The organism is Collinsella sp. AF37-9, assembly GCF_003475115.1.
In the GTDB taxonomy this organism is placed as follows: Bacteria; Actinomycetota; Coriobacteriia; order Coriobacteriales; family Coriobacteriaceae; genus Collinsella.
Genome location: NZ_QROQ01000005.1, coordinates 46,354 through 98,537, shown reverse-complemented (window position 1 = coordinate 98,537; position 52,184 = coordinate 46,354). Strand labels below are relative to the sequence as shown.

The window sequence follows — 52,184 nt, the reverse complement described above, 5'->3', positions numbered from 1 at the left end:
ACGGACGCTAGGGAGCCACCCTTACACCAACATTTTCGACGCGATCAGATCTATGGAGTTGAACGTGTATTTAACTCCATATGAGACGTGATTTATGATATAGAGTGCATTTCTAAAAATGTTTTCAGCATATTGTCTTTCTTTTAGATTAAAGTATCTCTTCGATCTGAAAATATCTTTTGCCTCGTCAACATTAAGTGCCGACTTTTGTATCAACTCGATTGTTAATTGAACATTCGAACTAAACGAATCCTTTGATTCCCGATACCTTTTACAGCACTCTTCGACATGTCTAAAAGATAGGAGGTCATCGTAAAATTCCACGTTTAAGTCAACAATGTCAACTTTGTATTGTTCAACCTCTTGAAGATATGACTTCAAAACAGGCAAGGCAAGATACGGCCCCACTGGACTCCATCCTGGGGGAAATACTAAAAGCGTTTTAGGCATATCAACGTCACATCTTTCGCAAATAATTCAATTGAAACACAACTACCATCATAATTGAAAATACACCAAGTCCTGTAACGAGAATTGAGAACATCGCGATGCTCGTGAACAGCGAAACAAGAAGTGTTGAAATAACAACAGCAACCGATTGCAAAGACTCCCTAATTGAAAACAGGCTTATCGATTCAGATCCGTCTCTCGCCAAATCCTGCAGCGATGTTATGAGAAGCACATCTTGAATGGCGTTTCCGGCACCGACGATAAAAAGGAAAATAAACGATATCCCAGACGCATAGCGATAGCCAAACGCCAGATACGCACCGAGCGCAAGATACGTCACAAAACAATATGATTTAACGCAATCGGAACCACTGATTAAACGACCATATATTGTATTTCCGAACAACAGTCCGATTGTAAGACTACTCTGAAGGAATCCGTATTGTATCGATGACGAGTCAAATTGCAATTGCGCTATAGCTGGCAAAAGAGAATTCAGAGAGCCGAATGCCACGCCACTAGAAATATCGATTAATAGGAAACCAATTGCCAAGTGCTTCGCGCTAAGATCACTAAATGCAGTCCTGTTTTTTTCATTTTTGCTTATTCCCTCTTTATCATTAACCTCGATAACCGACGGAACATCTCGCAGCAACCAGAACGACGCGGCAAAAGAAAGCGCGTCTAATGCAAGAACAGCCTCCGCCCCAAATTGAGCGACAACAAAACCGCCGGCAACTGGCCCCAGAACCATCATCAAATTCTGCAGGAACCCAAACGAATTATTAATTACGTCGCGATTGATACTATTCGTATTGGCTCTTAACAACGAGTAAAAGCAGGGCATTTCTACCGTTCGGCAAAGCGATACCGCGCACGTAATAGCAAACATACTCCATTTACTATCAACAAAAATATAGCAAACGAATAATCCCGCGCGAATTAAGTCTGCCAATCTCATGGCCTGCAGTGTCCCGATACCCATCTTCTGAGGCAGCTGCGCGAGCGCAACTGAAAACAGAGAGGGGGCAAATCTGCAGCAGACCATCAAAGCAGTTGCAGAAACATCGTGAGTTACCTCGTAAATCAGCATTGGCAAAGCAATATTCGCACACCAATTGCCTATTTCGCTTATCCCTCTAGCAATATATAGGACCCGAACCGGACGGCTAGCTCTCAATACCGTGAACATCACGATTAACCTCGTATTTCAGGCCTCGTTCATCCCTTAATAGGAATCCATAATCAACCAAGTACCGCCTCAACACGGCATAATCAGGATAGAGCTGTGACAGCACACGATTAACCTGAAGCTCCGTATAACTTGTATTTAATTCAAAGAAAGAGACGGCCCATAGCAGCATGATTCTTTTATAGCTTTCCTTTTTTGGAATTGAAACCAGCTCGCCATTCTTGAGAAATCGTTTTTTAAAGTCTATTAGCTCATCCATTCACATCCTCCATTTCATACGCATCTAATACTAAAAATGCATACGCTTTAGGTCATCGCATTCAGCTTCTTTATTCGAACTAAACTCGAACTAATCTAAATTATTTGCTCAGACACTCTTCGAAAGCTCGTTTTTCACTCTGAGTAAAATGCCCTTCCCAGTCAGTCCACGAACAGGAAGGCAACTCACAACGAGCGGAGTCGAAGCCCTCTGCCGTCGGTCGCTCAAAATGCACGATAAGCTTTTCAATATCGCCATCTGTAATCAGGTCAGAATGAATGACCTCGGTTCCATCTTCGAATGTCATATACGGGTACATCACGTAAACCACCTCGCAAACATAAATCCAGTTTAGCATCAAGCTATTGCACCAAAGACAGCAGGCCCCCTTGATGAGTTGATGGTATCTGTTAAATGTCACGTATGATTCACATCTGGTGGGTACCCTGATGGCTACACGAAACGAAGCAGATTTACACCGGGAGGACCCCGTATGACAACCAAGTACACCGACGCGCCGCGCACGCGCGTCATGACGCCGGCATCGCTCAACAACGGCGTGCACGAGAACCATTCCATCGGACAGACCATGGCCATCGCGCCCAAAAAGGGCCTGTTCGATGACATTTCCATTCCCCAGATCATCGCCGGCGCCGCAGCTGCCGCCACGAGCGTGGCGCTTGCCTCCAAGATTGGTATCGCTGGTTCAGTAATTGGTGCCGCCGTGAGCTCGGTCATCACCGTTGTGTCCTCGCAGGTCTACCGCCACTTTATCTCTGCCAGCGCCGAAGCCCTCAAAGGTACGCACGCCGCCGTCGACTACCCCGCCGGCGCCTATGAGCCCGTTGAGCTTAATGCCGAGGAGCACCTGGGCGGCGCCGCGACTACGCAGGAGATGCGTCAGGTCGCGGGACGCGCGACCACGGCGCGCGTCGCCCCCAACAGCCTGCGCGCCAAGGCGGCGGAAGAGCGCAGCCAGACGCAAAAGAAGGTCATCATCTTCTCGATCGCCATCGCCATCGTCGCGGTTATCGCCTGCGCCGGCGCCATCCTTATAACCACCGCCGGTGAGGGTCTGGGCGAGCGCCCCGAGCCAATCCTTTCGTCGCGCACGACCGAGCAAGACGCGGACAGCGCCGGCCAATCGCAAAGCCAGCAGAACGACTCACAGGCCAACTCCGCACCCACCGATTCTTCCTCGACCACCCCTGATCAGTCGCAAGGCACCGATTCCTCTTCGAACAGCGGCGGCACACAATCCGGAACGACCGACTCCAGCCAAACGACCGACGGCTCTCAGCAGAGCACGGGTGACCAGACGAGCGGCAATGCATCGGGCACGGGCTCAACCGACAACAGCAACACAAACAGCTCGAGCGGAACCGCATCCGGCACGGCATCCGACAGCTCGAGCCAAGGCACGACATCGGGCAACTAAGCACGATCGCCTCTCACAGATAACCGACCTGTATAACGGGCGCGAACCGGCAACGGTCGCGCCCGTTTGCTTTGGGCGCCGAGGTGGCAGGCCCTGCGCGATGGTAAGATGCTTTGGTGTGTAAAGAGGAGATTTGCCATGAGCAAGACAATAGTTAAGCCCACGCTATCGCTGGGCAACCACATCTATCTGTATCGCCTGCTGCGCGATGCGATTGGATGCGGCAAGCAAACGTTTATGACACAGGTCGAGGAGACACTCGCCGCTGGCGATATGACCGCTTATGACCTGGACTTCGAGTCCACGCGCGAGCTGCTCGAGGAACTCGACGACTGCATTAAGCTGACCGTCTTTAAGGGCGGACGTCTGTATGCCACCGTCATCGCCAATGAGGCCTGGGATGCTGCCCTTGCCAAGGGCGAGGACAAGCCCAAGGCCGCCAAGGGCGCCAAGCAGTCCTACAAAAAGAAAAAGCGCGGCGAGAAGGACCTGAAGGCCGTGCGTCCCAAGCACGTTAAGCGTCCCGAGCCCGAGTCCGTGGCCGAAGTCGCTCCGGAGCCCGAGCCCGAGGTAGAGGCTGAAGTCACTGCTGAAGTAACGGCAGAGGTCGAAACTGAAATCGCTGCCACGACCGAGCCCGAAGTCATGGCTGAGCAGGAAGCCGCCGTTGAGCTCAACGAGGTTCCCAAGTCGAAAGCCGAAGAAACCGCCGGCCAACCCGAGACGCCTGCGTTCCAAAACAGCGATGTCTTTGGCGACAACGCCGAGGACGACCAGTCCGACGAGCCCGCGAATCAAGACGCTACCGAGGCGACGCCGGAACCCGAGACGCCGCAGCCCGCCATCTCGCTCACGGTTGTCTATGACCCCGAGAACGCCAACGCCGGCATCACCACCATGGTATCCACGCCGGTCGAGGCCAAGCCGAACGTCGAGGCAGAGGACACTCCGCAGGCCGGTGCCAAAACCGGGACCGAAGACACGTCCATCTCCGTGGAACCGACAGATTCCATAGCTAAGCCAGAAGCGGCATCTGAGTCTGCACCTGTCATTGAGTCCGCATCCGCACCCGCCTGTGACCAGGCTCCCACACCTGCACCGACTCCGGTCCCCAATTCAGCACCGGCCCCCGCTCCCGCAGCACCGACCATCCCCGGGGACTTCCCCATCGATTTCGCGACCGAGGTCTTCTGCCCTAGTCCGCTGCTGCACCAGCTGTCGACTTATCTCCCCTACGGCGCCGACACCCTCGGCATCGTCGGCGAGTACTACTGGATCGCTCGCGAGCGCGGTACCATCGAGGCTGGCCGTAACCGCGCGAGCTTCCCCCTGCGCTACACACAGGCCGGCAAACGCCACGAAGTCACCGTACGCATTCGCCGCAACACCACCGGCGGCCTCGGAGCCACCTGGGCCATCGACAAGGTCGAAGCCCCGGTCGAGTAAAAAACGGCCTCGGATAGCCAATTGACCATCCGAGGCCGTTTGAATTCAGGCCTTTTAGTTGTCATCGGCGCATATAGACACCAGAGAAGCAAGCTCATCCTCAAGTTGCGGAGCAAAGTATCTAAAAGAAACCTGCGCTCCAGTCGGTATCGACTCAATCATATTCGCAGCATTATCTGAAACTCGGTACGATGCAGTTTCACCTGTCTTCAAATCCTCTATTGAGCAGACAGCGTCTTCAGCATCAATCGACCTAAGCACGCCTTCTCCTTGTAACATCACATCGGCATGCCCGCCAGCTATTTCTAATGAACCTGAGTCTGTCGCAGTCACTTCTCCGGAACCTCCGCGCGATATCTCTTCCTTTGTTGAACAGCCCACCAATGAAGCCATCAGCACCAAAGACAGAGCTAGACGAATCGCCCTACTTCGAAAAAGTCGTTCCATAAGTCCACGCATAATAGCTCTGATCATACTTCAGGAAGGATAAAGATGAATTCCAGCCGTCCGCTATGCCAATCATCTGCCTTGTCTCTCCAGTTTTCTTACCAGTAAGTGTGGCGTAAGCCTCCGCTGTTACAGAATGGGCTGATCCGTTGTACAAACTCGCATGTAAAACATTCGGTCTATTAGAGTTAATCTCATTTTGAATGCTCGCGATAGCCGGAGAGGAGACAGTGCGGGCGATAAGAGTACTTCCTCTGCTTGCGCAGTAATTTGTAAACCCCGTTGCACAGGTTGATATCGGCGTTCCGCCCAAAACAACGCCGGGAACAGTCTGTTCTTCATCGGAAAGAGCATGGGTATTGGTGTAATTCCATATCTGCATATATTGCGAAGGGTCGCTATATAAATTGGCAATGCCATACAGTTCCGCAACGTTCGAAAAAGCTGTCACCATACAAGCATAGTGGGCAGTAAGCCTCTTAATCTCGCTTTCATCATATGACATAAACTGAGAAATGGAACGAAATCCAGATACTGTGTAATCCTGCATTTGAGTTGCGTAAATTACGACATCGTTCCAGCTTGAAGGTTTATTCGATAAAACGACAGGCCGTCCTTCTATGGAAACAGCCGGGATTGTTCTTCCGCAATTTGTTGTTATTGAACCGTCCAAAGATTGCACACCGAATTCGAACGGATTGATCATTACGACTGGGTTATTGAAAGAATAAGACTCAACACCAAGATCTCCTCCCCGATCCATAGGGCTGACTAAGCCGTCACCAAAACGATATCCCGTAAGTATTTCATCATCTGAAGCATCTAAAACCAAATAGCCCGCGGCTCTATTGAATGTCACAACCGGAACAATGTAGCCAAGCGGGGACCCATCAACGTCTACAAAAGGAATAGGGTCAGAAGGCGTATACGAAGAGCCGAGGAGTCCCTTTATATATTTATCGGCAAGCTCTTGCGCAATTTCTGAAGTAAATTGTATCTGCTCACCATCAATATTGCCCGTCGAAGCAAAAACCTCTTTCGGACGTGCGGCTAAGGCGACAATTGAAGACGCGACAAGTTGCAGAAAACGACGACGCGAAAGCATATGTTCTTCTTTCTAGAGGAGCGACTTATAAGATACTCCTATTCTATAACCTTTTTTGTAACGTTACAGCACTGGTTATATTTCAATTCGATTTGCTTATGTCCTTGTAACCCAATACGTCTTTACGTTTTAAACGGAATTAGAAAATCACTCATAGCAAAAACGGGCTTTAATCCCAAAGAGATGACTTTGATTATGAATCAAACCAGCAGCCAGGGCATAGCTGCAGTGCAATTGCTACAAGAAAGGCCGCCCTTGCTGGCGGCCTTTCTACTTGCTACTAGTCACGCGTGAGCTTGCGGTGAATACGATGCGGCTGGGCTGCGTCCTCGCCCAGGCGCTCGATGCGGTTGGCCTGATAGGCCTCGAAGTTGCCCTCGAACCAATACCAGTTGCCCGGGTTCTCGTCGGTGCCCTCCCACGCCAGGATGTGCGTGGCGACGCGGTCTAGGAACATACGGTCGTGGCTAATGACCACCGAGCAGCCCGGGAACTCGAGCAGCGCCGCTTCGAGCGAGGACAGCGTCTCGACGTCGAGGTCGTTCGTAGGCTCGTCGAGGAGCAGCAGGTTGCCGCCCTGCTTGAGCGTAAGCGCCAAGTTCAGACGGTTGCGCTCGCCACCGGAGAGTACGCCAGCGCGCTTCTGCTGGTCCTGGCCCTTAAAGCCAAAGCTCGCCACATAAGCACGGCTCGGAACCTCGGTCTCGCCGACCATCATGTGGTCCAGGCCGTCCGAGACGACCTCCCACAAGTTCTTATCGGGGTCGATGCCGGAACGGTTCTGGTCGACATAGGAGATCTTGACGGTCTCACCCACCTCAAGCTCGCCCGAAGTCAGCGGCTCCAGACCCACAATCGTCTTGAACAGCGTGGTCTTACCGACACCGTTGGGGCCGATGACGCCCACGATGCCGTTGCGCGGCAGGGTAAACGAAAGGTCGTCGATGAGCACACGGCCATCGAACTCCTTGTGCAGATGATGGGCCTCGAGCACCTTGTTGCCCAGACGCGGGCCCACAGGGATGCGGATGTCGGTCCAGTCGAGCTTCTGGCTTGCGCGGGCCTCGGCCTCCATCTCCTCGTAGCGAGCCAGGCGGGCCTTGTTCTTGGCTTGGCGAGCCTTGGGCGAGCTGCGCACCCACTCGAGCTCGGCCTCCATGCGCTTGGCGAGCTTGGCATCGCGGTTACCCTGAGCCTCGATACGGGCGGCCTTGGTCTCCAGATACGTGGAGTAGTTGCCCTTGTAGGGATAAAGGTGACCGCGGTCGACCTCGCAGATCCACTCGGCAACGTTATCCAGGAAGTAGCGATCGTGTGTGACGGCAAGCACCGCGCCCTGGTAGTTGTGCAGGAAGTGCTCGAGCCACAGGATCGACTCGGCGTCCAAGTGGTTGGTGGGCTCGTCGAGCAGCAGCAGGTCGGGAGCCTCGAGCAGCAGTTTGCACAGCGCCACGCGACGACGCTCGCCGCCGGAGAGCACGTTAACCGGCATGTCGGAATCGGGCAGCTGCAAGGCGTCCATGGCCTGGCCGAGCTTGGAATCGATATCCCAGCCGTCGGCGGTATCAATCTCGTCCTGGAGCTTGCCCATCTCGGCCATGAGGGCGTCCATGTCGCAATCCGGGTCGCACATCTCCTCGCCGATCTTATTGAAGCGATCGACCTTGGCGATCATATCGCCAAACGCCATGCGCACGTTCTCGATAACGGTCTTGTCGTCGTCGAGCGGCGGTTCCTGCTGCAGGATACCCACGGTGTAGCCGGGGGTGAGCCTGGCATCGCCGTTTGAGACCTCCTCGATACCGGCCATGATCTTGAGCAGGGTCGACTTGCCCATGCCGTTGGGGCCCACGACACCGATCTTGGCACCGGGATAGAAGCTCAGGGTCACGTCGTCAAGAATCACCTTGTCGCCATGGGCCTTACGAGCCTGATACATCTGGTAGATAAACTCCGCCATTTGCCTATTTAATCCTTTCTACCTTCTGTTTCCCTATTCTTGATTCGCTTTAGTGGAAACGAAATGAGGAAACCAGCTCTGAAACTAAACGAAAAAGGGGCATGGTTGCCCACACCCCCTAATACTACCTGGGAAAAGTCCCTCGGAACATACTATGAACTGCGTACGCTAGTTTTCCGCAACCTTAACGAGCGGCTCGCTGCGATTTGCGCCACAGCAGATACGAATAGACGTAGGCAGCTCCAGCTGAACCAAACGCCAGAACCGCAATCACCGCGGCGACGACTTCACTCGAAAGCACGCTACCCGCCACGCCCATCACAATCAGGCCAACGCCCAGCACCATAAAGCAGGCACCGCCAAAACGCTGCGTACGGCGCCAGTTCTCGGGATCGGCAAGCGCCCAGGGCGTCTTGATACCGAGCGTGTAGTTCTGCTTTACGCGCGGTAAGTAGTTGCCCATACCAATAAAGAGCAAGCCGATAGCGCCTGATACCAGCAAATTGACCGTTCCTACCACCGGCACGATGCCCCACACCGTTAGCTCCCCCAGCCAGCTTATGGCACACATGAGCAGCGTGAAGGCGATTACGAAGCCCTGATAGAACTTACCCGAGGTCCGATACGCCTCGCCCTTGGGGTCAATGCGTGGCACGACGTAGAACATCGCGAGAAGTGCCAGAGGCAACACGCCGAGCGCGGAGGCCATCCAGCTAGGGCCCCAACCGTCGACGGCGCCGTTCGCGCCCCAGTGCGTGGGAATCTGTGCAGGCAAGCTCGGCATCACCATGAGGTGCGCTACGACATTGGCGACGCACAGAACGACCAGTGCAATCCACACGCGCGACGATACCCCCGTGACGTGAATGCCCTTGTTTTCGTTATTCATCCTTATCACCTTCAGTGTTTGTAAAGCCCATAAACCAGCCAATCAAGTCCTGCATGACGGTGGTATTTAAGCTGTAAACGATGTTTTGGCCATGGCGCTCATCGGTCACCAGCCCGGCGTTTTTGAGCGTCGCCAAGTGATGGCTCAATGACGGCTTGCTGATGTCAAAATGCTCGGCAAGCTCTCCAGCCGTACAATTGCCCTCGCGCAGTAGTTCCAAAATGCGCCGTCGCGTAGGATCGGCCAGCGCCTTAAAACCCTCTCCCGGCATAGGACCTCCTCTCAGTATTTCGTTCGACGCGCACACTATACTCGATATTTAGATGTTTGTCTAATTATCTAAAACAGTAACATCTATAGAACATTCGTTCGTATTTAGCTACAATGGAAGTTGAAGCAGATGGGCCAGCTCCCTCTACCCAAGAAGGAGATGGACTATGAGTATTGACGATGTCCTGACGTTGTTATTGCTTGTAATCGCGGCCGTGGAGCTCGGCATCCACATTGGAGGTCGAATGAAATAGCCGCCCCCGCGTAATGCGAAGACGGCCACTTCTCACGCTACAAACGTGTTTGGGAGTTGGCCAACCCGCTGCAACGGGTGCCATCTGCTTCAATCTTATGCGAATCCCGATCCCATTTCAACAAGCCCAAGGGCTCAAATGGAATCGCGATAACACCTATAATGACAATAGCTAAAACACGATTCGCTTCCCCATCGGAGGATGTCTATGACCGAAACCGCTGCCGCTCTCGTCGAGACACGCGACACCAAGCTCGAGATCATCATGGGCCGCGAGGCACTCGATAAGCTCGCCGATGCTACGGTGCTGGTGCTCGGCTGCGGAGGCGTGGGCTCCAACTGCTGCGAGGCACTCGCCCGCGGCGGCATCGGTCATTTCGTCATTCTGGACAAGGACATCATCGCGCCCAGCAATATCAATCGCCAGGCCATCGCCTTTCACAGCACCGTCGGCAAGCGCAAGGTGGACGTGATGGAAGCCATGATTCGCGATATCAATCCCGCGGCCACCGTTATCAAACGCACCGAATACCTGCTGAGCGACAACATCGACGAGTTCTTCGCGAGCGTTTTGGAGCAGACGGACGGCAAGCTCGACTACGTCGTCGACGCCATCGACACCATCTCGGCCAAGCTCACCATTGCCAAATATGCTCAGGACCACGACATTCGTTTGGTTAGCTCCATGGGCGGGGCCAACAAGCTCCATCCCGAGTGCCTCCTCTTTGCCGACATCTTCGATACGGTACGTGACCCCATGAGCCGCATTATGCGCAAAGAATGTAAGAAGCGCGGAATCAAGAGCCTACATGTACTGTTTAGCTGCGAGGAATCGATTAAGACACAGCCCCGCGATCCTTCCAACATCCACGAGCGTACCGAGCTCGGAACCGCCAGCTTTATGCCGCCTATCATGGGTCAGATGATTGCCGGCGAGGTCATTCGCCAGATCAGTGGGCGCGGCACCGAGCGCGTGCGCGCCGATGGTCAGCGCCTGGACTAACGGAGCGCGCCGAGATGGAGCCCCAGTTAATTGATGCACACTGCCATCTTGATTTAATGGCTCACCCGGACGCCGTTGCCGATGAGGCGACGGCACTGGGCTTGGGCCTATTTGATTGCGGCGTCGATCCACGTGACTTTTCGGCCGCAAACGAGCGCGCCCATCGCCAACCAGGCATCATCGCCGGCATTGGGCTTCATCCTTGGTGGCTGGCTGACGGCCGATGCGGTACCGCCGAAATCGATCTGCTTTGCAAAATTGCCCCACAGGAGCGCTATATCGGCGAAGTTGGGCTCGACTTCTCGCCGCGCTTCGCGGACACCGAGGGAATCCAAACTCAGGCATTTGATCGGCTTTGCCAGACGCTGTCGCAGTACCCGCTTCCTGGGCGCGTCCTGTCCATTCACGCCATTCGCGCGGCAGGAGCGATCTTGAACATTTTGGAGTCGCACAGCCTTCTTGAGGACACCCCCAGCTCCCCCGTTATCATCTTCCACTGGTTTAGCGGCACCTCGGACGAGCTTGTCCGCGCACGCAATGCAGGCTGCTATTTTTCCGTCAACGAACGGATGCTCACGACCAAATGCGGCCACGAGTATGCTCGTCAGATTCCACTCGGCCATTTGCTACTCGAAACCGATGCTCCATCCGACCAGCAATCAAACACAAGCGCTCAGCAGCTCGTCGCATCGCTAAAAAGTACCTCCCGACACATTGCCGAACTTAAAAACTGCGCCGCGGAGAGTATCGAATCGATCGTTTTAGATAATTCACGCTCCATTTTCGCCTTCCGCTGACCCCAGTGGGCAAAAAATGCCAAATATGAGTACTGTTGCAAAGCTAGTAACATTATATTGTGTCAAAACAATGCCTTAATAGTGAACAACCGTTCATTATCAAGGCGCTTTAACATGAGTAAAGCCATATTTACCAGGTTTTAATCGTCTGCAGAACCTCAAGCAGAGCCTCTAATGGCCAATTTTGCTGTTACTAAATTAGTGACAGTACTCATATTTGGCATATTTTGCCCACAGGGTTCCGGGGAGGCGCCAACTTGCTTCCCCGGAACTGCTCGACTATTCGAAAATCGGCGCTCCATGGCCCCAGGAGCCTTCCATGCCGCACACGGTCGAGGCGAACCCGGCAGCAAAGTCGAGCGCGCGCTCGATGGCCTCGGCGCCATCCTCACCACGCTTGGCGGAATCGAGATAGCACATCAAAAACGAGGTGAGGAACGAGTCGCCCGCCCCCATGGTGTCCTTCATGTCCGTTACCGGTTTAGCCAGCTGGCGGTAATAACGCTTGCCGTCGTAAGCAATGCAGCCCTCGGCGCCCGCCGTAGCCGACACAAAACGCGGACCCAGGCCCTTCACCCATGCCAGACGCTCGCGAATCTCGTCCTCACTCGCGGCATCCGCCGCACTAAAGAAAGCGAAATCGACGTAGGGCGCAATCTGCTCGTAGTACTCGTCGGTGGAGTCGTCCGAAAAGTCAAAAGAAACCGTGACGCCCGCAGCCTTCAACTTGGGCAGCTCGCGCTCGGTAAAGCAATAGTTGCCCGAATGGACCACATCGAACTGCTTCATGTACGCAAGGTCAAAGCGATCGAGAACATAGCGCGCATCGCCACGGATACCGCCCTCGTTGGAGCCAAGGAAGACACGGTCACCGTCAACGACGGTCACGCGAGCCGCTCCGTTCTCGCCAATCATCTGCTCGCACTTGTCAAGCTCGATACCCTCATCCTCGAGGCTTGCAATGACATGCTCGGCAGCAGCGTCATTGCCAAAAATGCCCATGTATGCGGAGCGTGCGGCACCGCATTTCTTGGCATAAACGGCGAAGTTCACCGCGTTGCCGCCAGGATACATGGTGTGGATATGCTCATAGCGATCGACGACGTTGTCGCCAAATCCGAGCGCGTTAACGTTAAATGCCATGGTATTTACCCTTCTAGTACTCGACAACGCCCATGTAGCGACGGAAATCGGGATCGTGGTCAAACACCTTGCCGCGTGCGGCACGCAGCTCACAGTTCATGGCGTAGAACAGCACCGGGTCCAGATAGGCACGGACGCTCGCCGGCACGGCCTCCATACCGTACTCCTTGGCATCGAGCACCATCAGCGTATCGGTATGTGTCTTAAGGAACGCCAGGGCGCGCTCGTCCATAGCACGGCACTCGCTGGAGCCCATCTGCAGGAAGTAAAAAACGCCATCTTGAGTAGCCTCGAAGGGGCCGTGGAAGTACTCGGCAGAGTGGATGTAGCTGCAGTGCTGCCACTGCATCTCCATAAGAGAGCAGATAGCGAAACCGTAGGTCTGGCTAAAGTTGGGACCGCTGCCCAGAATGTAGAAGAACTCGTGCTCCTGGCAAAGCTTGGCAAAACGATCGCCCAGCTCGGCATTTACCTTCTCGCGTGCCGGGGGAAGAATTTTATCCATCTCGGCGATACCGGCATACATATCGGCAAGATCGGCGTAGCCCTCCTGCTGATCGAGCAGCTCTGCCGCAAGCGACAGCGAAATACCAGCGGGGACCTCGGCCTGCGGCACGCCCTCGCCCCACGGGTAGACCCACGTGGCCCACTTGCCGGAGTCAATCTTGGATCCAGCGTTGTCGGTCTGGGCGATCACCGTAGCGCCGGCGGCAAGGGCAATCTCGCAGCCCTCGACGACCTCGGGGGTGTTGCCACTGTGGCTGCAAGCGATGACCAGGGACTTCTCGCCTAGACGACGCGGACGCATAATGTCGAATTCACGCGCGGTATAGATATACGAAGTGAAGGTGGTAGCCTCGCGCTGCAGAAGCTCATGAGCCGGGATCAAATCGATCATGGAGCCACCGCAAGCAATCCAGTAGACGCTGTCGAACTTGCCCTTCTCGGCAATTGCCTCTTTGATCAGATCGTGTGCGTTCATATCCAGTTCCTTTCTTGTTTGGTCCGCAATCAATGACATTGGCTGCGTGGCCGATAGTTGTTTTAGTCAATCAGATATTTCTCGAATGCGGCCATGTTCTTGGCATCTGCCGCTGCCGGGTCATCGTAGTAACGACCATCCGTGATTTCCTGGCCCAGCATGCCGTCGAAACCATGGGCGTTGAGTGTGGCGACGAAGGCGTCCATATCGTGCTTGCCATCGCCCCACACCAGATGGCCATACGGGTCGCCGTCGATAAAGTGCATCTCGTGAATTGCCCCATCACCAAAGGCGGCAAACCAGTCCTCGAGCGTCTCGCCTGCAACGCCCATCGCGGTTGTATCAACCATGGGCTGTAAGTACGGGCTCGCGACCTCGTCAATCATGCGCTTCGCATCGGAAACCGTCGTCACAAGGTTGCTCTCCTCGGGACGCAGGCTTTCCATCGTAAGCACCAGACCGTGCTCGCCGGCATACTCCGCCAGAATGGACAAGTGCTCGCGGCTGCGCTTCCAGGCTTCCTCGCGGTCCTCGTCCCAGTCGCCCCAGCCCGAGTTGACGGACATACGGTCGCACCCAAGTACCTCGGCAAGCTCAATGCCGTGCTTAAAGTACGCCAGGCTGCGCTGTTCATGCAGCGGTTTGCGTGCGCAGTACTGCCAAGGATAGACAACATTCTCGGGGCACAGAGTACGATACCTAAGCCCACGGTCTGCAGCCTTTTTCGCCAGGACCTCAGCCTCAAAGTAGCCCGTATGGTCGAGCGTCACATGCGGCTCTGCGCACCACAGCTCAATGGACTCAAAGCCCAAACGCTGCTGCACATCAAGGAAGTAATCGAGCGACCACATGATGTAGTGGATATTCATGCCCGCAATCTGCTCGCGGCGCAGCGTCGGTTTGGATTCAGGCATCTTATGCCTCCTTATTTCGATTGAACACGATTTGTCCGTCCGACATCGTCATATCAACCGCAAGATCGCGTGCGTCGCGATAATCGAGGTCGAACACATCCCGATCGAGCACGCAGATATCGGCAAGCTTGCCAACCTCAAGCGTACCCAGCTCGTCTTCGCGAATCAGATCGTACGCGCCCCCGGCAGTCCAAGCGCGCAAGAGCTCGACAAGCGTCAGCGTGTTGACCTCATTCACGGGCAGTCCGTCGGCGAAGAATCCGCCGCACGCGCTGTAGATTGACTCGCCCAGGCTCGGAATCAGCAGCGGCAAATCCGTACCACAGCACACCGTGCATCCGGAATCTTCCATGCCGCGGCGATTCCAGCTGTGCAAAAGTCGCGTCTCGCCAATTTGTCGACGCATCATCGACAGGCAATCCTCGCGCCGGTCCAGCGTCAAAATCTGCGGATAGACCTCGCAAATTCCACCTAACTTGCCAAACTCGACAAGATCGGTCGGATCAGAGTTCTCGAGATCGGTAATCGCATGGCGGCGAAGCAACCGTCCATGCTCGTCTCGAGGCAGCGAGGCATAGAGCGCCACGGTGCGACGAACGGCGCCATCGCCCTGGCAATGCAAGGAATATCGGAAGCCGTCAGCATCAATTGCGCGCAGCTCGTTCTCAATCAGATCCCACTCGGGCTCCTCGACAACCGTCTTGCCGGCAGCGCCCGCATCGGCCGTGTCCTCATAGGGGTCAATCATCTCGGCAAGCCCCGCCCATACGCCGCGATCGGTCATACGGTTGAAGCCAGAAAAACGAACGAACGGACCCCGGAAGCGCTCTCGTGCCTCGCGAGCATATGACAGATTTGCACCGGCACCCACCGGCTGCGACATCATAGAGACGCGAACCGTCAGCTCACCAGATTCCTCACGGCGAGCCATTTCGTCGGCAAAACCGTAGTAGTCATCAAACGCCATCTCCTTGATGGCGGTAACGCCGCGCTCGTTAAGCATGCCCATGTAGTCCGAATACCCCGCACGTACCTCGGGCAGCGCGAGGAAATCGCTCATCATGCGCCAGATCTTCTCGGCATAGCACGCCTGGGGTGTGAAGCCGTATCGCGCACTGGCGGCAGCATTGAGAACGCAGGTCTCCGCACCCGGTGTAAAGCAGACGACAGGGATATCGCCAAAACAATCGTCAAACACAGCTGCCGTATTTGCGTTCTCGGCATCCGATGCCAACGTTTCGGGCAGGTTGTGGCCAAAAGCCGCCGCGCAATCCGGATGATCTTCTTTCCATGCACGCAAGAGCGACACGGCCTCTTTGGCATCGGCGATGCCGGACAGATCAGACCCCAACGTCCGCAGCGCCCAACCTGTATAGAAGGTATGCACATCGATCAGGCCAGGCATGACGGTGCGGTCGCCCAGGTCAACCACCTCGTCCGCCTGGGTCAAATACGAAGCTACCTCACACTTGGTGCCAACCGCCTCAATTCGATTGTCACGGACCGCTACGAAACCTTCAAACGGCAGGTCCCCCGTACCGGTAAAGACGCTCTTAGACGTCAGGACCGTCAAACGATCGGACATTATAATCACCTACGCCGGAAGCATGCCAGAAATGGCAGTAATGACCAAGCCAAACACGACCATGAAGATGAAGAACTTCCAAATGGTCTTCCACCATTGGCCAAACGAAATTTTAGCCACGCCAAGGCCGGCAACCGTCATGCCCGCCACGGGACTGATGGTGTTGATGGTCTGGTTGGCAAACTGGAGCGCGGTAACGGCCGCCTCGGGATTGAGGCCCATGAGCTCGGTCAGGGGGCCCATAACGGGCATGGTGAGTGCCGCCAGGCCAGAACTCGAGGGAACCAGCAAAGAGAGCAGGCCAAGGACGATATACATAAACGTGGTGTAGACGGCGGCGGGTGCACCGGCGAGCGCAGTAGCGAGCGCCTGGAGGATGGTGTCGATGATCATGCCACCCTCGGCGATGACCAGAATACCGCGAGCAATACCGATAACGATGGCGGCGTACGCAAAGTCGGCGAGACCTTTAACGAACTCCTCAGCAATCGTCTGCTGGTCAAGACCGCCCAGGATACCGGCAAGCAAGCCCATGCCAAGGAACACGGCGGAAATCTCATTCATGTACCAACCCTGGGTAACAAGACCCCAGACGATAATGCCCATACCGCAAGCAAAATCGATAAGCACGAGCTTCTGACGGGTAGTGAACTCTTCCTCGATGGAGACATCGGTCACGGAAAACTCGATACGCTTGAGCTTATCGTCCTCGTACGTAATGGACGACTCGGGGTTTTTCTTGACGCGCATGGCGTAGCGCATAGCCCATGCGATACCGGCGGCAGTGAAGATGACCCAAGAAACGGCGCGCAGCCACAGTTGCGGATTGCCCTCGATGCCAATGATGCCCTGGGCGATCAAAACATTAAACGGGTCGATGGTCGAAGCACAATATCCCAGGTTAGGACCAAGGAAGCAGATGATGAATGCCGTCATCGAGTCATAACCGATACCCATCATGATGGGAATGAAGATGGCATAGAACGGCAGGGCTTCCTCAGACATACCAAACGTGGTGCCGCAAATGGACAGCAACGTCATCGTGATGGGAATGATGAGGATGTCCTTGTTCTTGAGCTTTTTAATCACACGGCTCATGCCGGCATTCAAAGCGTTGGTCTTGGTGATGATTGCGAACGACCCGCCAATCAATAAGACGAACGCAACGACGTCGGCAGCCTCCTGGATGCCCTTAGTGGGCGCTTGCAGGACCGCGAAGATATCCTGACCCAGATTGATGGTCTCGCCGGTCTCGGAATCGGTGTAGTTCTTATCGACCTGTTCATAGGTTCCAGCAACGGCGACTTCACGCTCGCCCGCCGCTGTCGAAATCATCTTGCGCTGATACTGACCAGAGGGAACGATCCAAGTCAAGACCGCAAAGACAACGATCAGCAAGAACATGATCGTATAGACATGCGGTAATTTGAACTTAAAACGTCTGTTTGTCTTCTTCGCCTTCGTATCTGACATAGATACCTCCAAAGAACTCGAGACTGCATCGCATCTCGCCTCAACGTTTGCACAAGGCAAACGTTCTATGACGTTCTATAGATTACCAGCAGCTTTTCTCGTCATCAAGATAATTTCAAACTGATTGCCGCAACGCGGTTGAACGGTTGCGTTTGCGCCGTGAACGGTATGAAAACGCCCGGTGAGATGATTCACCGGGCGTTTCCATACGCAATGTCCTAGATGTCAAAAACGTAGCGAGACCCAACGATCCGCTGACGACCGATGATAAACGGCCGCCGCTGCTCATCGAAAAAGAAGGCTTCCATATAAAACAAGGGTTCGCCAACGGGAACTGCCAACAACCGAGCGACCTCGGGCGACGCGCACGCGATCTCAAGCGTGCATGGGTCGGTAAACGCGGGCGTGCGGCCCGTCCGGTTGCGCACGAACTCAAAAATGGATTGGTTAGATAGAGGTGCCGTTGATAGATAGGCGTTGTCCTCGTAAACATATATGTTGTTCTCGAGCATGACAGGGACGCCATCGGCAGTACGCACGCGCTCAACGCAGATCAAGTCAGTTCCAACGGGAACACCAAAGAACTGTGCTTCGGTGGAATCCGCCGGCAGTATCTTTCTCGAAATGACACGCGCCCCCGGTTCCATTCCGTTTACGCGGCATGCGTCCGAAAAACTCTGGACGTCATCCTTCTGGCGAATCTTGCGTTTGAGCTTGGGGGCATTGACAAACGTGCCTTTCCCTTGTCGCTTCGTTAGATAGCCCTGTTGGACGAGCTCCTCAATAGCGCGTCGCACGGTAACGCGGCCAACTTTATAGCTCTCAGCCAATTCGAATTCGTTGGGTATCCGCGCGCCTGCCTTGTAGGCACCGGAGTTGATTTCGTTTTTGATGATATCGATAACCTGTTGGTACAGCGGTATCGCTGCTTTACCGTCAGTTAGCCCTTCAGTCGGTGGCATATACCCTCTCCAAGCACAATTAAGTCTAAAACGGGCTTAGGGGCATTCAACAAGTCCTTAAGCCCGCATTAGCTTAAAGTATGCTAGGTGTCGCACCAAAATGTCGGCTATTTACTCATCAGACCCGAAAAACGCGCAACTACCGCGCTCCTAAGAAAGCGTGAGCAGCTCCGGCAGCTGGTCGATAATCTTGTCCGCGGCATCCTGGCTAAAGCCAAAGCGCTCCTCGCGCTTGGCAATGACCGTCAGGCCGGCTCGCTTACCCGCGGTAATGCCCGGAACGGAATCCTCAACGCAGCAGCAGCGATTCGCGGGCAGCCCCAGCAGGTCCAGCGCATGCAGGTAGATGTCGGGCTCGGGCTTGCTCTCCTTAAACTGCTCGCCGCTCACCACATACTCAAAGGCATCCGACAGCCCGCATGCATTGAGCACTTCCTCGATGCTATCCATGGGCGACGAGCTAGCAAGCGCCACGCGAACGCCGCGGCGCGGCAGCTCTCGAATCGTATCCACGGCGCCTGGGTTAATCAAAGTCTGATAGTCGCGCGGACGTTTATGCGCCCACTCATCCCAACGGGCCAACGCCTCCTCGCCAGTAAAACGTCCCTTACCGGCACGCTCAAACCAATCGACCAGCATGTGGAGAAAGAACTGATGCGAGGTACCGACCTGCCCGTTCAACTCCTCTTGGGTCAGGTTCAACCCAAGCTCCTTGGCAAACGCGGCGGTCTCGCCCAGGTAGTAATACTCGGTATCGACAATCACGCCGTCCATGTCAAAGATAACGGCGTCGAACGGAAATGCGGACACGGCACCCTCCCCAACAAAAGGGCGCCCGCAAGCGGACGCCCGAACTATGCACTATCGGCGATTCTAACCCAGCAGCTTATCCAACGCCACCGCAATGCCATCTTCGTTGTTATTGGCGGTCACCATCTGAGCAACTGCCTTAACCTCATCGACGGCGTTGCCCATGGCAACACCGGTGCCGGCCCACTCAATCATGGACTTGTCGTTCTGGCCGTCGCCAAACGAGACGACCTCGCTGGCATCGATGCCGAGCTTGGGCAGGGCACCCTCGAGCGCACGGGCCTTATCGATACCGGGCGCCGTGTACTCAAAATACCAGTCGGCCGTAAACATGCCCGAAAGCGTCTGCTTAAAGGGCGCATACATCTCCTCGTAATGCGCCTGCAGATAGGCCGGGTCGCCCGCAGTGAGTAGCTTGTCCACGGGATAAGCATCAGCGACCTCATGCAGGCTCTCCACCTCGCGAATCTTAAGATCGCACGCGTCGCGCTCGTATTTGACGATGTTTTTCTGCGAGCCGTCAGGCAGCGTGATCATGCAATGGTACGAGTCCTCGACGTGCAAATCGCGACCGAGCGAGATGATGGGGATCACGTCAAAATTACGCAGGTGATCAATCAGGCGATGCAATTCGTCGGCAGGCATAGCCTGATCGAACAGCACCTCGTCGGTCTGAGCATCGACGACGTGCGCGCCATTAAAGGCAACTAGCAGACCATCATGGTTCTGAAGGTCGAGCTCCTGCGCCAAGGCATGCAGCCCCCATGCGGGACGACCCGAAGCCAAGATAAGCTTAATGCCCGACTCCTGCGCCGCGAGCAGTTTCTCGCGCGTACGCGGGCTGATGACCTTTTGGTCGTTGGTGAGCGTACCGTCGATATCCATTGCGATGGCTTTGATTGCCATATATGCCTCCCTGACATTGAACAACCTTTTCTGAGCCATCATACAGAACACCCACGGCGGCGTTGTTTGCAACGGGAAAAATGTCATATTGTCCCAAACATGAACGGCGCGCCTTCGACGATTGCGATGCCCGTCGAGGCGCCTCCCGACACATTCCATCCTATCCAAATAGCAAAGGGCCCGCATCCCAACGGATACGGGCCCTTGTCGGCTATGCGTTAGTTTTCGCAGCGAATCCTACTTGCGGTGAGCTCGGTAGAACTCGATGAGCGCCTGGGTCGAAGCGTCCTGTTCGGCCTTGGCGGCGTCGTCGTGGAAGGCAGGGGTGATCTGCTTGGCAAGCTGCTTGCCCAGCTCAACGCCCCACTGGTCGTAGGAGTCGATGCCCCAGACCGTACCCTCGACAAACGTGATGTGCTCGTACAGGGCGATGAGCTCGCCGAGCGCGAACGGGGTCAGCGTGTCGCCAAAGATCGAGGTCGTCGGGCGGTTGCCCTCAAAGCAGCGAGCCGGGACGATCTGCTCGGGCGTACCCTCGGCACGAACCTCGTCGGCCGTCTTGCCAAAGGCGAGCGCCTTGGTCTGGGCAAGGAAGTTGCCCAGGAACAGCTCGTGCACGTCCTGACCGCTGTCGGTCGCGGGGTTGGCGGTGTTGGCGAAGGCGATGAAGTCGGCCGGGACCACCACGGTGCCCTGGTGCAGCAGCTGGTAGAAGGCATGCTGGCCGTTGGTACCGGGCTCGCCCCAGAAGATCTCACCGGTGTCGGAGGTCACGGCGCTGCCGTCCCAGCGGACATGCTTGCCGTTGGACTCCATGGTGAGCTGCTGCAGGTAGGCCGGGAAACGATGCAGGTACTGGCAGTACGGCAGCACGGCGTGGCTCTTGGAACCGAAGAAGTTGACGTACCAGACGTTGAGCAGACCCATCAGCGCGACGGCGTTGTTCTCGAGCGGCGTGTTGCAGAAGTACTCGTCGATGGCGTGGAAGCCCTCAAGGAACTGCTGGAAACGCTCGGGGCCGAGCACGACGATCAGCGACAGGCCCACGGCGGAGTCGACGGAGTAGCGGCCGCCGACCCAGTTCCAGAAACCAAAGGCGTTGGCCGGGTCGATACCGAAGGCCTCGACCTTCTCGAGTGCGGTGGAAACGGCGACGAAGTGCTTTGCCACAGCCTCGGCGTTCTGTTCATCGGAACCGTCGATGGCACCCTGAGCCTTGAGCTGCTCGAGCATCCAGGTCTTGACCTCGCGGGCGTTGGTGAGGGTCTCAAGCGTGGTGAAGGTCTTGGAGACGATGATCACGAGCGTGGTCTCGGGATCCAAACCCTTGAGCTTCTCGGCCTGGTCGTTGGGGTCGATGTTGGAGATATAGCGGCAATCGATACCGGCGTCGGCGTAGGGACGCAGGGCCTCGTAGGCCATGACCGGGCCCAGGTCGGAGCCGCCGATGCCGATGGACACCAGGTGCTCAATCTTCTTGCCGGTAACGCCCTTCCACTCACCGGAGCGCACGCGCTCGGCGAAGGCATACATGCGATCGAGGACCTCGTGCACGTCGGCGACGACATCCTGGCCGTCGACGATAAGCTGGCCTTTCTCGCTTGCCGGACGGCGCAGCGCGGTGTGCAGGACGGCGCGGTCCTCGGTGGTGTTGATGTGCTCGCCGGAGAACATGGCGTCGCGGCGCTCCTCGAGCTTCACCTCGCGGGCAAGATCGCACAGCAGCTTGACGGTCTCATCGGTCACCAGGTTCTTGGACAGATCGAAGTGAAGGTCGCCGGCGTCAAAGCTCAGCTTGTTCACGCGGTCGGCGTCAGCGGCGAACCAGGCCTTGAGGTCGATACCTTCGGCCTCGAGCTTCTCCTGATGAGCCTCGAGCGCCTTCCAAGCGGCGGTCGACGTAGCGTCGATAGGTGCGGCAACAGTTGCCATAAAGTCCTCCTCAGCATACGGGCGCAAGCCTCCATGCGCCCGGATAATCAGATAGTCCTATTCTAGCGCAGGTCAAGACTACAATCAGCGAGCGTTGCCAATCCGCCCCCCCCCAACGGCAACCGACCAAAAAGGGACAGGTTTATTTTGGCAGGTCAAACGCTTTACCAACCAAAAATAACCTATCCCTTTATGGTAAATATTAGGCCGCGGCGCACACACTGCCGAGCAGCTCGCGCAAGGGCGAGCCGATACCCTCCAGCAGTTCGGGAGCGATGATGGCGAAAACGGGAACCTCGCCGGCACCCACAACGGCGGGCACTTTTCCCTCGGAGACGATGCATCCGTAGGGAACAAAGCCGTCCTCGCCGGCATCGAGCACGGCCATGCGACGAGCGAGTTCGCGCGCAAAGCCCGCCGTATCGGCATCGCCGATCGCCAGGACAAAGTCCACGCCCTCATCGGTCGCCAGGGCTACGGCCTCATCGACCAAATCGTCTCCCCCGTCGCCCCCGACCAAGCCGCAACGAAAGAGCACGCGTTCGAGCAGGGCGCGATCGAGCGAGCCCAGCGCCGCCGAAACGAGCTCATCACGCGTGTGCTTGTCGCCTCCCAGCACGACCAGTGTCTTGGTGCCGCCATAGTGGGCAACCAATCGCCCGCACCAGCGAGCCACGTCCCCATCCGCAACCAAGCGCGTCGGCATACCAAACCCATAGTTAACCATTATCCCCACAACCCTTCCGTGCTTTATGGTGGCATCAATCGTTAGCCTCATGCTACGAAGCGAGCTTTTCCGAGCTGTTTCGCGCTCTTTAGGGCTGCGTTAAAAACCCGATGCAGCCGCACGACCATACCTGCCAAATAGGGACAGGTTTTGACGGTGTCCGCGCAAGCGGGTATTATCGAACAGATATTCGATAAGAACATGTGTTTGATGAAAGGACACGGATGGCGCACGAGCAGCACACCTATATCTGCATCGACCTCAAGACGTTTTATGCCAGCGTCGAGTGCGTCGACCGTGGGCTCGATCCGCTCACCACCAACCTGGTCGTTGCCGACGAATCGCGCGGGCGCACGACCATCTGCCTCGCCATCACACAGGCCATGAAGGACCTCGGGATACACAATCGCTGCCGTCTGTTCGAAATTCCCGATGACATCGACTACATCACGGCCGTACCGCGCATGCAGCATTACATGGAGGTGTCGGCGAAAATCTACGGTATCTATCTGGAATACGTCAGCCCCCAGGACGTGCACGTCTACTCCATCGATGAGTGCTTTATCGACGTGACGCCCTATCTGGACCTCTATCACACAGATGCGGAAGGGTTCGCCTGCACGCTGCGCGACGAGGTCCTCGCGCGCACCGGCATCACGGCGACGGTCGGCATCGGCCCCAACCTATTCCAGGCCAAGGTAGCGCTCGACATTACCGCCAAGCACGTACCCAGCCGCATCGGCATACTCGACGACGAGACCTTTCGCAAGGAGATCTGGCCCCATCGTCCCATCACCGATATCTGGGGCATCGGTCCCGGCGTGGCAGCCCGCCTCGAGAAATACGGCGTCTACGATCTGATGGGCGTCGCGGCGCTCGACGAAAACCTGCTTTACGACGAGCTCGGCGTCAATGCCGAATATCTCATCGACCATGCCTTCGGGCGCGAGTCGACAACCATCGCCGATATCCAAGCCTATCGCCCGCAAGCAACTTCGACCACCACAGGACAGGTGCTCTCGAAGGGTTATGCCTACGAACAGGCCTATACCGTCTTGCGCGAGATGGTCGACAACGCCGTTTTAGACTTGGTCGATAAGCACGTGGTCTGTGACAGCATCTCGCTCTTTGTGGGCTACGCGAGCGAACGCGCCGACATACGCCGCCTCGACGCCAGCGGTACAGCGCAGTATGTGGACGGATGCGGGCACCTGCGCTCGAGCACATCGAGTATCGAACCCACCGCAACCGCCGGCCCCGAGCTCGCGCCCCGTGCGCCCAAGCCCGTCCAGCGCGATGACGAACGGCGTCGCCTGGTGCGCGAAGCGCAGGCAATCGATGGCATCTTTGTGGGAGAGCATGGCGGCAAACCGCGCGGTGGCTATGCCGCACTCTTTGCGCACTCTAACGCCTCGCGAAAGCTGCCCGAGCGCACCAATTCGTTTAAGAAGATCATGGGCTATTTCGATGAGCTCTGGGCGCAGACTGTCGATCCCAAACGACCGGTCAAGCGCATCAACCTGGGATTTGGCAACCTCATGCCCGAGGAATTTGCCACCATCGATCTGTTCAGCGATATCGAGGCCGATGAGCGCGAACGCGACCTGGCGCGCGCCGTCCTGGCCGTGAAAGGCAAGTACGGCAAGAACGCGCTCGTCAAGGGATTGAGCTTTACCGCCGGCGCCACCGCGCGCGAACGCAACGAACAAGTTGGAGGACACCGTGCCTAAACCCAAACAACAGCCCGTGCGCCCGCCGACCGCCTTCGAGCGCCTGGCGGACCCCGAGGGCAGACGCCGCGCCGCCGACCCCAACCTCACTGCCAACGGTGCCGTGCGCGCCAACCGCGCCGCACAGTTTATGCCCTTTGCCGCCCTCACGGGATACTACGAACTCGTGCGCAAGCAGGAAATCACCGTCGAGTCAAAACGTGAGCTCACAGAAGAAAAAGCCCTCGTGCTTTCTAAAAAACTCGAGGGTCTCAAACGTGGCGATTTGGTGCGCGTCACCTATTACGATACGTACGGCTATCGCGCTCGCACCGGAATCCTCGACGAGGTACTGCCCGCCTTTAAACTGCTCAAGCTCAAGGATATCGCCATCGATTTCGATGACATCCAGGACATTGAGCTGCGCGGACGAGCCTAGCCAAGGAAGCGCATCCAGAGCGACGCTTACAGCGTCATGACGTAGTAGCCCGCGTCTTTCACGGCCGCCTCGAGGACATCACGATCAACCGGCTGCTTAGAGCGCACGCGTGCCGTGTGGTCCGCATACGTCACCGTTGCCCACACGCCATCCAGTGCATTGAGGGCATTGGCCACGTTCTGAGCGCAGCCGTCACAGCTCATGCCGCCGATGAGCAGCTCATCGCTATAGGGATAGTGTGACGCATCGGTATCCACCACAACAACCTTTTTGGCCTTCTTGCCGCTCGCACCATCGCTGCAACAACTCTTCCCGTGTGTCGAAGCGGCAATGCGGCGCAGTCCAAAAAACATGCCGACGGCAATGACGGCCAGCACGATGAGATTCGCAGGGTTGAGCAAGTCACTCATGCGTTCCCCTTTCAAGTAGCCCTATCTAGATACCCCCATGGGGTGTCCCCATCTTAACTCAAAAACATGTCTGTTCGGTCAATTAGTTTCCCTCTTCAAACTTTTTTGTTGACCATGGCTTACTTTCGTGTATAAGTTTTCCTAGGCTAACGACTGAGGACCCGAAAGGGGCATCGTGACTCGAACCATTGACATCCCAACATACCAAACGGCTGTCGTGCGCAACTGCTCCCCTACGCTCGCAGGTATCAAGCCGGCTTCGCTCTTTACCTATCCCGGCGTTTACGCCAACCAAAACGGAAAACCCAGCGCCACCCATATCGAAGAGCGACGCTCTCGCCTGCTCGCCGTCATAGCCCAATGCAACCGCGAGCTCCAGCCACTCGGGATCCATATGAGCGTTTTGGTCTGGCGGCCCTGCGGAGCGCTCATCTATGTGTACCGCCCTGCAGACCTCATGCGATATCTCTCCGACCCCCGCGCCACGACGGTGCTTGCCGCCGAAGGTTACGATGTCCACAACCTGCCCGCGTCCCTGGTGCATCTCGCCGCGCGCATCACGCTGGCAAGCAGCAATGCCGCAGAGAGCGCCTATGACGGCAGCGTCTGCGCGCTCGCGCGAAATAGGCACTGCGATACGGGGTGCATGTGCGAGTTCCCCCACGAAATTGGCTATTTTTTGGGCTATCCCTACGAAGATGTCCATCAGTTTATCGTCCAGCACGGCGAAAACTATAAGGTCTTTGGCGCATGGAAGGTATACACAAACGTTGAGCAGGCGCTCACGACCTTCGATTCCTATCGCGCATGCACGCAATACCTTACCTACATCTATCAACAGGGCTGCACTCTGGGACAACTTGTCCAGGCAACCCGATAGAGCATACAAAACGCGGCCGCACGCCGCACAACCGAAAGGAAGACATATGAGCAAGATCGCAGTCGTCTACTGGAGCGGTACAGGCAACACCGAGGCCATGGCAAACTTCGTTGCCGAGGGCGCAACCGGTGCCGGCGCCGAGGCAGAGGTCATCTCCTGCGCCGACTTCTCTGCCGACAAGGCCGCCGAATATGATGCCTTCGCCTTCGGCTGCCCCGCCATGGGTTCCGAGGAGCTTGAATACGATGAGTTCCAGCCCATGTGGGATGAGGTCAAGGAGACCCTCGGCGACAAGAAGGTTGTCCTCTTTGGCTCTTATTCGTGGGCCGAGGGCGAATGGATGGACAACTGGAAGGCGGACGCCGACGAGGCGGGCGTCAACGTCGTCGATTCCGTCATCTGCTACGATGCGCCCGACGACGAGGGCGAGACCGCTTGCAAGGCCCTCGGAGCCGAGCTCGTGTAACGAACCCAGGGCATCCAAAAGAGCCTGCATCAAAGCGCATCCCCGTCCCTACAAAAGAGCGGGGGCTGGATTTGAACTGCCTCCCATTTCTTGGACACGAGAAATGGGAGGCTTTTTATGCGTGTCGACTTGAGAGTGAAACACGACATCGAGGCCAGGAAGGCGGCGATCGGGCTCTTCGAGCGAGGGCACGGCTTCGAGTCGGCGGCGAAGGCGCTGTCGGTCCCGCGCAACACCGTGAGACAATGGCTCTACGTATACCGGTCGTTCGGAAGCGAGGTGCTGCTATCCATGGACGGCAAGCAGACCAGGTACACATACGAGCAGAAGGTCGCCGCCGCCTCGGCCGTGGTCGACGGCGGCATGGCCAAGCGGGACGCCATGAAGGCGTTCGGGGTCATGTCCTTGGCACCACTCAAGAGATGGTGCGCGCTCTACCGCGAGGGCGGCGCCGAGGCGCTCAGGCCCAAGCCCAGGGGCAGGCCGAAGGGGTCCGGCCCCAGGGCGCGCGAGCGCACCCGGGAGCAGGAGCTCGAGGAGCGCTGCCGAAGGCTCGAGACCGAGGTGGCCTACCTAAAAAAATTGCGTGCCCTGGTCGAGAGGGACGGGCTCTGACCAGGGCGAAGGTCGAGGCCGTGAGCGCCCTGCGCGCGGAGGGATACGAGCTGGGGCGCCTGCTGGAGTGCGCCGGCATGGCCCGGTCCAGCTACTACTACGCGCTGTCGCACCCGGCCAGGCCGACGCGCCCGGAGCTGCGGGACGCGGTGGCGGAGATCTTCTCGCGCACGGCCAACGGGTGCGGCCACCGCCAGGTCGCCATGTGCCTGCGCGCCGAGCTGGGCGCGCGCATAGCCTACAAGACCGTGCTCAAGATGATGCGGGAGATGGGGGTCCGCTGCGGCATCCGCCGCGAGACCGACTACCATAGGTACAACTCGTACAGGGGCGTCGTGGGCGAGACGTTCGAGAACGTCATCGGGCGCGACTTCGCCGCCGACGGGCCGTGGCAGAAGATGGGCACCGACGTCACCGAGTTCAAGCAGCCCTGGGGCAAGGCCTACTTCGCGCCGGTGTACGACTTCGGCAGCAAGGAGATAGTCGCGTGGTCGACGTCGACCAGCCCGGACATGGCGCAGCAGGCCGAGCTGCTCGACCGGCTGCTGGCGAAGATGCCCGAGGGCGCGACGCCGGTGCTTCACAGCGACATGGGCTGGCAGTACCAGCACGCCGCATGGTGCGGGAGGCTGAGGGACGCCGGGATCGTCCAGAGCATGTCCAGAAAGGGCAACTGCATCGACAACGGCGCCACCGAGCAGGTCTTCGGCCACATCAAGGACGAGTTCTTCCGTGGAAGGACGTGGCCGGACTTCGAGTCCTTCAAGGCGGACCTCGACGACTTCGTGGTCCATTGGAACACGAGGCGAAGGCAGGTTAAACTGAAGGGGCTGACCCCGGAGGAGTTCCGGAACCAGCCCCTTGCGGCGTAGTTCTTATTTAAGCCGTCCAAGTTTTGGGGTGCAGTTCAATTCAAGTCCAGCCCCCGCTCTTTTATAACGGCAGTTACATCAATCGGCTACGAGATGTTGCCCAAGAACGCCTTGGTGCGCTCGCTCTTGGGATGGTCGAAGACCTCACTCGGCGTACCCTCTTCCACGATAACGCCACCGTCCATAAAGACGACGCGGTCGGCGACGTCGCGGGCAAAGCCCATCTCGTGCGTCACCACGATCATGGTCATACCGTCATGCGCAAGATCGCGCATGACGCCCAATACATCGCGGACAAGCTCAGGATCGAGCGCCGACGTGGCCTCGTCAAAGAGCATCACGTGCGGATTCATCGACAGGGCGCGGGCGATGGCCACGCGCTGCTGCTGACCGCCCGAAAGCTGACTCGGCATAAAATCGATGCGCTCGGCCAGGCCGACCTTGGTCAGCTCCTCGATGGCAATCTTCTCGGCCTCTTCCTTGCTGCGCTTGAGCACCTTTTGCTGCGCAAGCATGACGTTCTTTTTGACCGACAGGTGCGGGAACAAGTTGAACTGCTGAAACACCATGCCCAAGTGCGTACGCACCTTATTGAGGTCAACGCCCTTGGCGCACACATCCACGCCCTCAACGACAATCGAGCCACTCGTGGGATGCTCAAGACGGTTAATGCAGCGAAGCATCGTCGACTTGCCCGAACCCGAAGGGCCCAGGACTACGACGACCTCGCCCTTGTGCACATCAAGGTCGATGTCGCGCAGGACCACGTTATCGCCAAAGGCCTTCTGGAGATTCTTGATGCTGACGACGACCTCGTTCGAGTTATTGGTTTCGCTCATAATAGAACCTCCTTACAGACCAGCGATATGGTCGGCGGGCGTCGCGACAACCTGTCCGGCGCTCTTGGTGGGACGCTTCTTTTTGGTTTCGGCCGTACCCAGCAGCCTCGCCTCAAGACCGCTCACCAAGCGCGCAAGCGGCAGGGTAATGACCAGATAGAACAGGGCGGCAACCACATACGGCGTAATGGAGCCCGTCGTTGCCACGATGGTGCGGGCGTTCATGACGATCTCGACCACGCCCACGGCGGCGAGCAGCGACGTATCCTTGTAGAGCAGGATAAACTCGCTGGTCAGCGTAGGCAGGACATTGCGGAACGTCTGCGGAATCATAACGTAGAGCAGCGTCTGGAAGGCATTCATACCCAGCGAACGAGCGGCCTCGTTCTGGCCCTTGGGGATCGATTGAATACCGGCACGGAAAATCTCGCACAGATACGCAGACGAGTTCATGGCCATGACGATAACGCCCAAGACATAGTCGTCCACCTTGACGCCGGCAAGCGGCAGGCCAAAGAATGCAATATAGATCTGCAGGAACGCCGGCGTACCGCGGATGACATTCACGTAGATGCCGGCAAGGCAACGCAGGATGCGCGATTTGGATATGCGCATAAGCGACAGGGCAAAGCCAAAGGGGATCGCCAGCGGAAACGCCACGAGCACGATCGAGAGCGACATAAGGAAGCCCTTGAAGACGATCGGCAGGCTCTGGACCAAAATGACCGGGTTCAGGAACAGGCGAAGGAACATGTTGGAATTCCATGCCTCGACCCACGGCTGTTCCTTAAGGTCGGCCAGGAAGTTATCGAACGCCGTCACGCCCTTAATCTCGACGGAAGGAATCTTGGAAATCTTCTTGGTCGAACCGTCGGCGAGCGTATAGGTTCCGCTAAAGGCCTCATCGCCGCCCTCGACGGGGAACGTCACGCCGTAAACCTCGACACGGAAAAAGCCGCCGGCAGGCGCCGTCTCGCCAAAGTCAATCTTGAGCGTCTGGCCGTCAGCCTTGCACGTGGGCTTCATGGGCGTACGATCCATGAGGTCCTCGCCCGAGAGCATCGTCAATCGCGTGTCATCGGTACCAAACGTTGTGCCGTCGACAAACGTCAGAGAAAGACCGCTCAGCTCCTCGTCGGCATCGGCCTGAACTTCCCAGGTAATGCGCGTCTCGGTGCCGCCGACCACAGCGCTGCCCGAACCGGTGTTGGGTCGGGCGGTAATCTTTGCGGTCCCAAGCGCCTGGGCGGTCGTGGGCGCATATGCCCCCACGCACACCAGCGCGAGCGCCACGGCCATGGCGCAGGCTAGCTTTTGGAGCAAGGCGGGCAGTGGAAAACGCTGCTCCGCAGCCCCTTTGTTCAGTCGAGACAAGGTGGCTCCTATCGTAGAAGTTGCCGGCAAAACGAGACGGAAATGCTCTCCGCCAAGAGAAGCGCAAAGGCCCTCTCCGCAAAACGGAAAGGGCCCGCGCGCAATCAAGTGACTATTTTACTTGATGTTGTACTTAGCCATGAGGGCGTCAACGGTACCGTCGTCGGTCAGATCCTTGATGGCCTGGTTGATGTCGTCCTTGAGCTTGGTGTTGCCCTGGTTGATGGCGATGGCGTACTCCTCGCCGGTGCTGACCTGCTTGATGGTCTGGCAGGTGTTGAACTGCTCGGCGGTCAGCTGGCTAGCAACGGAGCGGTTGGTGACTACGGCATCGCCCTTATCGGACTGCAGGGCGCTGAAGCACTCGGTGGCGTCCTTGTAGGGGACGATCTTGGCCTTAGGGAAGTTCTCCTGGGCAAAGGCCTCGGCGGTCGATCCAGACTGGACGATGATGGTAGCGTCGGCGTTGTTGAGCTTCTCGCTGTAGTTGTCGGCCGTGATGTCGGTGTTATCGACCTTGGTCACGATAGCCTGATCGTCCATGTAGTAGGAATCGGAGAAAGTGACTTCCTTCTCACGCTCGGGCGTGTCAGTGATAGCCGCGATGGCGACGTCGTACTTGGCGCCCGAAGCAACGCCGGGGACGAGCGTGTCGAAGTCGTTGTTGACGTACTCGACATCCAGGCCCAGCTTGTCGCCGATAGCCTTGATAAGCTCAAGGTCAAAGCCCTGGTAGTCGCCGTTGTCATCCTTGTACTCAAACGGCGCGTACTCGGCAGAGGTGCCGACGGTGAGCGTACCGTCCTTGACGAGCGCGTACTCCTTAGAGCCGTCGACCTTCTCGACCTTAGCGTCGTCAGAGCTGCTGGAACCGGCATCAGAACCAGAGGTGGCGTTGGACGAACCGCAGCCCGTCAGAGCAAGGGCGAGCGCCATAGCACCCGTGGCGGCAAATGCGCCAAGCTTCTTCAGCTTCATAATCAGTCTCCTTCCGGTGACCTCGTTTGATTCAGAGGTCTGCAAAAACTGAGGGTTATTATGCACCCGCTTGTAGGAATCTGCAATGAGAAAACTGATTGAAACAAACCCATAACGTGAATGAAATACCCACTTTGTGACTGTTTATTACTGCTGCAATGACCTTAAGAGTTTAATTTCAGCCGCATAACCTGCAAGTTCGTTCGGTGTCTCCAAAATGAAAGGCAACGCACGCAGACGGTCATTCGATACAATATTCTGCATAACCTGCATACCGCCGCCAAGCTCCTCGCTACCAAGGTAGCCCTTACCGATGCACTCGTGACGATCTTTATGGGCGCCACAGGGGTTCTTCGAATCGTTGATGTGTACGGCACGCAAGCGGTCGATACCCACCACGCGGTCGAACTCGTCGAGTACGCCGTCCAGATCATGGATGATGTCGTAGCCGGCATCGCTCACATGGCAGGTGTCTAGGCAAACGCCCAACTTGACCGACAGCTCGGGGCGTTTGTCGGCAACGCCCTGGATGATGAGCGCCAGCTCCTCAAAGTTGCGGCCCACCTCGGTGCCCTTGCCGGCCATGGTCTCGAGCAGCACCGTCGTCTGCTGGCCCTCAAACATCACCTGACACAGGGTGTCGACAATCATCTGAATGCCGACGTCGGAGCCCTGTCCCACATGCGCACCGGGATGGAAGTTGTAGTAGTTGCCGGGCAGTGCTTCCAGACGCTGCAAGTCCTCGGCCATTGCCTCCAAGGCAAACTCGCGCGCCCGCTCTTTGGCAGAACAGGGGTTGTAGGTATACGGGGCATGCGCCACCAGCGGTCCAAAGTCGTTTTGCGCCATAAGCTCGCGCAGAGCCGCCACGTCATCCATGTCAAGGTCTTTCGCCTTGCCACCGCGCGGGTTGCGCGTAAAGAACGCAAAGGTATTGGCGCCAATGGATAGCGCCGTCTCCCCCATCGCCCGATAGCCCTTCGTCGTCGAAAGATGACACCCGATCGTCAGCATCTCCAACTCCCCCTCATCAGTTGCGGTGAAATAGTTCCTGTCGATGCCCTATTCTGCCGCAAACAGGAACTATTCCACCGCAACTTATAAAAGGGGCATCAGGAACGCGTTTTGCAAAAGGCTTTAAGCGCGGCCGTTACGGGGCCAGGCTGGAAACGTCGGCGCACATCGTCGAGACGCTCAGGGATATCGATGTGCTGCGGGCAGTGACGTGCGCATTTGCCGCATTTGACGCAATTGCTCACCAGCTTGGGCTCGTTCGTCCGCACCGCGCTCGCCGTAAAGTACTGCGATAGACCCGTAAACCAGCTGTGCGCATAGCTTGCGTTGTAGGCGGCAAAACACCCAGGGATATTGACGCCTTTAGGACACGGCATGCAATAGCCGCATCCCGTGCAGGGCACGCGATTCGATTTTTCAAACTCTCTCAGCACGCGTGCGATGGCATCGAGCTGAGCAGCCGTCATCGAATCCGGCAGGGCCCGATCGGCCAACGCCGCGTTCTCATCCACTTGCGCGGTATCAGTCATACCCGAAAGCAGCATCGTCACCTGAGGATGGTTCCACACCCACGAAAGCCCCCAGGCGGCAGGAGTGCGCAGATACGGGTCACGGGCGCCATCGAGCACAGCGCCTGCCCGCGGCGGCAGTTTACCCGCTAGACGACCGCCCAGCAGCGGCTCCATCACAAACACCGCAAGCCCGCGCTCCGCAGCCGCCATGAGTCCTGCCGTCCCCGCTTGGTAGCGCTCTCCAGCGTAGTTGTACTGGATCTGGCAAAAGTCCCAGTCATACACGTCAAGCATCGTGAGGAAGTCCGCGGCGCTGCCGTGGTACGAAAAACCTATCTGGCGAATACGCCCCGCGGCCTTTTGGCGTGCAATCCAGTCCTCGATACCCAACGCCACCACGCGCTCCCACTGCGCGGGCGAGGTGATGTTGTGCATGAGGTAGTAGTCGATATGGTCAGTCCGCAAACGGCGCAGCTGCTCGTCAAAAAAGCGGTCGAAATCCTCCGCACATTTGCACGAAGCGTGCGGCAACTTGGTCGCGAGCAAAATCTGGTCGCGTAGGCCTAGGCGCTCAAGCGAAGCGCCCACGCAAGCCTCGTTGCCGGGATAGAGATAGGCCGTGTCCAGGTAGTTAATCCCCTGCTCCACCGCACGGGAGATGATGGCGTCGGCCGTCTTCGCGTCCGGATGGCCCGGCGCACCGGGGAACCTCATGCAGCCCAGACCGAGAGCAGATATTCGGTTACCACTTTTGGGGTCAACGCGGTATTGCACAGACCCTCCTCTCCCATCGAAGCCCTGATAAGGCGAAACAAACCTGTCACGTCATCGAAACACATCGGAATCGCAATCGAGAACGTATCGTAACGCAGCAGAAATCAGGCCGTCACGGCACCGCTTTAACATCAGCAAAAAGCCCGATGAAAGGAGTAGCCCATGCCCGCGCTCGACCTTTGGAACCTCGCCTCCCAGCTCAAAAGCACCGATTATCGCTGGGTCGACCTCACCCATACGCTCTCGTGCGACACCCCGCACTGGTTTGGCTTTAAGCCGTTTGAGTCCACCAAGCTCTTCGACTACCTGCCCGGCACGTCCGAAGACATGCTCGCGCCCATGCGTTGCTTCCAGTATTCGGTCGCCTCGCAGTACGGCACCCACGTCGACGCACCGCGCCACTTCCATGTCGATGGCCGTTCCCTTGGCGAGATTAAACCTATCGAGTTTATGCATCCGCTCTGCGTAATCGACAAGCACGAGGAGTGCGCCGCAAACCCCGATTTCGTCCTGACCGTCGAGGACCTCAAAGCATGGGAGGATGAGCACGGTCGCATTCCCAAAGACGCTTTTGTCGCCTTCCGCTCCGACTGGTCCAAACTCGCCAATCTCGAGAACAAGGACGAGGACGGCCAGCCCCACTACCCCGGCTGGGACCTCGACGCCATCAAGTGGCTCGTTGAAGAGCGCAACATCGGCGCCATCGGCCACGAGCCGGCAGACACCGACCCCGCGTCCGTGACCACACGTGAGGACGCCTACCCCTACCCCGGCGAGCAGTACATCCTCTCGGTCGACCGTTACCAGATCGAGGTCATGGACCATCTAGACGAGCTTCCCGCCACGGGCGCTGTCATCTTCTGCACCTTCCCCAAGGTCCGCGATGGCGTCGGATACCCCGCGCGCGTTTTTGCGGTCTGCCCCGCGGCATAAGCGCACAGCGCAATAGTTTCTTTTTCATAACAGCAGCCCCGCGCGCTCACCAAACGCCCCGGCGGCATACAATCCATCAGGCGCCCCTTACGCGGGCGCCTTTTATATGGGGAGATGATTCGCATGCAGATCAACAAGATCGCCTTTATCGGCAAGGGCGGCGTCGGCCTGCTCTACGGCAGCATGATTGCCAAGGCCCTCGGCAATGACGCCGTCGAATACGTTATGGATGACGCCCGTTTTGAGCGTCACGCAAACGATGCGCTCACCGTCAACGGCAAGCCCTGTGCGCTCAAGTCCGTCCGCGCCAGCAAGGCAACGCCCGCCGATCTGGTCATCCTGACGGTCAAGACCACCGGTCTCGACCAAGCACTCAAGACTATGGAGCGCGTCGTGGGACCCAATACGCTCATCGCCTCGCTGTGCAACGGCATCACGAGCGAGCAAAAGATTGCCGAGCGCTTTGGCTGGGAGCATACCGTTCTTGGTATTTGCCAGGGCATGGACGCTGTGTTTCTCAACGGAGAGCTCACCTTTACCAACACGGGCGAAATCCGCTTTGGCGCGGCGGCCGGTACGGATCCCGCAGCCATCACCGCAATCGACGAGCTCTACACGCGCTGCGGCATCGCACACACCGTCGAGAGCGACATTGCGCACCGCATGTGGGCCAAACTCATGCTCAACGACGGCATAACCAGACCTGCATGGCCTACGGCGGCACGTACGGAAGTGCCACGGAGCCGGGCTCCGAGCAGCGTCGCTGCCTTGTTTCCGCCATGCGCGAAACGCTTGCGGTCGCCAACGCCGAGGGTGTTGAGCTGACCGAGGCAGACCTGACGCAGATGGTGCACCTCATCGAAGGAATCGATCCCGCCGGCATGCCCTCGATGGCGCAAGACCGCGTCGCGCGGCGCAAAACCGAGGTCGAGGAGTTCGCCGGCACCATCTGCCGTCTGGCGGCCAAGCACGATATCCAGGCACCGCAGAACGAATGGCTCTATCAGCGCATTCGCGATATCGAGGCAAGCTGGTAGCGCCCGACTCACCACGTCAACAGACTCAACAGCAAAGCCGCCGCAAGGGACACTCCCCTTGTGGCGGTTTCCTTCTTCATCTATAGCTAAAACCAGCTTCGCAGCTGTTAGAGTTGCGAGCCCCGCACACCATCCTCATCATCACGGCAAAGGACGACACCGGCGCTTCCCAGCGCAGCGACAGCAATCAGGGCCCCCACAACGATAGGAGCAGCTCCGCACAAGCCCTGCATGCCCGCGACAAGCGCGGCCGTAGGACCAAGACAACCAAGTGCAAGTGCGACGGCGGCAATAGCGATATCTCGAGCGTTCATAAGACCACTTCCTCCACGGGAAAGACCTTGCTTCTCATGACTTAGTGTGCCCCGCGCCCATATGCGCGGCGTACTGCCACGGTAAGCGCTCTGTTAACTCAAGCACGCACAAAAAACGGGCGTCCTTACGTTGCCCTAAAGCTCGGTAAAGACGCCCATCCGCCAAATATCCGTGTTGCAGAAAAATTACCAGCCAGTGTAGTAGTCGGTGGTTCCGGCAGCGCAGCCGGAGTCATAGACCTTGCACTCGCCCTTGGAACCGGTAAACGTAGAGCCTTGGGCCTTATCGCCCGCGGCAACGACGTAGTAACCATCGGAATCGCGCCAAAAGCCCTCGGAATCCTGCGTCCACTCGCCCGTGCGGTGGTGATACAACACGTTGCTGCTGTAATAAGTCTCGCGGCGGCCGTTATAGTTATTGACGCCGCTCGAGCGCGTCAGACCCGAGCCGTTCGCGTAATACGCAGCAGACGTATAAGACGAGCCGGAGCCGGCGTTGTAATACGAAGCCTGAACGGCCTCAGCGGCCTCGGCTTCGGCTGCGGCAGCCTCGAGCGCCTCGCGCTTGGCATCCTCAAGCGTGGAGCGAAGCTCGTCGAGCTCGGTCGACTTGGCGTCGACTTCCCCCATCGTCAACAGGCTACCCGCACCGTCGATGCAACCCTGCAACACAGCGCGCTCGTCATCGGTAGCATAGTCGCCATACATATTCATAATGATCTGAGCGCGCATCTCCAGGGAATCGCGCTTTGCCCCCATCGAGGCGTTCCACTCCTGCATAGAGCCATAACCGTCGCCGCGGTAGTCGACGGGCTGCACCAGCGTCGCCTCGGACGGCGCAGATCCGACCGTATCGGATAGTGTTGCCGCGTGGGCATCAGTTGCGCCGGCGCCCGCCAAAAGTGCCACGGTCAGAGCGGCGGAAAGGGCGGCGGCTTTCGGTTTTCGTGAATCGATCCTCATGTAGCTGGAAACCTCCGTAGTGCGTTTTTGCTGCGTTTGAGCTGCGTGTGATTTAATCGCGCTGCATAGTACCCCGAGCAAATCGCGACCTGCGGTTTTACTCAAAAGGCGCACGTCAATTGCGTAAAACTCACATCCTCTCAACAGGAGTTTTCCACATCTCGATTGCATAAAGCGTGTCAAAAACCCTGTTTTTGCACCCTCTCTATGCAAAAACGACGCCTGTGCAACCATTGTTCGCACAGGCGCCTTGAGCAGGCATTTTATGCAGTTATACCTATCGAGTCGCAAGGGGTCCTTGCACAAGTCGCCTTACTCGTCCAGCGCGGCAAAGGCCTGCTTCAGATCCCAAATGATATCCTCGGCGTTCTCGGTACCGATGGAAAGACGGATCGTGGAGGGCGTGATGTTCTGCTCGGCGAGCTCCTCGGCAGAGAGCTGGGAGTGCGTGGTGGTAGCCGGGTGCACGACGAGCGACTTGACGTCGGCCACGTTGGCGAGCAGCGAGAACACCTGCAGATGATCGATGAACTTCCATGCAGCCTCCTGGCCACCCTTAATCTCAAAGGTAAAGATCGAAGCACCGCCACGGGGGAAGTACTTCTGATAGAGCTCGTGATCGGGGTGCTCAGGCAGGCTCGGGTGATTCACCTTGGCGACGTGGCTGTCGCCAGCCAGGAACTCAACGACCTTCTTGGTGTTCTCGACATGACGGTCGACGCGCAGCGACAGAGTCTCGGTGCCCTGGAGCAGGACCCAGGCGTTGAACGGGCTGATGCAGGCGCCCTCGTCACGCAGCAGGATAGCGCGGACATAGGTTGCGAAGGCGGTGGGACCGGCAGCCTCGGCAAACGAAACACCATGGTAGGAGGGGTTGGGCTCAGCGATCTGGGCGTACTTGCCGCTCGCCTTCCAGTCAAAGTTGCCGCCGTCGACAATCACGCCGCCCAGCGAGGTGCCGTGGCCGCCAATGAACTTGGTTGCAGAGTGAACGACGATGTTGGCGCCGTGCTCCAGCGGACGGAACAGATACGGGGTGCCGAAGGTGTTATCGACGACGACCGGAAGACCATGCTTCTTGGCAATCTCGGAGATGGCGTCGATGTTGGGGATATCGGAGTTGGGGTTGCCGAGCGTCTCGAGATAGACGACCGTGGTGTTGTCCTTGATGGCACCCTCGACCTCGCCCAGGTTATGGGCGTCGACAAAGGTGGTCTCGACGCCAAACTGTGAGAGCGTATGCTCCAGCAGGTTGTAGGAACCGCCGTAGATAGTCTTCTGGGCCACCACATGGTCGCCGGCCTGGGCAAGAGCCTGCAGGGTATAGGTGATGGCAGCAGCACCGGAGGCGACGGCGAGACCTGCCGCGCCGCCCTCGAGTGCGGCGATACGGTCCTCGAAGACGCCCTGGGTGGAGTTGGTCAGACGGCCGTAGATGTTACCAGCATCGGCAAGACCAAAGCGGTCGGCGGCGTGCTGGGAGTTGCGGAACACATAGCTCGTGGTCTGGTAGATAGGCACGGCGCGGGAGTCGGATGCGGGATCAGCGCTCTCCTGGCCAACGTGCAGCTGCAGGGTATCGAAACCAAAGGTGTGCTCGGGGTTGTTGATGAACTGGCTCATGATGATCTCCTTGATCGAACAAAAGTAAATAAAAAGAGAGAAGTAAGTCGCTGTCTCCTGATCACGCCGACGGGCGCAAACAGGAGCCCGGCATTCGTCTTGGTAAGCAATTCATATGCGGTCCTCCTTTTGACATCCCGGTTCTGTGGTCGGCTTAATTACCTACCGCCTTTGTGTGTTTTGAATAGTACGAGCATCGTCTCCCCGGGTCAATCACTTAAAAGCGCTAACCTGTTATCGGTTTTGTAGATAACACTCGAAAGGATGGGCGTCGATGACCCTTCAGCAGCTTCGTTTTTTGATCGCCGTGGCAGAGTCCGGTTCAATCAACGCCGCAGCTCAGCGCCTCTATACGGCACAGTCCAATATCTCCAATGCCGTCAAAAGCCTGGAACAGGAGCTCCATCTGGAGATCTTTACGCGCTCCAGCCGCGGCGTCACGCTCACCAACGACGGCACCGAGCTTTTGGGCTATGCGCGCCAGGTCGTAGAGCAGGCCGACATGCTCGAGGCGCGCTACGAGGACGGCGGTACCCCGCAAGCCCGCCTCGCCATTTCCGCCCAGCACTACGCCTTTTCGGTCGAGGCCTTTGTCAACGTGGTCGAGCGCTGCCGCGACAGCAAGTTCGAGTTCATCATGCGCGAGACCACCACATCGCAGATCATCGATGACGTCCGTGCGTTTCGCAGCGATATCGGCATTCTGTATCTGGATGACTTTAACGCCCGCGTTCTGCAAAAGGCCTTCGCCGATGCCCGTGCAAGCTTCCATCCCCTATTCGACGCGACGGTCCACGTCTTCGTGAGCGAGCGCCACCCGCTCGCACGCCGCCCTCAGCTGTCCCTTGCCGACCTCACGCCCTACACGCGCTACAGCTTTGAGCAGGGAACCTCAAATTCCTTCTATTACGCCGAGGAACCGTTTAGCTATATCCCTTGCGACCGCAACATACGAATCTCGGACCGCGGAACACTTACTAACTTACTTATCACGTCGAACGGTTACACCCTGTCGACCGGCGTCCTCTCCAATGAAATGCAATGGGGTATGGCATCGATCCCGTTAGCAGACGCCCCAACGATGCGCGTAGGCTATATCATGCACGACGAGCGCAAGCCCTCTCCCCTCTTGCAGCAATACCTCGACGAACTCAACCGCATCATCCATGCCAACTAACTGTCGGAAGACGGGGTAGAAATCGTAGATTGCTAGCCCCCGGCGGGCATGGCGCTACAATGGTCACTCACACGAAACGTACCCAACGAAAGGAACCATGTGAAGGTCATCATCTATACCGACGGCTCGGCCCGATCAAATCCGGGACGCGGCGGCTACGGCGCCGTGCTCAAATACACCAACCCCGCCGGCAAGACCTTCACCTCCGAGCTTTCGCGCGGTTACGCCAAGACCACCAACAACCGCATGGAGCTCATGGCCGTTATCGTGGCGCTCGAGGCACTCAACCGCCCCTGCGAGGTCGAGGTCCATTCCGATTCGCAGTACGTCGTCAACGCCTTTAACAAGCACTGGATCGACGGCTGGAAAAAGCGCGGATGGAAAACCGCCAACAAGCAGCCCGTCAAGAACCGCGACCTGTGGGAGCGCCTACTCACTGCCAAAAGCAAGCACAAGGTTGAGTTCATCTGGGTTAAGGGTCACGCCGGTCACGAGCTCAACGAACGCTGCGATGAGCTCGCCACCACGGCAGCCGACGGCAGTAACCTCGATATCGACACCGGCTTTAACGAGAGCGACCTGTAATAGCGTTTTCGCACAGCTTTATATCCCCACGCGCTACACTCATCCTGTAGACCAAACAACGCAAGGGGGACGTATGCTGCGCATCGCGACCATCGGCACATCCATGATCACCGACGACTTTATCCAAGTCGTCAACGCCAACGACCAAGCCGCGTTTGTGGGCACGCTTTCACGCGATGCCAATCGCGGTGCTGCCTTTACCGCCGAGCGCGATGGCGAGCGAAACTTTATCTCACTCGATGAGCTTGCGGCAGCCGCCGACGTCGACGCCGTCTATATCGGCAGCCCCAACGCACTTCACTACGAGCAGGCCCTTGCCTGCATCGCCGGTGGCAAGCACGTCATCGTCGAGAAGCCCTTCTGCGCCACCGAAGCGCAGGCGCTGGAAGTCTTCCGCGCTGCCGAGGCAGCAGGTGTCGTGGCCCTCGAGGCCATGCGTCCCCTCCACGATCCCGCCTTCCACGCCATCGAGGACGCCCTGGGCGAGATCGCCCCCATCCGCCGCGCCTCATTGCGCTTTGGCAAATATTCCTCGCGCTACAACGAGATTCTCGCGGGACGCGCCACCAATATCTTCGACTGCAATATGGCATCGGGTTCCCTCATGGACATTGGCGTCTACACCGTCGAGCCCATGGTCGAGATTTTCGGCATGCCCTCCGGCCTTACGAGCATGACTACTCTGCTCGACCCCACCACGCGACAGCTCACGCACGGCCCCATCGATGGCTGCGGTTCCATCCTTGCCAGCTACGGCGGTGGCCGTATCTCCGTCGAGCTCGCGCACTCCAAAATTACGAATGACCTGCTGCCCTCGCAGATCGAAGGCGAGCGTGGCACTATCCAGATTGACCATCTGTCCACGCCCCGCAACGTCCGTATCGACTATCGCGGCGATGTCGTACGCGGATCGGCGACCGAGGCACTGCGCGAACAGGGCGGCAACGGACGCGCGCTCGACCTTCCCAAGTCAAGCAACACCATGGAATACGAGCTCGCGGACTTTATCACCGCCATCGACGGCATCGATAACGTTAAGGAAGAGATTTGGGAGACCCCGGCGGGACGCCACGAGCTTGGCCACTACCGCGATGTCACGCTCGTCTCACTGCGTATCATGGATGCCGTGCGCCAGCAGGCCGGCATAACCTTCCCGGCCGACGCAGGCAAGCAGGCATAGCGATGGGTCTCTTCGATACGTTCTTCTCCAGCGTCACCGGCGGCAGTCGAGAGCCTCAAAAACCATCAAACGTCGAGCTCGAGCTGCGCCGCAGGCTTACTGTGCTCGCAAGCGACGAGGCCACTCAAGACGCTCCCCTGCGCTATTTCCTGCGCTGGGAAGGGCAAGTCCAGGGCGTCGGTTTTCGCTTTACCAACACCAACCTCGCGCAGGCACGCGCACTCAGCGGCTGGGTGCGTAACATGGAAGACGGCTCAGTCGAGATGGAGATACAGGGGGCTCCGGCAAACATCCTATCTCATCTCGAGGCGCTTCATGCCTCCTACGAGCGCATGGGAACGCGTTTTCGCCTCGTAGACGCCCAGACCCGAGCCCCACTTGCCAATGAAGACGGTTTCATTCCTCGTTATTAGTATTGTGTGCTAAATACGGTATCATTTACCTACGACCGTTGATAGAAAAGAGGCGAGGCGCATGGCGGTGCAAAGAAGGAATACCAGGCAGCGAAAGCTGGTTCTCGACGCCGTGCGCCAAAGCTATAACCATCCCACCGCCGACGAAATCTACAACGTCGTGCGCGCGCAGGATGACAAAATCAGCCGTGGTACGGTCTACCGCAATCTCAATCTCTTGGCCGACGCTGGCGAGATCCTCTCCATCAAGACGCCGGGCGGCAGCCGCTTCGATCGCACGATCGAGCCGCATGCGCATATCATCTGCACCTCGTGCAGCCGCGTCATCGATGTACCGCTCTCCTTCGATGCCCAGCTCGACGCCAAGGCGTCCGAGCAAATCGGCTGGCACGTCACGTCGCACTACACCATCTTCGAGGGTCTCTGCCCCGACTGCCGATAAATGTTTGGGACATGCCTTAAAATCCACCTTTCCGCACTCTGTAGCAAAAAGTAGATTTCTAGGCATGTCCCAAATATCTACTCGGCAAGCAGGCGATGCAGTTCCTCTTCGACCGTGCGCGCGTAGCGGACGCGGTCGTTGATGCCGCGCATGGTGGGGTTGCAGCTCTCCATCAGATAGGGATGGCCCACGACGTTGAGCATGTCGCGATCGTTCTCATTGTCGCCAAACGCCATCATCTCATCGGGCGAAATCCCCAGGGCACGACCGTAATCGGCAAGCGCGGAGCCCTTGCCCGAACCGAAACCGATAAAGTCCGTCCATTCGGTTCCCGATGTCATGACATCGACTCGGTCGCTAAAGAGGCGCTCGAAATACTCCAAGGCCGCCGGCTGCTCCACCTCGGGCGTCTGGAAGGCAATCTTAATGACGTCCTCGTCGATGTCCTCGGGACGGTCGACCACCGCCGCGTCGCAGTGGACCTCATAGCGCAGGTGGTCAACAAACGCGTCATTGCCGCTCATGGTGTAGAGGCGCCCCTCACACGAAAGGGTCACGTCGGCATGGGGATACGCAACCACGGCGTTCGCGATATCCATAGCAAGGCTACGTTCCATGGAACGCTTGACAACGGCACGCCCCTCGCTCATCACCAGGGCTCCGTTTTCGCATACATAGGCGAGCTCATCGGCCACCGGGGCAAACAGGTAGCGCAAGCTCGCATATTGACGGCCACTCGCCGGCATAAACACGATACCGCGACGATGCAGCTCATCGATAAGCTCAAAGGCCTCGGAACGCGGCTCGCGCTCCCCCGGATGCAACAGCGTGCCATCCAAATCGCATGCAATCAGCTTGATTCCCTCAAGACCCATATGCTTTCCCCAAAGCCTCCTATCAACAGCAAGACGGACCTTGATTGGTCGCCCCTCAAAGCCCGTCTTACACATACGCGCGCTTAGCCGCGCGTCTTTTTTACGATGGTAAAGTCGGGAGCCATGCTCACGACGACCTCCGCCGCACTCGACTCAAAGCGCCGGGCCGCATCGAGTTCACGGGTAACCACCGAGAGCCGAACACCCTCGACACCCCGGAGCATGCGGCCCAAAACAGGCTGCACCGGCGTATACATGCGCACGGTATGCTCGTCCGAGTCGCCTCGGAAAATCGGCGCATGCATGTTGCCGATCTCCCAGCACGCATGCGCGAGCGCAATCGGGTCCATGCGGTCAACTTCGACCAAATAAACCTCGGCACTGCGCAGGCGCACGACAACCGCCACGGGCGCCATGCCCGAACGGTCGATGGCGAGCACGTCACCATCGGCAAGACGACCGTCGTCGGCAGCATCCAGCCGAACATCGACTGTGCGCCCCAGCTCCGTCACACCCACAAACGCGCATACATCAGCCTGGTCCCAATCGAGCAGCAGCTCGTCAACCTCAAAGACACCGCCCAGCTCCCGGCGAAGCAGGAGTTCATAGGACGGATCGTTGAGATTTCCCAAGCATGTCGTCGAAACCAAGCGTTCAGGCATACTCTAGCCCTCGACCTCGACGAGCTCGATATCAAAGTTGAGGTCCTTGCCGGCCAACTCGTGGTTGGCGTCGAGCGTCACGGCCTCGGGCGTCACGTCGATGACCACGGCGGGGACGGGCATGCCGCTCGGCGTGGACAGGAAGAGCTTCATGCCCTTCTCGATCTGCTCGATATTGGGAACCTGTACGGCCGGGAAGGTAATAACCATCTCGGGGTTGTGCTCGCCGTAGGCATCGGCAGCAGGAATGTGCACGGTCTTCTTCTCGCCCACCTGCATGTCGACAACAGCGGCGTCGAAGCCCTTGATCATCTGGCCGGCGCCGCAGGTGAACTCCAGCGGCTCGCCGCGATCGTAGGAGCTATCGAACTGCGTACCATCGTCGAGCGTGCCGCGATAATGAGTCTTGACCTTCTTGCCCTGGTTGGACATGGTAACCTCCGTGATAAGGGCGGCGCACAACGCGGGCCGCCGTGAACATATGGCGCTAACTATACCCTAGTCATACAATTCAAAGACAGTTTGCAAAGAAACGCTGCAACCGGAGGAACCATGGCATATCCCGTATTTGACCTACACTGCGACACCGCCGACCGCATCGGCTGGGCCACGCTCGATCTCGACCTGCGCTTTACCGCCGGCACCGACGGTTATTTCCCCGGCGACGAAACGCATCCGCAAGATTTCGACCTCATCGAGGGCAACGCCTGCGCCATCTCGCTCGCAAAGATCGGCAACACGCCGTGGGCACAGTGCTTCGCCACATTTGTCCCCGACGAGATTCCCACCGCCCACGCCGCGCGCTTCCAGGCGCAGATCATGGCACACATGAGCGGCCAAGCAATGCTCAACCACGACCGCATGGTCAACGTACGCAACGCCGCAGACATTCGCCCCGCGCTCAAAGACGGCAAGGTCGCCTGCATCCACACCATCGAAAACGCCACGTTCTTTGCCGAGGACCCCGCGCTGATCGAGGTGCTCAAGAGCCTGGGCGTACTCATGTCATCACTCAGCTGGAACGCGCAGGGACCGCTCGCGAGCGGCCACGACACCCACGCCGGTCTCACCGCCGCCGGCATCGAGGCACTTACGCAGATGGAGCACGCCGGCATGGTACTTGATGTCTCCCACCTCAACGATGAGTGCTTTGACGAGGTTGTCGCCCACGCCACGCGTCCCTTCGTCGCCAGCCACTCCAACTCCCGTGCGGTTTGCGGCGTCAAACGCAACCTTACCGACGACCAGTTCCGCACCATTCGCGACATGGGTGGCATCGTCGGCCTCAACTACTGCAGCGAGTTCCTTTCCAACGACGCAACCGACGAAACCGCCGCAGACGTCACCTTCGACCAGCTGGCGGCACATATCGAGCACTGGCTCGACCTGGGCGGCGAAGATGTCATCGCACTCGGCGGCGACTGGGACGGCGCCAAGGTACCCGACTTCCTCTCTGATGCCAGCAAGATGCCCGAATTCCAGAACATGCTCTCCAAGCACTTTGGCAAGACCGTGATGCAGAAGCTCTGCAGCGACAACGCGCTCGCCTTCTTCGAGCGCTATTAAGAGCGCAATTAATTTCGCATCCCTTGAGCGGCCCGGCATGCCGAGCGGTCGACATGCCGGCCCGTCCCCAATCTGAAGGATCACATTTGACGCAGCAATTTACGATTTCCGTACCCCGACCGGATGGAACGCTCATCCCCGTCGTCGTTACCAAAAAGCGCGTCAAGAACTTTAACCTACGCGTCACATCGAGCGGCGAGGTCCACGCCAGCGCACCGCTCGGCGCCAGCCGCGAGCGCATCGAAGCGTTTGTGAAGCGCAACAGCGCCTGGATTATCAGCCGACTTGCCCAACGTGAGCAACGTCAGGCAACAGCGCGAGAGCCGCTCAGCCCATCGTCCATCATTGCACTTTGGGGCAAGCCCATCACGGTACAGGACGCACTCGATCACAACTTTGCATCGCCCGCACCGCGACCCAAGCAGGCCACCTTCGCAAGTTTTATGGGTACCGACGAATCGGACGAAAGCCCACAGGCCAAGCGGCGCGCAATCCTCGACGGCCTAACGTCCGACGAGCTCCAAGCCCACATCGACCAGCTCTACGCGTCCGAGGTCACCGCAGCGCTACGCGACATCGTGCACGCGTACGAAATCGCAATGGGCGTCACCGTGGCCCGCGTCTCCGTGCGCAGCATGAAAACGCGTTGGGGCTCCTGCACACCCAAAACCGGCGCCATTCGTATCGCACGCGAGCTCGCCGCCTACCCTGTCGAATGCCTCGACATGGTTGTCGCCCACGAGCTCGTCCACTTGCTCGAGCCAAGCCACAATCAGCGCTTTCACGCCCTGCTCGACACGTACTGTCCCAACAATAGAGCACTGTCTCAGCGGCTCAAGCAGCCACCCCTCAACAAGCTCTAGCGTCGACTAGCGCACGCGCTCGATCTCGACGCCGCAGCTTGCCAGGGGCAGGCCAACAGGAGCCCACGGCTTATCGAGCTTTATGCGCACACCAAGCAGCGAGGGATAACGGCGCAGCAGCATCTGGGCTGTCCCCTCGGCTGCCGCCTCGATGAGCTTAAACGTATGCTCGCGCAGATAGCCATCGACATCGTGGCACACCGAGCCGTAGTCAATCGAGGCGTCCAGGTTATCGTGCTCCCCCGCCGCGCGCAGGTCGGCATAGAGCACCAGAGAAACGATGAACTTCTGACCCAGCGCGTTCTCCTCGGGATACACGCCATGGTTGGCAAAAACCTCCAGGCCGTCAATGAAAATACGATCGGCATGGCGCAAATCGTCATAGCTCACGTGAGGCACCGCCGTTGCGGTGGATATTTCGCCCCTTCCACGGCGGGCGAGCTCGGCGCCTTCGGTCTTGGTTGCATTCTCGGGCAGTTTCTTGTTACTCAACGCGATCGTCTCCTTCGTTTAGAACCCCGACCGCGCAAACTAACTACACGCGAATCGACAGGTTCTTTTTATCATCGCTCCAGTTGCAAGCGTTGCGCGCGGGGCATGCAAAGCAGGCACGCGACGCTTTGTCGGCTGCATAGAGCAGACGCTCAAGCGGTTGGCTGTTCACGCGCAGCTTTCGATGGCCCAGAATGGCCGTCTTAATGGCTGCGGCATCGGCCGGCTCAAACGCCACGTCATCGGGCATGCCGCCGAGAATCGCATCAGCGACGCGTTCGCTTGCAACATCATGGGATATACCCGATTCATACTGTTCATCTTTGCCGATATCGTGAAGAAGTGCTGTGGCGTAGATGACCTCGCGGTCAAATTCGAGCTGCTCCTCGAGATTCTTGATCCACATAATGCGCGCGACATCGAGCAGATGGTCAATACCGTGGCGGCAGAAGATGCGCCCCGATTCCAACTGTGCAATGTTGCCCAGGTGCCGCCGGAACAGCCCGTTGGCACAAATGTAATCAATGCGAGGCATGGCACCAAAGGGGGCCAGGCCCGAAGCCATAAAGCCGCGACGCGACGTCCCCTCATCGGTCTTCGATGTAAAGTCGTTGACGACTCTCATGGTTAGCGGCCCAGCATCCTAAAGAAACGCTCCTCGAGCGCGGGATCGGTCTCAAAGACGCCGCGGCGAGCAAGCGTCACGGTCTTGGTGCCGGGCTTTTGCACGCCACGCATCGTCATGCACATATGCTCGGCCTCCATCAACACAATCGCTCCCTGGGGAGCGAGATACTCCATGAGGGCGTCGGCAACCTGCGCACACAGCTGCTCCTGCAGCTGAAGACGGCGGGCATAAACCTCAACCGTGCGGGCGAGCTTGGAAAGCCCAGCCACCCGACCGTTAGGGATATAACCAATGGCGGCCTTGCCATAAAACGGCAGCAGATGATGTTCACACAGCGAGTAGAACGTGATATCGCGCTCGATAACCAAATCGTTCGAAGCGACGGCAAAGGTTTTGGACAGGTGCTCCTCGGCACTTTGGTCCATACCGCCGACGATCTCACCATACATACGGGCAACGCGCGCCGGAGTCTCCAGCAGGCCCTCACGAGTTGGATCCTCGCCTACGCCCTCAAGCAACAGCTTAATGGCGGCCTCGACTTTTTCCTGATCGACCATCTGGGCCTCACTTTTCCGATTTCACGTTCGCGCTATGGTACCACGCCCTCCGGCATCGACCACAAGCTACATAGTATGGGTCGAATAGACCGGATCATCGCGCCAAAGTTCAACCGCATCACAAAGCGCAACGCCCTCGCGCTCAGCACGGGCGCGCGTAGCGTTCATATCGATCACGCGCTGGTTGCTCGAGCCCCTAAAGCGCAACGAGATATCGTACAGATCTTGAACAAACGGACCGTCCACCAACATGTCGAGGCAGGCAAGGATGCGGTCCGTCACCTCGGTATGATGACGACCGCCCGGCATAAGCTCCTCGAGTACGTCGCCAGTAAAGCACCAAATAGTCTTCCCCGACCCCACTGGATAGGCCGCGCGAACACGCTCAATGAAATCAACGAGCCCCGCCTGGTTCTCGGGTTCCATGGGCTCCCCGCCCAGAATCGTCAGGCCATCAATAAAGGGATGATCGAGACTCTCGATGATTTTGTCCTCGACGGCACGATCGAACGGCTTGCCCGCAGCAAAGTCCCACGCGACAGAGTTAAAGCAGTTCTTGCACCCACGACGGCACCCGCTCACAAACAGAGAAGTACGAACGCCTTCCCCATCAGCAATGTCGAAATACTTAATGTTCGCGTAGTTCATAAGTAACCTTCCTGGGGGTCTGGAGCATATCATCCCGTCCTCAAACATTCTCGGCCTTCGGCCTGCGAAACTGCGGGCGGGACGATATGCTCCAGACCCCTCGCGAGCGATACTCGGTGAACGAAGCGAACATCGAGTATAGGGTTCGAGGTCTAATAAAAACTTTGTTGCAGCTCAACCGCTATCGCAAGCAAATCGCAGCTGCAGCTCGAATTATTTCCGCTAAGAACTTCGAGGAGTGAGCAGACCGCATACTGCATCTCAGCTACGTCAACTTGGCTGAACCGAGGGGGCCGCTTGGGCTTTTGCTCGATATGGGTTCCGCACGCAAAGAAGGCCACTTAATGTGGCCTTCGTCTTGCGCAGGACTGTCCGAAATAGCGAGCAAATGTCCAAGCGGCCCTCTCGGTTCAGCCCCGAAGCGGTACTAGAGATGCAGCACGCGGTCGCGGATCTCCTCGGTTCGACCCTGGTTCCAGAATTGGGTACCGATGTAGCCGCACGTACGGCGAGCGACGTTCATCTTCTCCTGATCGCGGTTGCCGCAGTTGGGGCACTCCCACACCAGCTTGCCGTCATCCTCGACAATCTTAATCTCGCCATCGTAGCCGCACACCTGGCAGTAGTCACTCTTGGTGTTGAGCTCGGCGTACATGATGTTGTCGTAGATGTACTGCATCACGCGAATGACAGCCTTAAGGTTGTCCTGCATGTTGGGAACCTCGACGTAGGAGATAGCACCGCCCGGCGAAAGCTGCTGGAACATGCCCTCAAACTTAAGCTTATCGAAGGCATCGATCTCCTCGGACACGTGGACATGGTAGCTGTTGGTAATGTAGCCCTTGTCCGTCACGCCCGGAATAATGCCAAAACGACGCTGCAGGCACTTGGCGAACTTGTAGGTCGTCGACTCAAGCGGGGTGCCGTACAGCGAGAAGTCGATATCGCTTTCGGCCTTCCACTCGGCGCACTTGTCGTTCATGTGCTGCATGACGGCCATGGCAAACGGCGTGCCTTCCTTCTCGGTGTGGCTGTGGCCCGTCATGTACTTGACGCACTCATACAGACCGGCGTAACCCAAGCTGATGGTGGAGTATCCGCCCACGAGCAGCTTGTCGATCGTCTCGCCCTTCTTAAGGCGCGCCAGGGCGCCGTACTGCCACAGAATCGGTGCGGCGTCAGAAAGCGTGCCCATCAGGCGCTCATGACGGCACAGCAGGGCACGATGACACAGCTCAAGGCGTTCGTCGAAGATCTTCCAGAACTTGTCCATGTCCTGATGCGAACTCAGCGCGACATCGGGCAGGTTGATGGTCACAACACCCTGGTTAAAGCGACCATAGTACTTAGGTTTGGTCGGGTCATAGTTCAGCGCATTGGCAACATTGTTAAAGCCGTTGCCCGAGCGGTCGGGCGTCAGGAAGCTGCGACAACCCATGCAGGTGTAGCAATCGCCGTTGCCCGCGGTCTCGCCCTTCGACAGCTTGAGCTCGCGCATCTTCTTCTCGGAGATGTAATCGGGCACCATGCGCTTGGCGGTGCACTTGGCAGCCAGCTGGGTCAGGTAGAAGTACGGGGAATTCTCGTGAACGTTATCGTCCTCGAGCACATAGATAAGCTTGGGGAATGCCGGGGTAATCCACACGCCGGCCTCGTTCTTAACGCCCTCGTAGCGCTGGCGAAGCGTCTCCTCCACGATCATGGCAAGGTCGTGCTTCTCCTGAGGCGTACGGGCCTCGTTAAGATACATAAAGACCGTCACGAACGGCGCCTGGCCATTCGTGGTCATAAGGGTCACGACCTGATACTGAATCGTCTGGACGCCGCGACGGATCTCGTCACGCAGACGGTCCTCAACGACCTCACGGACCTTCTCGGCAGACGCAGAGACGCCAAGCTCCTCGAGCTCGCGGGCAACCTCGCCGCGAATCTTCTGACGGCTTACCTCGACAAACGGAGCCAGGTGGGTCAGCGAAATCGACTGACCGCCGTACTGGGAAGAGGCGACCTGGGCGATAATCTGCGTCGCGATATTGCAAGCAGTCGAGAAGCTGTGCGGCTTCTCGATCAGCGTGCCCGAGATAACGGTGCCGTTCTGGAGCATATCCTCCAGGTTCACCAGGTCACAGTTATGCATATGCTGGGCGAAGTAGTCCGAATCGTGGAAGTGAATCAGGCCCTCGTTGTGGGCATCCACGATCTCCTGGGGCAGCAGCACGCGTTGCGTCAGGTCCTTGGAGATCTCGCCGGCCATATAGTCGCGCTGAACGGAGTTGACGGTCGGGTTCTTGTTGGAGTTCTCCTGCTTGACCTCTTCGTTATTGCACTCAATCAGCGACAGGATCTTGTCATCGGTCGTGTTCTTTTGGCGCTTCAGGCTCTGAACATAGCGGTAGATGATGTAGTGGCGGGCGACCTCGTAGCAGTCGAGACGCATAATCTCGTCCTCGACCAGATCCTGGATCTCCTCGACCGATACGGTGTGGCCGGCCTTCTCACATGCCTCGGCGACGTTTTGTGCCGCATAGATCACCTGGCGGTCGGTAAGGCGAGAGCCTTCCTCGACCTCCAAGTTTGCGGCGCGGATCGCATTGACGATCTTATCGATGTCAAAGGTAACCTCGGTGCCGCTGCGCTTGATGATCTTCATCCTCTTGCCTCTTTCGCATCGTAGCCTCATTGCGCTTCAGAGCCAAACGATGCCCGGCAGGGTTTGACCCTGTCTTGCGGCGCCGTTGCGCAATCTGTGTTCTCGATAACCATAGGCCCTCATGCGGACAATCCTCGCAACCAATCCAGGGGCTCAAAGATCCATCCAAATAATGGGGCGAATAAGGTTCTCGTTCTCTGTCCGCCATCTATCATACGACAAAGAGGCATCTATATCCTGTATTCTTTTTTTAGGCCAAACACAACATATAGTGTTTCAGCAGGTCAAAGCAATTGGTCAATTTGCAGACGCATTATAAATGAAGGCCTCTTGGCAGGCTGCTAAAACGTTATCAACCCAACTACCTGCACAGCAGTTTTGAAACCCCCTCAACCGTGCCGCCGCCAAATAGCACCAAAACCAAGCCGCTCACGCCAAAAGAATCCAAAAGATTATGCTTGACCAACATGTTGCGGTCATGATGGGCCAGGACACATGCAATCTGCCGGCACCCCTACGGGATGCGAAGACCATCGCGTACGGACCTTGGATCAATATTTGATGACTTATTTGGCGGCGCGCTTGGTGGCAAAAAACAAAACAGCCCAGAGGACATTGCCTCTGAGCTGCGAACATTTGGTGGGCGTTAGAAGATTTGAACTTCTGACCTCTTCCGTGTCAGGGAAGCGCTCTCCCCCTGAGCTAAACGCCCAAATGGAGCGGACAACGGGGCTCGAACCCGCGACCCCAA

Annotated in this window: 55 protein-coding genes and 1 tRNA gene; 20 read left to right on the top strand and 36 right to left on the bottom strand. The window is 57.6% G+C overall.

Annotated elements, in window-relative coordinates; all coding sequences use genetic code 11:
* Window positions 1-457: 457 nt before the first annotated feature.
* The 3 genes from DW024_RS03015 to DW024_RS03005 form a co-directional block, all read right to left on the bottom strand.
* Window positions 458-1,642 carry an MFS transporter gene (locus DW024_RS03015; protein WP_082435530.1) on the bottom strand — a complete coding sequence of 395 codons (1,185 nt, stop codon included), beginning with the start codon at window positions 1,640-1,642 and terminating at the stop codon, window positions 458-460.
* Window positions 1,620-1,901: a DUF2087 domain-containing protein gene (locus DW024_RS03010; RefSeq protein ID WP_055251466.1), complete on the bottom strand. Its 282-nt coding sequence runs from the start codon at window positions 1,899-1,901 to the stop codon at window positions 1,620-1,622. The genes DW024_RS03015 and DW024_RS03010 overlap by 23 nt, the downstream gene beginning before the upstream one ends.
* Window positions 1,902-2,001: 100 nt before the next feature.
* On the bottom strand, window positions 2,002-2,223 hold the full coding sequence (locus tag DW024_RS03005; RefSeq protein WP_233541318.1) for a hypothetical protein: 222 nt from the start codon (window positions 2,221-2,223) through the stop codon (window positions 2,002-2,004).
* Window positions 2,224-2,394: 171 nt separating this feature from the next.
* Between DW024_RS03005 and DW024_RS03000 the strand changes: the two genes are divergently transcribed.
* Both DW024_RS03000 and DW024_RS02995 read left to right on the top strand, forming a co-directional pair.
* Window positions 2,395-3,339 carry a hypothetical protein gene (locus tag DW024_RS03000; protein ID WP_117758546.1) on the top strand — a complete coding sequence of 315 codons (945 nt, stop codon included), beginning with the start codon at window positions 2,395-2,397 and terminating at the stop codon, window positions 3,337-3,339.
* A gap of 138 nt (window positions 3,340-3,477) precedes the next feature.
* Window positions 3,478-4,785 (top strand): hypothetical protein, encoded by a 1,308-nt coding sequence (locus DW024_RS02995; protein WP_118376939.1) that lies wholly within the window; start codon window positions 3,478-3,480, stop codon window positions 4,783-4,785.
* Between the two features lie 54 nt (window positions 4,786-4,839).
* Here the strand turns inward: DW024_RS02995 and DW024_RS09975 are convergent, their stop codons facing one another.
* From DW024_RS09975 to DW024_RS02980, 5 genes are all read right to left on the bottom strand, one after another.
* Window positions 4,840-5,232: a hypothetical protein gene (locus DW024_RS09975; protein WP_147352039.1), complete on the bottom strand. Its 393-nt coding sequence runs from the start codon at window positions 5,230-5,232 to the stop codon at window positions 4,840-4,842.
* Window positions 5,210-6,337, bottom strand: coding sequence for a hypothetical protein (locus DW024_RS09970; RefSeq protein ID WP_147327747.1), 1,128 nt, complete (start codon window positions 6,335-6,337; stop codon window positions 5,210-5,212). Before DW024_RS09970 ends, DW024_RS09975 begins: the two co-directional genes overlap by 23 nt.
* 280 nt (window positions 6,338-6,617) lie before the next feature.
* Window positions 6,618-8,297, bottom strand: coding sequence for an energy-dependent translational throttle protein EttA (gene ettA / locus DW024_RS02990; protein ID WP_118094517.1), 1,680 nt, complete (start codon window positions 8,295-8,297; stop codon window positions 6,618-6,620).
* Between the two features lie 184 nt (window positions 8,298-8,481).
* Window positions 8,482-9,186 carry an SdpI family protein gene (locus DW024_RS02985; protein WP_118376938.1) on the bottom strand — a complete coding sequence of 235 codons (705 nt, stop codon included), beginning with the start codon at window positions 9,184-9,186 and terminating at the stop codon, window positions 8,482-8,484.
* A complete protein-coding gene (locus tag DW024_RS02980; RefSeq protein WP_022094448.1) occupies window positions 9,179-9,457 on the bottom strand; it encodes an autorepressor SdpR family transcription factor in 279 nt (92 codons plus the stop codon). The genes DW024_RS02985 and DW024_RS02980 overlap by 8 nt, the downstream gene beginning before the upstream one ends.
* 460 nt (window positions 9,458-9,917) lie before the next feature.
* On the opposite strand from DW024_RS02980, the gene DW024_RS02975 reads away from it, so the two are divergent.
* A complete protein-coding gene (locus tag DW024_RS02975; RefSeq protein ID WP_118376937.1) occupies window positions 9,918-10,712 on the top strand; it encodes a ThiF family adenylyltransferase in 795 nt (264 codons plus the stop codon).
* A 14-nt stretch (window positions 10,713-10,726) separates the two neighbouring features.
* Window positions 10,727-11,509, top strand: a complete 783-nt coding sequence (locus DW024_RS02970) for a TatD family hydrolase (protein WP_118376936.1) — start codon at window positions 10,727-10,729, stop codon at window positions 11,507-11,509.
* Window positions 11,510-11,788: 279 nt separating this feature from the next.
* Here DW024_RS02970 and DW024_RS02965 read toward each other — a convergent pair whose 3' ends face one another.
* From DW024_RS02965 to DW024_RS02920, 10 genes are all read right to left on the bottom strand, one after another.
* Window positions 11,789-12,652 (bottom strand): PfkB family carbohydrate kinase, encoded by an 864-nt coding sequence (locus DW024_RS02965; RefSeq protein WP_118376935.1) that lies wholly within the window; start codon window positions 12,650-12,652, stop codon window positions 11,789-11,791.
* A gap of 13 nt (window positions 12,653-12,665) precedes the next feature.
* The gene (locus tag DW024_RS02960) at window positions 12,666-13,634 is read right to left on the bottom strand and encodes an SIS domain-containing protein (RefSeq protein ID WP_118376934.1); all 969 of its coding nucleotides are present in this window, start codon (window positions 13,632-13,634) and stop codon (window positions 12,666-12,668) included.
* Between the two features lie 62 nt (window positions 13,635-13,696).
* Window positions 13,697-14,548 carry a sugar phosphate isomerase/epimerase gene (locus DW024_RS02955; RefSeq protein ID WP_117840177.1) on the bottom strand — a complete coding sequence of 284 codons (852 nt, stop codon included), beginning with the start codon at window positions 14,546-14,548 and terminating at the stop codon, window positions 13,697-13,699.
* 1 nt (window position 14,549) lies between these two features.
* Window positions 14,550-16,133, bottom strand: a complete 1,584-nt coding sequence (locus DW024_RS02950) for an amidohydrolase (protein ID WP_118376933.1) — start codon at window positions 16,131-16,133, stop codon at window positions 14,550-14,552.
* 9 nt (window positions 16,134-16,142) lie between these two features.
* Window positions 16,143-17,606, bottom strand: coding sequence for a YfcC family protein (locus DW024_RS02945; protein ID WP_117786623.1), 1,464 nt, complete (start codon window positions 17,604-17,606; stop codon window positions 16,143-16,145).
* 218 nt (window positions 17,607-17,824) lie between these two features.
* Complete coding sequence (locus tag DW024_RS02940; RefSeq protein ID WP_117786622.1) at window positions 17,825-18,568, bottom strand: GntR family transcriptional regulator; 744 nt, start codon at window positions 18,566-18,568, stop codon at window positions 17,825-17,827.
* A gap of 150 nt (window positions 18,569-18,718) precedes the next feature.
* On the bottom strand, window positions 18,719-19,378 hold the full coding sequence (locus tag DW024_RS02935; protein WP_255413754.1) for an HAD family phosphatase: 660 nt from the start codon (window positions 19,376-19,378) through the stop codon (window positions 18,719-18,721).
* A gap of 63 nt (window positions 19,379-19,441) precedes the next feature.
* A complete protein-coding gene (locus DW024_RS02930) occupies window positions 19,442-20,284 on the bottom strand; it encodes a Cof-type HAD-IIB family hydrolase (protein WP_199576916.1) in 843 nt (280 codons plus the stop codon).
* A gap of 237 nt (window positions 20,285-20,521) precedes the next feature.
* Window positions 20,522-22,216: a glucose-6-phosphate isomerase gene (gene pgi / locus DW024_RS02925; RefSeq protein WP_006234371.1), complete on the bottom strand. Its 1,695-nt coding sequence runs from the start codon at window positions 22,214-22,216 to the stop codon at window positions 20,522-20,524.
* Between the two features lie 202 nt (window positions 22,217-22,418).
* Entirely contained in the window at window positions 22,419-22,943 is a 525-nt protein-coding gene (locus DW024_RS02920; RefSeq protein ID WP_158551284.1) for an iron-containing alcohol dehydrogenase, read from the bottom strand.
* A gap of 224 nt (window positions 22,944-23,167) precedes the next feature.
* On the opposite strand from DW024_RS02920, the gene DW024_RS02915 reads away from it, so the two are divergent.
* Both DW024_RS02915 and DW024_RS02910 read left to right on the top strand, forming a co-directional pair.
* Window positions 23,168-24,673: a DNA repair protein gene (locus DW024_RS02915; RefSeq protein ID WP_118376930.1), complete on the top strand. Its 1,506-nt coding sequence runs from the start codon at window positions 23,168-23,170 to the stop codon at window positions 24,671-24,673.
* Window positions 24,666-25,091 (top strand): hypothetical protein, encoded by a 426-nt coding sequence (locus DW024_RS02910; RefSeq protein ID WP_233541317.1) that lies wholly within the window; start codon window positions 24,666-24,668, stop codon window positions 25,089-25,091. Before DW024_RS02915 ends, DW024_RS02910 begins: the two co-directional genes overlap by 8 nt.
* Before the next feature lie 26 nt (window positions 25,092-25,117).
* Here DW024_RS02910 and DW024_RS02905 read toward each other — a convergent pair whose 3' ends face one another.
* The gene (locus DW024_RS02905; RefSeq protein WP_118376929.1) at window positions 25,118-25,501 is read right to left on the bottom strand and encodes a heavy-metal-associated domain-containing protein; all 384 of its coding nucleotides are present in this window, start codon (window positions 25,499-25,501) and stop codon (window positions 25,118-25,120) included.
* Window positions 25,502-25,676: 175 nt separating this feature from the next.
* Between DW024_RS02905 and DW024_RS02900 the strand changes: the two genes are divergently transcribed.
* The 4 genes from DW024_RS02900 (at window position 25,677) to DW024_RS02885 (ending at window position 28,334) form a co-directional block, all read left to right on the top strand.
* A complete protein-coding gene (locus DW024_RS02900) occupies window positions 25,677-26,381 on the top strand; it encodes a DUF3793 family protein (protein ID WP_158572155.1) in 705 nt (234 codons plus the stop codon).
* A 46-nt stretch (window positions 26,382-26,427) separates the two neighbouring features.
* Window positions 26,428-26,847 carry a flavodoxin gene (locus tag DW024_RS02895; RefSeq protein WP_118376927.1) on the top strand — a complete coding sequence of 140 codons (420 nt, stop codon included), beginning with the start codon at window positions 26,428-26,430 and terminating at the stop codon, window positions 26,845-26,847.
* Between the two features lie 117 nt (window positions 26,848-26,964).
* Entirely contained in the window at window positions 26,965-27,462 is a 498-nt protein-coding gene (locus DW024_RS02890; protein WP_117786971.1) for a helix-turn-helix domain-containing protein, read from the top strand.
* 20 nt (window positions 27,463-27,482) lie between these two features.
* Window positions 27,483-28,334 carry an IS3 family transposase gene (locus tag DW024_RS02885; protein ID WP_199576915.1) on the top strand — a complete coding sequence of 284 codons (852 nt, stop codon included), beginning with the start codon at window positions 27,483-27,485 and terminating at the stop codon, window positions 28,332-28,334.
* Window positions 28,335-28,420: 86 nt separating this feature from the next.
* On the opposite strand, the gene DW024_RS02880 is transcribed toward DW024_RS02885, so the two are convergent.
* The 5 genes from DW024_RS02880 to DW024_RS02860 form a co-directional block, all read right to left on the bottom strand.
* Window positions 28,421-29,173: an amino acid ABC transporter ATP-binding protein gene (locus DW024_RS02880; RefSeq protein ID WP_118376926.1), complete on the bottom strand. Its 753-nt coding sequence runs from the start codon at window positions 29,171-29,173 to the stop codon at window positions 28,421-28,423.
* A 12-nt stretch (window positions 29,174-29,185) separates the two neighbouring features.
* Window positions 29,186-30,547 (bottom strand): ABC transporter permease subunit, encoded by a 1,362-nt coding sequence (locus DW024_RS02875; protein ID WP_233541316.1) that lies wholly within the window; start codon window positions 30,545-30,547, stop codon window positions 29,186-29,188.
* 117 nt (window positions 30,548-30,664) lie between these two features.
* On the bottom strand, window positions 30,665-31,525 hold the full coding sequence (locus tag DW024_RS02870; protein WP_118376924.1) for an ABC transporter substrate-binding protein: 861 nt from the start codon (window positions 31,523-31,525) through the stop codon (window positions 30,665-30,667).
* Window positions 31,526-31,672: 147 nt separating this feature from the next.
* A complete protein-coding gene (locus tag DW024_RS02865) occupies window positions 31,673-32,539 on the bottom strand; it encodes a deoxyribonuclease IV (protein WP_118376923.1) in 867 nt (288 codons plus the stop codon).
* A 98-nt stretch (window positions 32,540-32,637) separates the two neighbouring features.
* Window positions 32,638-33,825: an aldo/keto reductase gene (locus DW024_RS02860; RefSeq protein WP_118376922.1), complete on the bottom strand. Its 1,188-nt coding sequence runs from the start codon at window positions 33,823-33,825 to the stop codon at window positions 32,638-32,640.
* 162 nt (window positions 33,826-33,987) lie between these two features.
* Here DW024_RS02860 and DW024_RS02855 point away from each other — a divergent pair, with 162 nt between their 5' ends.
* From DW024_RS02855 to DW024_RS10245, 3 genes are all read left to right on the top strand, one after another.
* Window positions 33,988-34,758, top strand: a complete 771-nt coding sequence (locus DW024_RS02855) for a cyclase family protein (protein WP_118376921.1) — start codon at window positions 33,988-33,990, stop codon at window positions 34,756-34,758.
* Between the two features lie 123 nt (window positions 34,759-34,881).
* The gene (locus DW024_RS02850; RefSeq protein ID WP_233541315.1) at window positions 34,882-35,583 is read left to right on the top strand and encodes a ketopantoate reductase family protein; all 702 of its coding nucleotides are present in this window, start codon (window positions 34,882-34,884) and stop codon (window positions 35,581-35,583) included.
* On the top strand, window positions 35,466-35,795 hold the full coding sequence (locus tag DW024_RS10245) for a ketopantoate reductase family protein (RefSeq protein ID WP_233541314.1): 330 nt from the start codon (window positions 35,466-35,468) through the stop codon (window positions 35,793-35,795). Before DW024_RS02850 ends, DW024_RS10245 begins: the two co-directional genes overlap by 118 nt.
* Window positions 35,796-35,902: 107 nt before the next feature.
* On the opposite strand, the gene DW024_RS02845 is transcribed toward DW024_RS10245, so the two are convergent.
* The 3 genes from DW024_RS02845 to DW024_RS02835 form a co-directional block, all read right to left on the bottom strand.
* Entirely contained in the window at window positions 35,903-36,109 is a 207-nt protein-coding gene (locus tag DW024_RS02845; protein WP_118376920.1) for a hypothetical protein, read from the bottom strand.
* A 186-nt stretch (window positions 36,110-36,295) separates the two neighbouring features.
* Window positions 36,296-37,072 (bottom strand): hypothetical protein, encoded by a 777-nt coding sequence (locus DW024_RS02840; RefSeq protein ID WP_117583890.1) that lies wholly within the window; start codon window positions 37,070-37,072, stop codon window positions 36,296-36,298.
* A 312-nt stretch (window positions 37,073-37,384) separates the two neighbouring features.
* Window positions 37,385-38,695 (bottom strand): O-acetylhomoserine aminocarboxypropyltransferase/cysteine synthase family protein, encoded by a 1,311-nt coding sequence (locus DW024_RS02835; RefSeq protein ID WP_118376919.1) that lies wholly within the window; start codon window positions 38,693-38,695, stop codon window positions 37,385-37,387.
* A 274-nt stretch (window positions 38,696-38,969) separates the two neighbouring features.
* On the opposite strand from DW024_RS02835, the gene DW024_RS02830 reads away from it, so the two are divergent.
* The 5 genes from DW024_RS02830 (at window position 38,970) to DW024_RS02810 (ending at window position 42,492) form a co-directional block, all read left to right on the top strand.
* Window positions 38,970-39,872 carry a LysR family transcriptional regulator gene (locus DW024_RS02830; protein WP_117757381.1) on the top strand — a complete coding sequence of 301 codons (903 nt, stop codon included), beginning with the start codon at window positions 38,970-38,972 and terminating at the stop codon, window positions 39,870-39,872.
* A gap of 48 nt (window positions 39,873-39,920) precedes the next feature.
* A complete protein-coding gene (gene rnhA, locus DW024_RS02825; RefSeq protein WP_117848769.1) occupies window positions 39,921-40,457 on the top strand; it encodes a ribonuclease HI in 537 nt (178 codons plus the stop codon).
* Between the two features lie 73 nt (window positions 40,458-40,530).
* On the top strand, window positions 40,531-41,637 hold the full coding sequence (locus tag DW024_RS02820) for a Gfo/Idh/MocA family protein (protein WP_118376918.1): 1,107 nt from the start codon (window positions 40,531-40,533) through the stop codon (window positions 41,635-41,637).
* Between the two features lie 2 nt (window positions 41,638-41,639).
* Window positions 41,640-42,050 (top strand): acylphosphatase, encoded by a 411-nt coding sequence (locus DW024_RS02815; protein ID WP_118376917.1) that lies wholly within the window; start codon window positions 41,640-41,642, stop codon window positions 42,048-42,050.
* Window positions 42,051-42,111: 61 nt separating this feature from the next.
* A complete protein-coding gene (locus DW024_RS02810) occupies window positions 42,112-42,492 on the top strand; it encodes a Fur family transcriptional regulator (protein ID WP_199576914.1) in 381 nt (126 codons plus the stop codon).
* 77 nt (window positions 42,493-42,569) lie between these two features.
* Here DW024_RS02810 and DW024_RS02805 read toward each other — a convergent pair whose 3' ends face one another.
* From DW024_RS02805 to DW024_RS02795, 3 genes are all read right to left on the bottom strand, one after another.
* Window positions 42,570-43,367: an HAD-IIB family hydrolase gene (locus DW024_RS02805; RefSeq protein ID WP_158572153.1), complete on the bottom strand. Its 798-nt coding sequence runs from the start codon at window positions 43,365-43,367 to the stop codon at window positions 42,570-42,572.
* 83 nt (window positions 43,368-43,450) lie between these two features.
* Window positions 43,451-44,029 carry an urease accessory protein UreE gene (locus tag DW024_RS02800; RefSeq protein WP_118328634.1) on the bottom strand — a complete coding sequence of 193 codons (579 nt, stop codon included), beginning with the start codon at window positions 44,027-44,029 and terminating at the stop codon, window positions 43,451-43,453.
* 3 nt (window positions 44,030-44,032) lie between these two features.
* Window positions 44,033-44,461 (bottom strand): peptidylprolyl isomerase, encoded by a 429-nt coding sequence (locus DW024_RS02795; protein WP_118376915.1) that lies wholly within the window; start codon window positions 44,459-44,461, stop codon window positions 44,033-44,035.
* A gap of 120 nt (window positions 44,462-44,581) precedes the next feature.
* On the opposite strand from DW024_RS02795, the gene DW024_RS02790 reads away from it, so the two are divergent.
* A complete protein-coding gene (locus DW024_RS02790) occupies window positions 44,582-45,595 on the top strand; it encodes a dipeptidase (protein ID WP_117716537.1) in 1,014 nt (337 codons plus the stop codon).
* Between the two features lie 86 nt (window positions 45,596-45,681).
* A complete protein-coding gene (locus DW024_RS02785; RefSeq protein ID WP_158572151.1) occupies window positions 45,682-46,458 on the top strand; it encodes a M48 family metallopeptidase in 777 nt (258 codons plus the stop codon).
* Between the two features lie 6 nt (window positions 46,459-46,464).
* Here the strand turns inward: DW024_RS02785 and folB are convergent, their stop codons facing one another.
* From folB to DW024_RS02755, 6 genes are all read right to left on the bottom strand, one after another.
* Complete coding sequence (gene folB, locus DW024_RS02780; RefSeq protein WP_199576913.1) at window positions 46,465-46,950, bottom strand: dihydroneopterin aldolase; 486 nt, start codon at window positions 46,948-46,950, stop codon at window positions 46,465-46,467.
* A 43-nt stretch (window positions 46,951-46,993) separates the two neighbouring features.
* Window positions 46,994-47,575, bottom strand: a complete 582-nt coding sequence (locus DW024_RS02775; RefSeq protein WP_171021502.1) for an HD domain-containing protein — start codon at window positions 47,573-47,575, stop codon at window positions 46,994-46,996.
* A 2-nt stretch (window positions 47,576-47,577) separates the two neighbouring features.
* Window positions 47,578-48,135: a GTP cyclohydrolase I FolE gene (gene folE, locus DW024_RS02770; protein WP_118376913.1), complete on the bottom strand. Its 558-nt coding sequence runs from the start codon at window positions 48,133-48,135 to the stop codon at window positions 47,578-47,580.
* Window positions 48,136-48,201: 66 nt separating this feature from the next.
* Window positions 48,202-48,783 carry an anaerobic ribonucleoside-triphosphate reductase activating protein gene (gene nrdG, locus DW024_RS02765; RefSeq protein ID WP_118289145.1) on the bottom strand — a complete coding sequence of 194 codons (582 nt, stop codon included), beginning with the start codon at window positions 48,781-48,783 and terminating at the stop codon, window positions 48,202-48,204.
* A gap of 427 nt (window positions 48,784-49,210) precedes the next feature.
* Window positions 49,211-51,433, bottom strand: coding sequence for an anaerobic ribonucleoside-triphosphate reductase (nrdD, locus tag DW024_RS02760; RefSeq protein ID WP_118081896.1), 2,223 nt, complete (start codon window positions 51,431-51,433; stop codon window positions 49,211-49,213).
* A gap of 637 nt (window positions 51,434-52,070) precedes the next feature.
* Window positions 52,071-52,145: transfer RNA gene (locus DW024_RS02755), tRNA-Val, on the bottom strand.
* Window positions 52,146-52,184 lie beyond the last annotated feature (39 nt).

Excerpts from the sequence above, each read along its gene's own strand:
- DW024_RS02795 (WP_118376915.1), bottom strand. The coding sequence starts at position 44,461 with ATGTCCAACCAGGGCAAGAAGGTCAAGACTCATTATCGCGGCACGCTC.
- DW024_RS02775 (WP_171021502.1), bottom strand. The coding sequence starts at position 47,575 with ATGAGAGTCGTCAACGACTTTACATCGAAGACCGATGAGGGGACGTCG.
- DW024_RS02805 (WP_158572153.1), bottom strand. The coding sequence starts at position 43,367 with ATGGGTCTTGAGGGAATCAAGCTGATTGCATGCGATTTGGATGGCACG.
- DW024_RS09975 (WP_147352039.1), bottom strand. The coding sequence starts at position 5,232 with ATGGAACGACTTTTTCGAAGTAGGGCGATTCGTCTAGCTCTGTCTTTG.
- DW024_RS09970 (WP_147327747.1), bottom strand. The coding sequence starts at position 6,337 with ATGCTTTCGCGTCGTCGTTTTCTGCAACTTGTCGCGTCTTCAATTGTC.
- DW024_RS02820 (WP_118376918.1), top strand. The coding sequence starts at position 40,531 with ATGCTGCGCATCGCGACCATCGGCACATCCATGATCACCGACGACTTT.
- DW024_RS02950 (WP_118376933.1), bottom strand. The coding sequence starts at position 16,133 with ATGTCCGATCGTTTGACGGTCCTGACGTCTAAGAGCGTCTTTACCGGT.
- DW024_RS02880 (WP_118376926.1), bottom strand. The coding sequence starts at position 29,173 with ATGAGCGAAACCAATAACTCGAACGAGGTCGTCGTCAGCATCAAGAAT.
- DW024_RS02855 (WP_118376921.1), top strand. The coding sequence starts at position 33,988 with ATGCCCGCGCTCGACCTTTGGAACCTCGCCTCCCAGCTCAAAAGCACC.
- DW024_RS02920 (WP_158551284.1), bottom strand. The coding sequence starts at position 22,943 with ATGGTTAACTATGGGTTTGGTATGCCGACGCGCTTGGTTGCGGATGGG.
- DW024_RS02865 (WP_118376923.1), bottom strand. The coding sequence starts at position 32,539 with ATGCTGACGATCGGGTGTCATCTTTCGACGACGAAGGGCTATCGGGCG.
- ettA (WP_118094517.1), bottom strand. The coding sequence starts at position 8,297 with ATGGCGGAGTTTATCTACCAGATGTATCAGGCTCGTAAGGCCCATGGC.
- DW024_RS02790 (WP_117716537.1), top strand. The coding sequence starts at position 44,582 with ATGGCATATCCCGTATTTGACCTACACTGCGACACCGCCGACCGCATC.
- DW024_RS02970 (WP_118376936.1), top strand. The coding sequence starts at position 10,727 with ATGGAGCCCCAGTTAATTGATGCACACTGCCATCTTGATTTAATGGCT.
- DW024_RS02965 (WP_118376935.1), bottom strand. The coding sequence starts at position 12,652 with ATGGCATTTAACGTTAACGCGCTCGGATTTGGCGACAACGTCGTCGAT.
- DW024_RS02895 (WP_118376927.1), top strand. The coding sequence starts at position 26,428 with ATGAGCAAGATCGCAGTCGTCTACTGGAGCGGTACAGGCAACACCGAG.
- pgi (WP_006234371.1), bottom strand. The coding sequence starts at position 22,216 with ATGGCAACTGTTGCCGCACCTATCGACGCTACGTCGACCGCCGCTTGG.
- DW024_RS02930 (WP_199576916.1), bottom strand. The coding sequence starts at position 20,284 with ATGGCAATCAAAGCCATCGCAATGGATATCGACGGTACGCTCACCAAC.
- DW024_RS02955 (WP_117840177.1), bottom strand. The coding sequence starts at position 14,548 with ATGCCTGAATCCAAACCGACGCTGCGCCGCGAGCAGATTGCGGGCATG.
- DW024_RS02960 (WP_118376934.1), bottom strand. The coding sequence starts at position 13,634 with ATGAACGCACACGATCTGATCAAAGAGGCAATTGCCGAGAAGGGCAAG.
- DW024_RS03015 (WP_082435530.1), bottom strand. The coding sequence starts at position 1,642 with ATGTTCACGGTATTGAGAGCTAGCCGTCCGGTTCGGGTCCTATATATT.
- DW024_RS02975 (WP_118376937.1), top strand. The coding sequence starts at position 9,918 with ATGACCGAAACCGCTGCCGCTCTCGTCGAGACACGCGACACCAAGCTC.
- nrdD (WP_118081896.1), bottom strand. The coding sequence starts at position 51,433 with ATGAAGATCATCAAGCGCAGCGGCACCGAGGTTACCTTTGACATCGAT.
- DW024_RS02940 (WP_117786622.1), bottom strand. The coding sequence starts at position 18,568 with ATGCCACCGACTGAAGGGCTAACTGACGGTAAAGCAGCGATACCGCTG.
- DW024_RS02800 (WP_118328634.1), bottom strand. The coding sequence starts at position 44,029 with ATGCCTGAACGCTTGGTTTCGACGACATGCTTGGGAAATCTCAACGAT.
- DW024_RS02810 (WP_199576914.1), top strand. The coding sequence starts at position 42,112 with ATGGCGGTGCAAAGAAGGAATACCAGGCAGCGAAAGCTGGTTCTCGAC.
- folE (WP_118376913.1), bottom strand. The coding sequence starts at position 48,135 with ATGGTCGATCAGGAAAAAGTCGAGGCCGCCATTAAGCTGTTGCTTGAG.
- DW024_RS03000 (WP_117758546.1), top strand. The coding sequence starts at position 2,395 with ATGACAACCAAGTACACCGACGCGCCGCGCACGCGCGTCATGACGCCG.
- DW024_RS02915 (WP_118376930.1), top strand. The coding sequence starts at position 23,168 with ATGGCGCACGAGCAGCACACCTATATCTGCATCGACCTCAAGACGTTT.
- rnhA (WP_117848769.1), top strand. The coding sequence starts at position 39,921 with ATGGCGCTACAATGGTCACTCACACGAAACGTACCCAACGAAAGGAAC.
- DW024_RS02815 (WP_118376917.1), top strand. The coding sequence starts at position 41,640 with ATGGGTCTCTTCGATACGTTCTTCTCCAGCGTCACCGGCGGCAGTCGA.
- DW024_RS02840 (WP_117583890.1), bottom strand. The coding sequence starts at position 37,072 with ATGAGGATCGATTCACGAAAACCGAAAGCCGCCGCCCTTTCCGCCGCT.
- DW024_RS02850 (WP_233541315.1), top strand. The coding sequence starts at position 34,882 with ATGCAGATCAACAAGATCGCCTTTATCGGCAAGGGCGGCGTCGGCCTG.
- DW024_RS02835 (WP_118376919.1), bottom strand. The coding sequence starts at position 38,695 with ATGAGCCAGTTCATCAACAACCCCGAGCACACCTTTGGTTTCGATACC.
- DW024_RS02870 (WP_118376924.1), bottom strand. The coding sequence starts at position 31,525 with ATGAAGCTGAAGAAGCTTGGCGCATTTGCCGCCACGGGTGCTATGGCG.
- DW024_RS02845 (WP_118376920.1), bottom strand. The coding sequence starts at position 36,109 with ATGAACGCTCGAGATATCGCTATTGCCGCCGTCGCACTTGCACTTGGT.
- DW024_RS02945 (WP_117786623.1), bottom strand. The coding sequence starts at position 17,606 with ATGTCAGATACGAAGGCGAAGAAGACAAACAGACGTTTTAAGTTCAAA.
- nrdG (WP_118289145.1), bottom strand. The coding sequence starts at position 48,783 with ATGAACTACGCGAACATTAAGTATTTCGACATTGCTGATGGGGAAGGC.
- DW024_RS02995 (WP_118376939.1), top strand. The coding sequence starts at position 3,478 with ATGAGCAAGACAATAGTTAAGCCCACGCTATCGCTGGGCAACCACATC.
- DW024_RS02980 (WP_022094448.1), bottom strand. The coding sequence starts at position 9,457 with ATGCCGGGAGAGGGTTTTAAGGCGCTGGCCGATCCTACGCGACGGCGC.
- DW024_RS02890 (WP_117786971.1), top strand. The coding sequence starts at position 26,965 with ATGCGTGTCGACTTGAGAGTGAAACACGACATCGAGGCCAGGAAGGCG.
- DW024_RS03010 (WP_055251466.1), bottom strand. The coding sequence starts at position 1,901 with ATGGATGAGCTAATAGACTTTAAAAAACGATTTCTCAAGAATGGCGAG.
- DW024_RS02985 (WP_118376938.1), bottom strand. The coding sequence starts at position 9,186 with ATGAATAACGAAAACAAGGGCATTCACGTCACGGGGGTATCGTCGCGC.
- DW024_RS10245 (WP_233541314.1), top strand. The coding sequence starts at position 35,466 with ATGGCCTACGGCGGCACGTACGGAAGTGCCACGGAGCCGGGCTCCGAG.
- DW024_RS02905 (WP_118376929.1), bottom strand. The coding sequence starts at position 25,501 with ATGAGTGACTTGCTCAACCCTGCGAATCTCATCGTGCTGGCCGTCATT.
- DW024_RS02830 (WP_117757381.1), top strand. The coding sequence starts at position 38,970 with ATGACCCTTCAGCAGCTTCGTTTTTTGATCGCCGTGGCAGAGTCCGGT.